Genomic DNA, 46,575 nt, shown 5'->3' on the forward strand with positions numbered 1-46,575 from the left:
TGACCAGCGATGACCCCGCTTCAACTGACATGACTACCCGTGGAGCACGCCCACTATGGAGCTGACACCCCGCGACCTCGAAGTCCTGAGCCTGGTTGGACGGTTTACCCAGCTTGCTTCTTCTCATGTGACGGAACTTGTTTTCCCTGACCGCTCGCACTCGGTGCCGGACAAAGTGCTGGGGCGGCTCGTCCGCGAACAGTTCCTTTCCCGTGTCGGTCGTCGTGCCAGCAGCCACAAGGGCGGGGCGGGTGCGTTCGTCTACCAGCTCGGTCGGTTCGGGCGGTCGATTTTGGAAATCGACAGCCGCCCGTCGTCCACGGTAAATAACCACGCCCTGATGGTTGCGGATACCTACCTGGAACTCAGGCGGGCGAAAAGCGCGGGCGTGCTTGTCCTCAAGGAGTGGGCGGTTGAAACGCTCGTCCCGCCCGTCGTCCGCGCCGATCTGTTCGCGGCGCTCGACTTCCCACAGCAGGGGCGAAGTGGCTCGTACTTCCTGGAAATCGACATGGGCACTGAAGCACCAAAGCGTATCCGCGACAAGGTGGCGGGGTACTGGCGCGCAGTCGAAACCAGTACCGCCGACTACTTCCCGTACGTGGTGTTTGTCGTCAGGCACGAGGCGCGAAAGAACGAGCTGGCTCGGGTCTTCCGAGGGCTGCCCGAAGAACAACAAGAGATGGTGCGGGTGCGCTTGCTCGCTGAGCTAGTACCCCGACTTTTGGAATTGTGAAACCGTTGTATTTAGTACGGCGTTAACAAGGGTGGAAAGTATTGAATAACAGGGGTGAATTAGTTATAATAAAGACATAAAGTAAGTAGCCAAAACCATTGCTATTTATAGCACCTCCTGTCGCTTTGGGCAAGGAGGTTATTTTTCACCAGAACAAGACGACAACTAGAACACTCAGGACCAAAGCAGCATAAGCAAGCGCCGGAAGCCTAGCCACTTCACGAGGTCGGTTTCCTATGGCGCAGGAGATCAAAGGAATGAGGATCAGAAACATAGCAAACAGAATTGAGGAGTTAGGCGGCACGTGCGACATCAAGACGCACAGCAGGAAAGATGCCCGGTACGTCGTCAAGCTGACCGGCAAGGTGGGCGAGTTCGACATTGAAGCGATCGACTACAACGCGCCGACGCGACTGTCAACGGTAGCCGATGCGGCGTACATATCCGTCAAACGCGAGGACGAGCAGCCAAGCCAATCGGTCAACCCGTGGAAGATCCACCGCACCATTAGCGCGATGGCTCACGCCGTGACGAAGAAGGGGGTGATGTGAAACTCTTAACCAAAGATATCGAACGGCGGTTGCCGCCACTTGGTACTAACGACGAAAACCCGAATCCGGTGGCACGAGTGAAGTTCTTTACTCCGGACAGTCATTGGACCTGGTACGGGATTGAGTACGATCCAGAGCAGCGAATCTTCTTTGGCTTGGTGCATGGCGTTGAAACGGAGTACGGCACCTTCAGCCTTAACGAACTAGAGCAAGTGCGCGGACCGCTTGGCTTGCCGGTAGAGCGGGACCAGTTCTTCGTACCCACCCCGGCGAAGGAGCTGGAGTGATGGCCCGCTACAGGGTCGTTGGCAATCACATCGTCGACACCTGGGGTGGCGGCACCATCCTCGGCGAGCTGGCGCGCGACGAACCCACCAGGCGTAGCCGTTCACAGCGACGCTTGCCGAAGAAGGTACGCACTCAGATCGACATGCACTTTGCCGTCGCGGCCGGTGTGGTGCTGGGCTGCTGGCTACCGCTCGCACTCTGGCCTGCGTAGCTCAGCGCGGTCATCGTCGGTGGCCTGGCGGTAGTTGTCCCGTGCGACCTACCGCCCCCGCCGGCGTACCCCTGAACCGCTCGCTTCTACAAGCGCCCGCGGTGCCGTCGCAGCAGGCGACGACCAAGACCCGTCGAGCACGCGGCAAGCCGTCCCGTTCACCAAAAGCGCTACTGCTCGACAACACAAAGCAGTAATGAGAAAATAGGCATCAGATGGAAACCGAGGAAACAACAGCAGAATGGCCACAGTACGAGCTCTTAGGTGAATACCTTGAACCGCAATTCGGAAACATCTACGAGTACAACGTAGAAGATCCGGCCTACGATGTTCAGGAGTGGACTGACGAGCTACGGGAAGCAATCACGCACTATCTGACGAGCGCGATTCCCCAAGAAGTCGCCACTGTCCTGTTTGGTTTAGACGCTGAGATGCTGGAAAACCCGCCGCAACGACGCACGGCAATAGGCGCGCTGATCCAACAGAACGAGCCGCACGAGATCGCTTACGAGGTCTACCAAGCAGCCGTGAAAGCGGTACCCAGCCTTGACCAACTCATCGGCCACCTCGATAGGTGGCAGAACCAGCACGAGCGTGACGACGCTGATCTGTGGCTTGAAACGCATCTGACAGCCGATGAAGTAAGGGATCTGGCTAGAGAGCTTGGTGCGAAAGGTAGGCCACATTCTTTCACGCTCGTCCATGACTATGAGCCGCCCGCGCTTCTAAGAGCCTGGCATCAGGTTACGGGTTTAGCCCCAAGCGACCTCACCGATGATGAATGGCAACTACTCACGCAGACCCTGCCATCGGACACCCCACGCATGAAGACGGAAAAAGGGCTAGTAAGTACACGCCGAGAGTTCAACGGCATGTTGTACCGACACTCCAACCAGACGGCATGGACTCAGGTGCCACGCCGGTACGGCAACCATGCATCCATTGAGACTCGGGTCAGCAGTTACAAGAAGAAGAGGGTCTTCGCACGCACGCTTACTGCCCTCGACGGCCAGCCTGGTGCTGAACGCCTAGTGGAGTGGCTGCGGCAGGTTGAAACACGCCCACGTGCCAGAGGTAGGGCGTAATGCATTTACATCCATGGTCTTGGTATGCGGAGGAAGTTGAGCTTTTCTCGGTTGTATGGCCGATAGGGTATTGCTTCCGAACCACGCTGCGCTGTCAGCGCTGCGGCAGAACGCGGACAACTGTGTATCAGTACACCTCCCTATGTTTCAGGATCACCATCATGGTCCTGCGTGATCCTGAATACTCGGACCGTGCGATTGAACTAGCCTCGATCTTTCTTGAGGGTCCGCCGACGGAGTCGGTGGACCCTTTTGCTTTCCGGAGCTGATGCCGGGCAGGCCGGTGGCCCGGCTGTCGCGTCGGGTGGGCGCCGGGTTCCACTGCCCGGGGCGGGTGATGCTGTCGCAGGGACGGTGGGTTGCTGGTCAGCCGGGGTCGGGCAGGAGCGCGAGCCGTTCAAGGGCGGCGGTGATCTCGCCGGTCCAGGGCCAGTGCCGGGCGAGGCGGAGAATCCTGCGCCGACTGGTGGTGACGAGCTGGCCGGCTGCGGAAAACAGGCGGAACCGCAAGCGACGCGGTTCCCAGAGCCTCGCCCGGCCGGTCAGGGCGAGCATGGGCATCCAGGCCAGCAGGTCGAGCGCGATCTGGACGATCTCCATCCAGACCCGGTTCTGGGCGGTGTCGTGCAGGGGCAGGTTGCGCAGGCCGGTGGCCCGGGCAGCCCGGATCCGGTCCTCGGCCCGTGCCCGGAGCCGGTGACGGAGTTCGAGCTCGGCGATCGGCCGGCCGGTGGTGTTGGTCGCGAAGCACGTGATCCGCATGCCGTCCGCGTCCGTGATCCTCAACTGGGCGCCGGGATGGGGCCTTTCCTTGCGGACGATGAGCCGCATGCCCTTGGGCCAGCCGTTAAGGAGCTTGCCGGTGAGCTCGGCGACCCAGGCCCCGTCCCGGGCCTCACCGTCGGCCTCGACGGCCGGGGTCCAGGCCGAGGCGGGGACCTTCAGTACGTGTTCGTGGATCGCTTCGGTGACCGTCATGCCGACCGAGTAGGACAGCCATCGGCCCCGCTTCGCGAGCCAGGACACGAAGTCGTGGGTGCCGCCGGCGGAGTCCGTGCGGATCAGCGTCTGCCGCCCGCGCCGGTAGCGCTTGGGCAGTTGGGCCAGGGCGAGTTGGGCGGTGGTGATGTGGTCGGCGGCGGTGTTGGAGCCCGCGTTTCCCGGTCTGAGGAGGGTGGCGACGGGCTCTCCGGTTCCGCCCGGTCCGTGGTCGACGAAGGCCGTCAGCGGGTGATGGCCGTAGGTCTTCTTCCAGGTCGCGGCCGCGTCCTGCTTGTCGGAGTGGGCGATCACGAGGACGCCATCGAGGTCGACGGTGACCTGACCGTCGGCGTCCGGGGCGTTTTTGCCGGCCAACGACCAGGCACGATGACGGACTTCGGAGCGTGCGGACCGGACGGCCTGCAGGGCTTTCTCGCCGGATGCGGCGAGGGTGTCGATCAGGCGGGAGACGGTCGGGTCGGAGGCGACCGGGCCGAAGACGGCCGGCTCACACCGCAGCATGGCGACGTCCGCGAGGCAGTCCCCGCCCAGTGCGACCGCCATGGCGACGTCCAGGAGGATCTTGCCGGGATCGTGGACGGCCCGCGGCTTCCGCCACGGAGCCAGAGCTGCGGATATCGCCTGGTCAAGGCCCGTCTTGCGGACCGTCTCCATCAGCAGGACCGCACCGGCCTGCGAGACCACCTGCCGACCGTCTCCCTGGACACGGACACGTGGGTACGACGAGATAGGCTCTCTCACCTGGAAAGTGCTCTTTTCCTTGCAGCCAACAGGACCCTCAGCAAGTCCTATCGTTGCAGGTCAAGGGCACTTTCCGTGTTTCTGATCAACTCTTGGACAGCCCACCTCGTGAAAGCGCGAGGCTAGTAGAGCAGATGCAGGACGACATAGACGCAAGCCTCATCTGACAGCGGGTACGTTGTCTGGTTGCTGTGTCGCGAGGAACGCGCGATCGCCGCGTAGGTCGCGCTGACCAACCCGCAGCCGGCCACGGGACGCAGGAGGCCGCAGTCATCGCCCAGCTCCGTAGCGCTTGAGTGTCCGCGACCATCCCCCGCCACGGCCTCGTGCTGGAGCCGTCCGATCTAACCGCACGCCGGCGGGGACGGTAGGTCGAGCCGATCCAGCCACAGACACAACAGCACCCCGTGCTCTGCTGGGCTACGGGGTGTTCAAGGTGGCAGCGTGCTGCTGCTTGGTCGTCGGGATCAGTGCTCGTCTGGCTTCCGTCTCACGAAGACGGTCACGGGCTGGCTGCTGTAGTTCTGGACGAACAGCACTACGTGGATCGAGCCGTCCGCCATGCGCTGGTCGTTCCGCAGCCACGCAACGAGGTCATAGCCGTCTGCGTTGTCGGTGACGTCCAGCTCGGGGATCAGCTCTTCTGCTTCGTACTCCCCGATGACGATGCGCCTGTCCTCGTGCGGCGGGATGACCTCGGAAGCCAACACTTCAGCGGTCATAGCTGCTGAACCTCGACGTTCACCGCCTGTCGGCTGCGGTTGGCAACGTGCAGGACCAGCTCGTACTCGTCATACGCCGCGCCGAGCTTGGTGATCTGGGCCGTCACGTCCTCCGGGTCGCAGTCCGGCGTTACTTCAAGCGAGAAGCCAATGAGCGGCTCGTCTGCCTTGAACTCACCGAGCGAGACATGATCCTGACTTCGTGACGCCACCTCGAACATTAAGAAAGGGGTGCTTTCCTGGGTGGTAGCGGCGCGCAGAAGTCTGGAGGCTTCGGACTCTCGGCGGGGTACGGGCACTGGTTGCGTATTCTTCATAGTTCATCTTCCTTTGACTTTAGGGGCGGAATGTTTCAAAGGAAGCGCATTTAGTGTATATTATGTGTAGGTGATATACGCTCGCTTTTAAAACTCCACTTTCTGGTTTTGAGGCGTATAATTGCTGTAGAGGTACAGACAACAATACCCGCCATTCATGGGCAGCAAAGCGCTATGCTTATTCTTATCTTACCGACTTTTTGTGAAGCATGCAACATTAATTAACTGTAGTAACAACTAAATATGCCCTACTTTAAACAATCTGAACTTGCCGAGTTATACGGCGTCTCTGCGAAAACCGTATACAACTGGATTGATTTAGCCAAACACGGCAAGAGCGACCTGAAGCTTTACGCGAAGGGTAAATACACCTTCGTCTTGGATACCCCGGAAAACCGGCTCACCTTGAAGGCGCTTGCCGATAAGGGCAAGAAGCACCGCAACGCGGCCTACTACAAGACGATCCTGCCTGAACCAGAGTTCTTCGACATATATAGCGAGCGCCAGATCCTCGATATCATCACGAACCTAAGCGTGCACGGCGAGATTCCGCTTCAGTACAACTACTTGCAGGATGGGGCGAAGAACTGGGAAGGCCGGATGGATCGCTTCGAGTCGGAGGGTGCGGCTAACTCTCTTATGAGCACCATTGAACTTATCCAAGACAACCTCGTCACTATCGACCGCTTCCTCAAGAACAAGAAGAAGGTCAACGTCATTGACCTCGGCGTTGGAAATGCTCGACCAGTCAAGGAGCTGCTAGGGCACCTCCTTGATCGTGGCGTACTCCACCGCTACATAGGCATCGACATCAGCCCGACGATGCTTGGAATCGCTGAGCGGAACGTCAAAGACTGGTACGGCGACGCTGTGAAGTTTGAGGGCTATGTCCGCGACATCACCAACGAGCAGTTTGATGACCTCGTTGTTGCGGACATGCTCGATGAGGAAGCCGACCAGACTTTGAACCTCGTGCTGTTGCTCGGTGGAACGTCGGTCAACTTCCGCTCTTCCAATGATGCTCTGAAACCCATCTTCAACAGCATGCATCGCAATGACCTACTAATCCATACGCTCAAGCCGGACACCGAAGCATCGAGGCGGTATCTGGACTTAGGGCCGGTGCCGGGCTCGATCAGCCTCGCGCCCAACTTCAAGTACATCCTTGACTTGCTGAACATCGACGAGTCGTCATACGACGTAGAGAGCGGCTTCGACAGTGAGAAGAAGATGCGCTACGTTCGCGTCCGTCTCAAGACAGCCTTGCAGATTCAGTTCGACCTGGGCGGCACAAAGAAACGCGAGCTCTACCTAGAGAAGGGTGACGCAATCCTCCTGTTCCGGGCGTGGCACCTCTCCACACCTGAGATCATCACCGAGTTGGGTAAGGCCGGTTTCATGTTCCTGCACGCAAGCCTCACCGAAGACCGTCAGTACTTCCTGTCCATCTCAGGGGTAGACAACCGAATCGACATCGAGCGCGCGTAGGCGACCGGCCTCACGACTTGCCGCCCTTGAACACCCCGTAGCCGAGCACGGCACGGGGTGCTGTTGTGTCTGCGGTTGGATCGGCTCGACCTACCGCGCCCGCCGGCGTGCCATTGGATCGCACGCTTCCAGAGATGGGAGCGCAGCTGTCGGACAGTCCCTTCGTAACGATCGAAGCTACCGGCTCACGCCTGCGGCCTGCTTCCGTCCATCTCGTCTTCCAGTACCCAGACGAATGCCACTCCGCCCTTCGGGAACGTCCAGCCCTCGTAGGCCACTTCGACACTCGGGGATGGATCGGAGGCTTCAAGGTGTCGATACCTCGGCTGCCGCGGACCGGACAGGTAGTCGAGGACGTTCATGCGACGGATGCCGCAGTCGCCGTACCAGAGTTCAGCCCGGAAGTTCTTGGTCGGTTGGCTCAAGTCAAGGTGGAGCGTGTGGCCGTGCCGTTGGACCAGGACGCGGTACGTGTACGAGATGGTCACCTCGCTCTTCGGATCAACGTCGTCGTTCAGGGTGCAGGCGTAGGTCTGGCCACCTTTTCGAGTGGTGCGCCGGATGCTTTGGTTCTTGCCGTTCACGGCAACCTGCACAAGCTCGAAGACTTCAGGTGAGGAGGCGTCCAGGTTGCCCACCGGATCGAAGTACCAAGCCATGGTGGAAGTTGGATCGGCCGACAGCTCTCGGAAGGCGTCCAGGTCTGAGACGCACGAGAAGCGGAGCACTGGGCTCGACGGGGTGAAGCGGTACTCCCACGAGATGGTGGCCACGAACATCGACCCCTTGCCCGAAACAGGCCCCTTCTTCCAGGGTGCGAGTGCGACCGAGACGTGAGCGTCCTCCCAGCGCTGCCGCGCTCCGATGATCTGTTGCTTCAAGTCGCGGTACGCGTCAGCGGCAAGCTCCTTGTCGCCGAGCCGGATGCCCAACGTGTTCTCGACGATGCGGTCGAGCGTCTTGTCCGAGGCGACATTGGTCAGCGAGTCCGGGGCGAAGGCGAAGCCGTCCACGACAGCGTCCCGGATGGCGGGTGCTTCTTCGGCGAGGATCTTCCGCAGCCGCTCGTTGGCGCGGGTCTCGGCGTCGGCCTGGTCGATGTAGGCGAAAGCGATGGCGATGAGCCCGGTCGTGAAGAGTGCCGAGCCCACGTCCATGACGGGCAGAGCGTTGAGCCAGGTCACGGCCATACTGCCGCTTGCCCAGTGAGCGATGACCATTAGGGCAATACCAACCACCGTGACGATGGTCGAGAGCAGTGCAAGCTTGGTCTTGTAGAGACGTTCTAACGGGCTCGACATATACAAGATCAATTATACAGAACTTGCAGGTCAGAGCAATGGTTCGCTCAGCAGGAAGCCCCGAGTCACGGGGTGAACTCGGGGCTTCCAAAGGGTGAGCAGGACGAGCGCTAGCGCTTCGTGCCGCCACCGCCACCGTTGGCGTGCAACATGATCATCACCTCCCTCGTTCGAGAACTGCCACGCCAGAATAGGACACAAAGTCATGGGATGCAGAGTGTTGGGACGCATACTCTCTGGATCTTGAGGCTTGGGACGTATGGGCTAGGGCTCGCCATGGCAAAACAGCCCATCTCAGACGCAGCGCAGACGTTCGGCGCGCGGGTGCGTGCCCGCCGGAACGAGCTCGGCAAGAGCCAGGAACGCCTTGCCGACGACAGCGGTATGCACTGGACATTCATTGGTCAGGTCGAACGCGGCCAGCGCAACGTCAGCTTGCACAACATCCTCAAGCTGGCCGATGCGCTCGGGATTGATGCGGGCGACCTCGTGCAGGGGCTCAAGGCTCCAGAGGACTCCACGGGTAGCCAGGAGTAGGGCATGAAAAAGCCTCGCCCCGCGAAGAGGCGAGGACGACAGGGGGCTGCCCGTCGTTCAAGCGTGCTGGTTGGTGTAGCCGGTTCGAGTCGACCTACAGCGCGTGGCCGGCGCGCAGTTGAACCTGCGGTTCATGCCCGGTAGGGCACCCTCGTCACCCGTTGGTGGGTATGCCGTCAGTACTCGTCACCCGCGTGATCCTGAAGATGGCCACAGTCCCCAAGAGCGGCGATGGGCCACCAGTGAGCGGATAGTCGTCCTTCGTTGCGGCGAAGAGAGCGAGCTTCTTCTCCGCAAGCTCCTCCAGGATGGCGGTGATGCTTCGCTGTGCATCCCGTACCGAGGAGCGAGAGAACTCGATGTCTCCTGAGACATCGCTCCAGTCCTGAAAGGCTTGGACCGCGCTGTCTATGAGGTCCTGCTCCTCGTCGGTGCAGTCGTCTGGTTCCTCATGCGGCAACCATCCAAGGCAGCCGGAGAGGATCGGCCAGAGGTCACGCCCTGTCTTCATGTGGTCGAGTAGCACGACTTGAAACGCTGGCTCGTCCACCGTGATGACGTCAATGATCCTGTCGACCTGCTCCTTCTTGGGCTTGCTGATCTCATCGGCCAGCGTCTTGAGTCCCCACACCTCGATGGTGACGCCGGGGTACAACGGGCGAAGCTCGTTGTCGATGAACTGGTCGACCTCGCCCGGCAAGGTGTCGTTGGTGAGGAATCGCCACACCCGTACGTCACGGTGCTCGTTGAGACAGCCCTCCAAGTCACCGCGGATCTTCGCTTTGGTCTTGTCGATCCGCTCACCACGCGTCGCGTGTGCAGCAAAGAACACCCGGGCCTTCGGGCAGTAGCCATCGTTCTTGGTGTCGCCCTTCGGCCCGGCCGCTCGCACAGGTTGGTAGTCGCTGGGGTACAGCTCCCGGCCGAGCCGGTCCATGCAGTCCTGGAAGGCGTTGCCCTCCAGCCGGAGGAGCTGACCTTCCACGAGCTTCCGCAGTGAGTTCTGATCCACGACAGCCATTACCGCACAGCTCGTGCGTCCTGCGCAGCTAGGTCGCACGGGTCAAGCGGCCGTGGCCGGCGGTGGGTTGCCGGGCTCGATCTACGCAGCAAGCTCGACGTCCTCACCCCCGGTGTTTTTGACGGCAGCGCTGACGGCAACGACACCGAGCACCCACCGACGACGACGGTCTTGCAAGAGCGCATCAACCTCGGTGACGCGCTTATTTACGGTGTCGTGGACCGATCTCTTAAGCAGGGTGTCCTGGGTTCGAGCCCCAGTTGGCCCTCCAGATATGATCCATGCCAGAAAGTCGTGCCAGAAATGACTTTGACGGCTAACTTGACGGCAACCGTCAAGAACATCCATCAACCGCCCAGTCCCATCAGACTGGGCGGTTTTGGGTGTTTGAAGTGTTTGTTCTACGAGTTCCAGGGCGTTCTCAATCTGGCTGTCATATGCGTGCTGGTAATACTGCTGCGTTGTAAGTGCGCTGCTGTGCCCCATTATGGTTTGAGCAACTTTCAGTTGGACACCAAGGAAGTCAAGCATGGACGTTACGGTGTGCCGTGTGTCGTGGAACCGGATGTTTCTTACACCAGCCAACTTACATAGCCGTTTGAACGTCCTGTCCGAGAAGTTCCGTGGATCAATGGGCGTCCCCTTGGTTGACGTGAAAACAAGGTCATGCTCGGACGGCGGGCTCTCTTTCCTAGCTTCCTTAAGTCGAACAAGCTCCTCTCTTAGAACTCCAAGAATCGGCAATGGACGCTCGCTCGATTCAGTCTTCAGTGAGACGAATAGTAACTCGCCTTTGACTTTTTGGAGCTGCTGTGTCAACTGAATCTCGCCCGCTACCAGATCGACGTCTTGCCATCGAAGGCCAAGAATCTCTCCTCGGCGCGGCCCATAAAAGAGGGCAAGGCACCAGGCTCCCGACAGTCGATGCTCTTTGGCGACCTCCCAAAACTGCTGTGCCTCTTCGGGTGTCCAGGGGGCTGCCTTCTTTTTTGGCTTATATGTTGGCGTCTCAGCTAACCGTGCGACGTTGCGGCCTATTAACTCCTCGCGCATTGCATAAGTGAGGGCGGCGCTGAGCGTTGTCTTTATCGTTTGAAGTCTGCGAGGCGAGTGACCCTGTTCGAGAAGTTGGCCAAGCAGCGCACGAACAGTCTGAACCCTAATGTCGGTAAGCCTTTTATTGCCAATGTTGGGTTTGAGGTAAAGTCGGGCGACACACTCGTAGTCCTCGTACGTCTTTGGCTTATCTACTTTTTTGACGACTGCTTCTAGCCAGTAGTCCAAGTAGTCTGCCAGGAGCCATGCTTTGTCGGCGACGGGCACACCCTTGTTGTGGTTGGCCTTGATCTCGGTGAGCTTCTGGCTAACCTCAGCGCGGGTGGCGCCGTAGACGCGCACCCGCTTTCGTTTTCCCACTGTCGTAAGAACGTAGGTTGCACCCTCCCAACGTCCATCCTTGCGCGGATAGATCGTGCCCTCGCCATTAGCCCTACGCCGAGCCATCAGGCGAATGACTCCTGTTTCCACTGCTGCAAGACGTACTCACGTACGGCACCGAAGGGGATCTTTCGGCTGCGACCGATTTTTATTGACTTGAGCACTGGATTATCTCCAAGTATCAGGTCGTAAAGCTTCGACCTGCTCCGGATGCCCAAATGTTCCATAGCTTGGGCCACCGTTAGTAGTTTGGTGTCGTCCTCCCCAGTGTTGACGGCACGCATGATTGACTCTTTCATAAATGTGTTTCCTCCTTCTAGTTAAACGCATCTTGATCATTCTGTTAAGCCCGAAGGCGGACCTCGGCATTGTGATTTCGTCATCATGCGGCGGCTCCTTGATTGCCTTCTTCAAGGAGCTGCGGGCCGACTGAGAGGAGACCGACATCAAAGAGCGCCTGGGCATCGAGGGCGAGCTTCCCGATCACGCCCGCGATCCGCGTGCGTCGATGCTCGGTTTCAACCAGCCAGACGACCTTTGGGAAGACGCCCCGCAACTGTTGCTCCATGCCGCTTCGCCAGTACTCGACGTACCGCAGGCACTTCTTCCGGATCGTCGGCAGCGTCTCCGTGGCCATGTCCACCTCGACGAAGCTGCTGTGTTCGATGGCGGCGCGACCTATCCGCACGTAGGCGTCCGGTCTGACCATGACGAGTTCACCCAGCTTCCCGGTGAAGTGACGCCACGCGGCGGGTTCAGCGTCGAACGCCAAGAGGTCGCCCTGACCAAGCCGGTGCTGCTCGACGAGCTGAACGTAGAGTTCAGCGACGGCGAGCATGTGGTCTTGGAAGTACGGTTTCGACTCCCACACCCGGCGACGCCTGCCGCCGAGCGGGCCGTCCGTCCCGATGACGGCTTGTCCCAACCCGCTCAGCCCGTAGATGTAGCCGGATGATCCGGCCCGCGCACCCCCGATGATCCGTGAGAACCGCGTCACCAGACCGAGTTCGGTAAGTCGCGTCATCATGAGCTGCGCGCGACGGGTTCGAGCTCGTGGCGATCCATCGACTACGAGGAGTCGCTGTAGGTGGCGCAGGCTTGCCAGGCGTACGCGCTGCAAGATGCCCAGTACGGCGAGATCACGCGGGCTGAGCTGATGACGCAACCGGGCCACCCGCGCGTTCTGTGGCGAGGATGGTTTCACCATAGGGAAACTCCTGTTGGTGAAAATCTCGCTGGCGCGTACCTCCCTCCAACAGAGGGGAAGCGTCCAGGGCAACCAACACGACGTGAAGGGCGACGCGAACCACGAGGCGAAGACATCAGGCGGACCTCCGAGGCAACTGCCCGATGGGAGCGCTGAGCGTCGAAGTGTGTGCTTGCCAGCGGTGTTCAAGGGCAGCGTCGAGCGCCTGGCCGTCGACGCCGTACCGCGCCGCGCTCTCGTTGCGTAGGTCGGCCGGATCACTGAGGCGACGCCCCTCCGGCTGACGGGTACGGATACGGAACGGCTCGCTTGGGGTGCGGTTCACCAGGACTTCGGCGTACACCTCGTGGGCACCGAGCAGCAGCAGATCATTGGCAGTGAGGCCGCCACCAAGAACAGTGGCGAGTGGCGCTGCGTCCTCGGTGCTTGGACGGAAGGCGACACGGTTACGGGCGTTGGCCGTGAAACCGGCGCGGAGCTTTGGCGGGAGCTGTGCCATGTGCTGATGCGCCATCGTGAGCCCGACACCAAGGCCGCGCGCCTGGGCGAACATGTCGCCGATGTCTACGGGCAGTCGCAAGTACCGTTGCACCTCGTCGATAACGACCATGGCCGGCTGACGGTGGGTCGAGGGCACCATGGCCCGTCGCTGCATCGCTTGCCAGAGCTGTGTCACCAGCAGTGCACCGATCAGATCAGCCGTCTCGTCGCCCGTGACGCCGGTGTTCAGGTTCACCAGCACGATGCGCGGACGTTGGAACAGCTCGTCCACGAAGAACCGCGGTGTCGCTTGACCGACCAGGCGCCGGATCGGCGTGCGGGTCAAAAATGCCCGTGTCTTGTTGAGCACGGGCGCGATGACTTGTTGGCGTTCGGCTTCGGACAGGCCGTCATACCAGGAGAAGAACGGGGCCAGGACAAGCGGGTCGTTGGTGGTGGCGAGCACCCGCCGACGGAAGGCGGCGTTGGTCAGCAACACCGGAACGTCCGCAAGGGTGCCGTCGGTACTGCGAGCCAGCGCGATGAAGCTATGCAGAAGAACGTCAGTACTTCGCGGGCCGATGCTGCGGTCGTACAGCTCGTGGAACAAGTGCAACAGGTGATCGGCGCGCTGCTCGGCCTCCTCGATGGGACCGGCCAGTGGGTTGAAGCCGATGACCTTGTTGGCACTCCCGGGTTCGATGACGACGACGTCCTTACGCCGCTCCGCGGGGACGCCGGCCAGGATCGCTTCTACGAGGTCGCCGCGTGGTTCCAGAACGAAGACACTTCGCCCTGCCGCGATGTCGGCACGGACAAGCTGATCCAACAGCGTCGACTTGCCGCTTCCTGTCGGCCCGACGACATGCAGATGGTGCAGGGAACTATCCGTCGGCAGCGTCACCAGTTGGTCGCGCTGACTTCCATGCAGGCCGGCGCCGAGGACGCGTTCGCTCGTGTGGTCCGTCGCTTCTATCGGTCGCAGGAGCGATGCCGGTGCCGGATGTTCTTTGCCGCGAGTCGTTCCCGGTACGTCGGTGCCGTCTACCGGCCACCCCAGGACGGCGGCGAGTTCGGCGGCGTTGAGGATGCCCGACCACCGAGCGCCGGTGACAAGGTCGAGCTGGTGCACGCTACGGGTAGATGGTCGACTGACTCGTACGTCTGCGTACGGACTGCTGGCAAGCTGGAGCGCTTCACTAACCGTCCGCACGATGGCACGAGCCCGACCAGCTACCGGCGAACGTGCACCGATCCGGCCCCGGACATGAAAAAGCGGCTCGGAAGCTTTGTGCTTCCAGAGCCGCTTGTCTTCTGTCGTCTCCTTGGCGACGGCCACCAGGCCGAGCGCCCGCGTCACGCTGAACGCTTCTGGTCGTCGGTGCCGGGCTTGTGCCGGACCGACGACCCATTGCACCGCGAACGATTCGCCCTTGGTGAGGGTCTTCACGACCTCAGCTAGCCCTGCCGTGATGCCGCTCGTCATCTCTGGTCGAAGCGGCTGTGTGGGTGGCTGCACGTGAAGTGTTGCCGCCAACTGCGGGATCGGTCGCGGTGGGGTGTCGACGGGTACGACCGCCAAGCCGGGCAGTTGTGCTTGCAGCTGTCCAGGTAGCTCGCTGCTGACCCTGGGGTCGACGCCGAACCAGTAGCGGACACTGCCGGGAAGTGCGCGGAGTTCAAAGGCGACGGCCGGCGTGTCCTTGAACCAGCCGACCAAGGGCCGGTACGCCAGTGGTTGCAGTGCCTTGACCACCTCGGCGGGCGTCAGGTCGTTCGGGAAGTGCAGCTCGAACCAGGCGAGGCCGCTTTGATCTGGTGGGCCTCTTCGCTTGATAGTGGTGTGTTGCTTCATGGGCATCCCTCCTTTCTCTAAGGGCTGTCCCGTAAATGATCTACGGCATGCTGGTTGACCTGCTCGTTTCCCGTCACTCGGCGAGGGTGAGGTTGTGCAGGCGGGCGATACCGAGCATGGCGTGGTGGACGCCGTCGCCTTTCAGGCGGCAGTCGCGCAGGATCTTCCAGCTCTTCATCCGGGCGAATACGTGCTCGACGCGGGCGCGGACCTTGCGGTGGGAGGCGTTGTGCTCTTCCTGCCAGGCCGGGAGTTCGGCCTGGCCGCGTTCGCGGCGGTGCGGGATGACCAGGCCGGTGCCCCGGTAGCCGCCGTCCGCGATCACGGTCGTCTTTCCGACGGCGTCCTTTGCGCCGGACAGTTCCCACGCCTTGCAATCGTTGCGGTTGCCCGGCAGTGGCCGGCCGACGGCGACGACGAGCCGGGTGTCGGCGTCGATGACGACCTGGTGGTTGGTGGAGTACCGGTAGTTCTTCGACTGCTCGGCGATGCTGTGGTCGCGGGTCGGCACCAGGGTTCCGTCCGCGATCAGCACGGTGTCCTTGCGGAACCGTTTGCGCTGCTGGAGCGCGAGCGACGGCCCGAGGTGGTCGACGATGCGGTCGGCCGCCGACTTCGATACCCCGAACAACAGGGCGAGCTGGCGCAGGGTGAGGTTCGTGCGCCAGTACGCGGCGACCAGCAGGACCCGGTCCTCCAGCGGCAGGCTCCAGGGCCGGCCCTTACGGACCGGATCCGCGCCCTCCCGCCGCAAGGCGGTGATCAGCTTGCTGAACTGACGCGGACTCAGCCCGGTGAACGGGGCTATCCAAGACGGCTCCGACGCCGTGATCACACCAGCCACACCAAGATCATCTCACCCGTGACCAGCAGTTACGGGACAACCCTTAGTTACACGAAAACTTCGACGACACGAGGAGCACCATTTTAAAAACAAGGCCGACGCTCAAAGGCGGGGTCTTGTGGTGGGGCTACTTCACGTTGTCGTCTGGGAGCAACTGGTCCGTGTGTCTGCAAGCTGTACGCGGACGGGTGATTGCTTATTCTTAACTATGCCTGAGACGGATGAGACTTTCCTGAGAAAAAGCCGAGAGTTTATTTCCGGTTGCCTGAGATAAACAAAACACCGCCCGGTGGGCGGTGAAGCTAAATCTCTTATGATCTATTGCTATTTGCGCTTAAAGAGCGTCGCCGCTATTCCGCTGATTGCCGTCAACGCTGCGAGTGCAAGCGTGAATGGATTGAGTAAGAATATTGCGACATTAAGACGACTGGCCTCTGTACAACTGATTTGAGTGCCCATGAATCCTATACAGGTTCCGCTAGCCTCGCCAAACCACGACAAGATAGCGAATGCAGCAATGAAGGTTAGAGACCAGGCGATCACCAATGCATAGGTGGAAACAATTCTGTGCTTAAGTGCCCTAAATGCGATGAGGGAACCGAGCAGTACGAAAAGTGCAGCAGTGGGCACTTCGATAAACGTGAAGACGGCGCGCCCCGAAGCGGCGGTTGCGAGAGAGGCTAAACCTAGCAGGGTTATGGCGGTTGCGGAAATTAGCGCAGCCCATTCCGTACCGCCGAGTTCTTGCCATTTGAATTCTGATGAAACTTGTTTTCGTGTCGATTTTTTTACGTTACTCATTATTCACTATGGTAGCAATGATGGAATCATAAAACAATCCAGAAATGAAGAAGCCCCCAGTCTCGTGCTGCCCGGATGGCAGCTCAGAGACTGGGGGTGTTGGCTCTTCAGTTCTTACCGGTTACCCGGCGTTGATGGCGGCACCAGCAACGGTGGCGTAGCCCTCGTACCCCAGCTTGTTGGGGTGGAAGACGTACTCCAGGCCGTTGAGCGCTTGGTCCACGTTCTGGAACCAAGACGAGCTTGCGGTGCCGCATACCTCGTGACCGTTGAACGGCGAGCCCGTCCCGTCGAGCGGGACGTAGACCAGGCGCTGGTTACCGGCGTTCATGGCACGAACGTCGTTCACCTTCTGCTGAATCTTCGCGTTCAGCTTGGTCACGATGTCGCGGGCGCCTTGTACATCTGCCCACGGGTTCGTCGTGTTGCTGCTGTCGTGCATGTAGAAGCACCGACTGTCGAAGGCGGCTGATGCTGCCTTGTTCGCGATCACGTGCGGGTAACCCAGCACGTAGACCTTCGCGTTCGGCGTCTGCTGGAGGATCTTCTTGTACGTCGCCTCCAGCTTGGCAGGCAGGACGTTGTTGATCTCATTGAGCGACGCGTTGTACGCGCTGCTGCCTATGGCGCAACTGGCTGTCACGCAGGCTTTACCGAGGTCGCCGAACTTGATGTCGTTCCCGCCGATCGTCATGGTGACGAGCTGCGTGGTGTTGTCCGGCCACGCGGGAAGGCCGAGCTGGGTGCCCTCGTTCCACTGCGGCGCGTCCGTGATGTTCTCGGTTACCGCGCCGGAGCACGCCCGGAATCCGTTGCTTCCCAGCGACGGGATCTTGGCGCTTGTACCGGAGATCAGACGCGGGTACGCGTAGTCACTCCGGTGGCACTTGTTCAGGCTCGGGGTGTCAGTGCCAGCCGCGAAAGGCTCGACACCTTCACCCGCCGAGAACGAGTCGCCGAGTGCGATGTAGGACGCCGCTGCGCGCGGTGTCTTGTCGTACACCGCCCCACGCGGGTAGTCCAGACCGAGGCTGGTCACCTTGATGGGGTAGAGCTTGACGGTGTTGAAGCACCCTCCATAGCTGCACGGTTGCGCGGCGAGGTACAGCACGCCCGATGCGGGCTGCGAGGTGTTCCACTTGAAGCGGTATCCCGTGATGTCACCGGAATTCATGTCCAGGTTGCCACGCATCGCCTGGTCGTAGATGGCCGTGCCGTCACTGCTCTTGAAGGCAGCGATGGAAATGCCTTCGGCGTATCCCTGGGAAGAACTGTTGGTCTTGAACTGGCCGCTCCTGGCAACGATGATGTTGCCATTCACGTCCACCTTGACTTCCGCATCACTGAACGTGTTTTGACCAACATCGAGCGGAAGAGTTTTCCTCCACTGCACGATGCCGAACGCGTTCAGCTTGACCAGGGAGAATCCCATGCGACCCGTCCACGCGCCAAGTGCGTCCTTCTCCTTCTCGCGGATATAGACGACCGCGCCCCCGTCGGGGGTTGCGGAAGGCATGGCGGAATAAACGTATGCGCCGTTCGTGGATACGGTGGTCGACCACGTCGTCTGCTTCCGACCGTAGTCGTAGGCAGAAATGGTCGCACTCCGCAGGCTGTTGGACTCGACGTACGTGTCGTAGAACAGCCTGCCAGTGGCACTGATCGGGTTGATTTCCTCCCGCACGATGGCGTCACTCGGCGAACCACCGAGGTTGACGCCGTCGTAGCTGTAGAAGGTTGCCCTCGCGCTTCGGATGGTGACAATCCCGTCCTTGTGCGCAATCAACCTTGTGTCACATCGCGCATTGGTGGCGAGAACGTCCAGCACCTTCTTCGGCTGCGTCGTACCCGGCTCCACTTCGGGAGTCAGGCCGATCAGCCGGCCGTTGTTGTTGATGGCATAGACGTTGCCGTCCGCACCCATGACGGGATTTGCCGCGTAGTAGGTGCACCCCAGGGGGTACTTCCACTTCAGCGTGTTGCCCGTATAGGCGAGCAGGTTGGTGCCCTGGTACGGCGAACCGTATAGGTCGCCGTTCTTGCCGATCGCGACGTTGTTGATGCAGTTGGAGACGCCGTCGATCTGAGCGGTGTGCGACAGTCGTCGTACCTCACTGCCCGTGGGGCCGTAAGTCACGAGGTCCTGCGCAGTCTCGTAGGCATTGCAGCTCAGTGTCAGCTGACCCTGCGGGCTCACCTTGGACTGGCTGTAGATGCTGTAGGTACCGACCTGCACCGGAGGCCACTGTGTCGGCGGGATGTACTCCGCTGCCACGGCTGTTCCCGAAGAAACGAACGTGATCAGCGACGCCAGCACGCCCGCGAGAGCGAGCATTACCGGCGTACGTGATTTACGCATGATGGCTTACACCACCTTCCTGATTGCTTGGTTGTGAATGAACGAGGAACGAAAAAGGGCGGCTCACGCCTGACGGCGGAACCACCCTCGAAACATTCCTTTTTGACTGAAGAGCCGAGACTATTTATGACATCATCGGCCATTTTTGCAAAGAGTAGAATTTACAACGTTCCTTTAGAGGTGCGAGAAAATAACTGAGCCCCGTTCCAGCGATCGCCAAAGGATCGCTGGAACGGGGCGTTTCACGGGCCGCTACTCGGCACGGATGACCCGAGCACTCCTCACGGTGGCGTACGTCTCCTCGTGGATGATCGCGTAGTTGTACGCCTCGAACCAGTCGGTGAACGTCCCCGCTTTCCGCAACCACGAGCCATTGGGATCGTGAAGGAACTCAACGGCGTACGTCTCGGTTTCCAGGAGCAGCTCGATCAGCTCGCTGGGCACCGATTTGGTGAAGCCGCGTCCATCGGGTGCTCCGGTAAGGACTGCGTTCCCGGTGATGTACGCCTTGCCGCGGAGACCCTTGGCGTGCTGCCACAACAGGACGGTTGCGCGGTGGTTGAACGGAAGCGAATAAAGCATCGCCTCGTCGTTCGCCAGGATCGAAGCCGGCGGGGTGTCGAGGTTGAATGCCTCGAACGTACCTTCAACCATCTCTTGAATGGTCGTATGGTTCTCCGCGTCGAACTCGATCCGCTTGATGGGCTGTTCCTCGTCGCAGGGGAACAAGATGCCGGTAATCACAGGATCACCTAGGTTCTCGACCGTGGGACTGCGTCTGAGGTGACGGTCGTTTCACCTCAGATTTGAACCTCACGTGGCCAAGTTGATGAGCCCCGCCCCGATGACTCCCAAGGAGCCACCAGGACGGGGGATTTCCGTACTGTCGGGAGCGTTGGCAGATACGGAGACTGGGGGGTTAGCTGCCGTTTCCGTTGCCGACCTTGGTTCCGGGGACACGGCCACGGGTGCCGCGCGCGTCCTTCAGAATCTGGGGCATGTTGTCGGCGGCCTTGTTGAACTCCTCCAGGGGTACGTACGCGTCGCGCTTCTTGCCGTCGGGCGTCGTGATTTCGAGGATCACGAGGTCATCGCTGATGTCCTTGAACGCGCCCAGCTCGGAAGCGAGCACGTCCAGCGCCTTCGGCGAGTCGATGTCCGGGTGCTGCCGGACGACGACTGCGGCGAACTGCTTGTCCGTCCCCTGCTTACCGCTGAGGTCTGAGACCTTCTGGCTGACAATTGCCATCTTTCTGCTCCACTCGGTGGTAGGTGCTTGGTCGGAGGCTTTTCCTCCGGCCGTACTCTTATTTAGCCAAACCGAGCTGACAACGGGGTGGTGGGTTTTGTTCGTGGTAATTTCCGGACGATGAATATATAATTAAATACAGAGAATTATCCATGGCAGCGCAAACGAATACACCAGCATCAACGAAACGGCAGGGCACAAAAAAATCCAGCCCCGCGACTACAATGTCGCAGGACTGGCAAGCACGGCAGCTCGCTAAGGCACCTCCTCTCACTGCGGAGCGCTGGGAAAAGATCAAAAAGTTACTGCTCGGGTGAACGCCAAACAGGCTTCGCCCGTTCTGCTTCGTACACTCCGGCCTTGGGGTTGCTGGCAGGCTCGATGACAATTACCACAAAGACTTCGCTGATGATGCTCTGTTGGCGCTCTAGGCCGATGTGATCCCACTCATCAGCAGCGGTCGTGACCTTCCTCTTCGTACGAACATGCTTGGCTGCCTGTGACTGAAGAAGTTTCTGTTCGTCCTCAAGCTCTTTGATCGAGGGGAAAACGATCGAACCAGACATCGCACCAGTACGGTAAGCGGTCATGAGCTCGGCTATCTTTGCCGTTACTTCATCGAGCCGCGATTGCCCCTCAAAGGGCTTCTCTTCTACGGCGTCGATCGGTTGACTGAGATACGCCAGCACCAAGGTGGTGATCTGTTTGTCGAGCTTGGGGCCGGATATAGCTACCCTGGCGCACCCACCAGCATCAACCGACTGACAGCTATAAGTGAAGTAGGTGTCCGTCTTGCGGGTGCGTACCATGCGGGAGCCACAGAGGCCACAGCGAAGAAACTTACTGAGAAGCGCCTTCGTTGGTTTCCGTCGCCGTCCAGGTTGAGCCTCAAGCTCCTTGCAGAGCGCCCGCCAGGTCGCCTCGTCTATCAGACCACCGTCCTGGCGCTGGATTGGATTTCCATCCGGTCCGATCAACAGTTCTTTACGGTAGACCGCAAGACCAGCAATACCTGGATCAACAAGGATTCGGCGTACCGAGTCACCATTTACCCGCCCTCCGCGTGCTGTCGTGATGCTCTTTGTTCGCCACTCATCAGCGATGGCTGTTGGACGCACGCCCGAGAACACATCCTCAATCGCTTTGAACGTGATCGCCGCCTTCTCCGGATTGATCGAGCCATCTTTGTTGCGGTAGAACGCCGGGTAGTTGCTGTAGATCTTTCCCTTCAACGCTTCGTCGCGGTAGAAGTCGGTGACCCGTTTCACGGTCTTGGCACTTGACTGGTTAGCGACAGCGACCAATACGCGGGCAATAACCTGGGCGTCAGGGTCCGTGAGATCAATGGTCATTGAGGGCAGCCACAATACGGGCTTGGGGCGCCCCTCCTTGTAGTAGGCATGGCAGTACGCTTTGATGACCCGTTCCAGATCTCCGTTTTGCCGAAAGATGCGGTCGAGGTCCCATGCGGCTATGCCGTCGTTCTTGCCGTCGATGAAGTCCTGAAGCCATGCCTCGAAGTCGTCACGAAAGACTTCCGGCTTAAAGGCCGACTTGTCGTTGTCGATGTAGTCGCGCGCCTTAACAGCGTCCCGTGACGTAATAAGTGGGTGGACTGTACGCAACTGTCGATCGATGCCAGGTGCCCGCTCTTCATCCGTATCGGAAATGCGAGCATAAGGGGCGACCATCAAAGGCGAATTTGGTTCTGCATTGATCCTACTCACAAGATCAATTTTATTACAAATGGGTAGTTATTAAAATGTTCAGAGGTCTCAACGCGCATTGGACGGCGGCGACGATGGCGGAGGAGTTCGGACGGTTGCGCCTGGCGGCGGAGGGCTGATCGCCGAGGGTGTGCCGGTGGAGGTCAGCGCTGTCAGGGTGGGGCGATCTCCGTTATCAGGGCGACGAGTTGGAACGGGAGTTCCTTGTCCCACTGGGAGACGCCGAGGGCTGTCCAGCGGCCGTCGGCCTGCCAGAGGTGGACGTCCGGGACGTGCGAGCTGAGGGGCCCCCAGGGCTCGGGTATGTCCTCACCCTCCAGGTACCGACTGGACACGCTCCACAGGCTGAACACGTCCGGGGCTCCCCAGCGCTCGGTCAGCCGCTTCGACAGGGCGTCCCTTTCCGCCTCGTACTGCTCCTCGGTCTCCTCCCGGCGTGTGCCGTCGTCGTCCCAGAAGTCGGCGCTCGTCCGTAACTCGGCGACGTGATAACCGGGCCCGGCCGTGCCGACGTCGGACCGGCCGGGCTCCGCCGGGAAGTCCTCGGAGCACAGCCGGTCGATGACGGCGAGGTGCTGCGCGATGCTCATGCGTCCAGTAAAGCGGGCGCCTCTGACAATTGGCGGTGCGGCAGCGGCCCGCCGGGGTGGGTGAGGTCCACAGCGTGCGGTTCGTAGGGGGAGGTTGACGGGCGCGGAGCCGTCGTCGTCCTCGGCGAGCCGGGATCTTGGTCAGGCGTCCCGGCGTCGTACGCTCCACGCGCCCGCCGCGAGTGCGACCGCCGTCCAGATCGCGGTCACCGCCAGTCCGGTCCAGGAGCCCAGCGCGCTGTCGGACGTCTCGTGGAGGATCACCTGGCCCGCCTTGTCGGGCAGGAAGTCGGCGACGCCGCCGGTGGCTCCCCCGACGACGAAGGAGACGATGAGCAGGAACGGGACGAGGACGCTGAGAGTGGCCACGCCGCTGCGCAGGACGGCGGTCAGGCCGGCCGCGAACAGAGCCATCAGAGCGAGGTAGACACCGCAACCGACGGCGCCGCGCAGACCCTCGGCCGTCGAGATCCCGCTCGCCTTGTCACCCAGGACCGCCTTGCCGACGACGAGGCTCACGAACCCCGTGACCAGGCCGATGGCGAGGGCCGGTACGCCGATCGCGACCGTCTTGGCCGTGAACCACCGGCCCCGATGGGGTACGGCGGCCAGCGAGAGTCCGAGGGCGCCGCCGTGGAACTCCGACGAGAGGGCCGTCGTCCCGAAGGCGATCGCCGCGACCTGGCCGAAGTTGACGCCGAAGAAGGCGGCGTACAGCGGGTCGAAGTCGGTGCCGTCGGAGTCGAGTCCGGCGAGTGCGGAGAAGCATGCGGTGGCGAGGACCATCGCGAGGAGGGCCCAGGCCATCGACCGCAGGGTACGGATCTTGATCCACTCGGAGTGGAGGACGGGTGCGAACGCCATGGTCAGGCCTCCTGGGGCTGGGCGGGGATGGCGGATGCGGAGGCGGTGAATTCGGCCTCCGCGGCCGTCAGATCGAGGTAGGCCTGCTCCAAGGTGCCCTCCTCGGCGGCGAGTTCGAGGACGGTCAGGCCCGCGCCGGAGGCGAGACGGCCGATGTCCTCCACGCGCGCGTCGTACACGATGGCGGTGGCGGAGGTGTCATGGCGTCCGTGCTCACGCTCGCCCAGGTCCGCCCGATGGCCGTGCCGGGCGAGGAGCTCGGCGAGCGCGTCGGGGTCGGTGGTGCGCACCCGTACGCGGGGCTGCACGCGCGCGTGGATGAACTCCCGCATGGGGGTGTCGGCGAGGAGACGGCCACGCCCGAGGACGATCAGGTGGTCGGCGAAGGAGGCCGTCTCGTTCATGAGGTGGCTGGAGACCAGGACGGTCCGGCCCTCGCGGGCGAGGCGGCGCAGCAACTCACGGATCCAGATGATCCCTTCGGGATCCAGGCCGTTGGAGGGCTCGTCCAGCAGGACGACGGGTGGGTCGCCGAGCAGGGCCGCCGCGATGCCCAGGCGTTGCCGCATCCCCAGGGAGTAGGTCTTCACCCTGCGCCGTGCGACCGTCGTCAGGCCCGTCTCCTCCAGGACCTCGTCGACGCGGGTGAGCCGGATGCGGTTGCTCACCGCGAGTGCGCGCAGATGGTCGTGGGCGGTACGTGATCCGTGCGCGGCCTGTGCGTCGAGGAGGGCGCCCACCTGGCGGAGGGGTTCGTCGAGGGCGGTGTAGGCACGGCCGCCGATGGTGGTGGTGCCGGAGGTCGGCCGGTCCAGGCCGAGGACGAGCCGCATGGTGGTGGACTTTCCGGCACCGTTGGGGCCGAGGAAGCCGGTGACGCGGCCGGGTTCCACGCGGAAGGTGAGATGGTCCACGGCGCGGGTGGTGCCGTACTCCTTGGTGAGGTCCTGTACGTCGATGCTGGTCATGGGCCCAGCCTGGCCGTCGGCGCGGTGCCGGGGCCTCCCCCGCGGGTGGAGAGACTCTCCCCCGCTCGGGGGAGGCCCGTTGTCAGTGGCGGCTGGCACGATGACCGAATGGCCCGCTTCCTGCGCCCGTTGACCCGGGGGACGACGTACACGCGCTTGCTGCACCTGTGGGTGCCGATGCTGGTCGTCAGCGTGTGGCTGTTCATCCTGCCCGCGTATCCGTGGGTGCCCGCGCTGTTCCTGATCCCGGTCGGGCTGATCCCGGCCGTGCGGCTGGGCGAGGGCGTGCAGGCGCGGTTGCTGTTGACGCCTGGCGAGGAGGAGGAATCGGGGATCTCCGTGGCCCCGTCGGCCACCTGGCGGGACCGGTTCCGCACGGTGGTGTGGCTGGAGATCCGGATGGGACTCGGGTGGCTGGCCATATTCAGTACGGCCTGGCTGCCGATCGCCGCCTACGACCTGGCCGCACTCGCGCTCGGGCGGCCGATGACGGAGAGCCTCTACCTGACCATCACCGAGCCGCACTGGGCGTACGCCTTCCTCGTACCGCTCCCGCTCGTCCTGATGTACGCCGCCGTGGTCGGCCTCGGCGAACTGATCACCGCCGTCGCCCGAAGGCTCCTGGGACCCTCGGCGGCCGAGCGGCTGGCCACCCTGGAGGAGCGCACCGAGCAACTGCTCGAACGCAACCGCATCGCCCGGGAGTTGCACGACTCCATAGGACACGCGCTGACCGTGGCGGTGGTGCAGGCGGGCGCGGCACGGGCGGCGGGCGACCCGGCGTTCACCGATCGGGCCCTGACCGCCATCGAGGACACCGGCCGGGCCGCCCTGGAGGACCTGGAGCGGGTGCTGGGTGTCCTCAGGGAGACCGGGCGGCCGGTGAACAGCCGGCCCACGCTGGTGGAGGCCGACCAGTTGCTGGAGTCCGCGCGCACCTCCGGCGCCACGGTCGACGCCGAGTTGTCCGGACCGCTGGAGTCCGTGCCCGGACCGGTGTCCCGCGAGGGTTACCGCATCCTGCAGGAGTCCCTCACCAACGTGCTCAGGCATGCCGGCGGGGTCCCGGTCCAAGTCCGTGTCGCGGTCGCGGACGGCAACCTGGACCTTGAGGTCCGCAACCCCCTGACGGCCGAGATACCCGGGCCCGGCCGGGGCAGCGGGCTGCGCGGCATCCGCGAGCGGGCGGCACTGCTGGGCGGCCGGGCGGAGACGGGCCCGGACCGGGGCGAGTGGCAGGTACGCGTCGAACTGCCGTTGGGCTGAGCCTTGTTCGGCCTGAGCTCTGATCCACACTGAGTTCGGCCTGAGCCCTGATCCACACTGAGTTCGGCCCGAGCTCTGATCCACGCCGAGTTCGGCCCGAGCTCTGATCTACGCTGGCCGGATGCCGCCGATCACCGTTCTGCTTGTCGACGACGAACCCCTCGTACGTGCCGGTCTGCGGGTCGTGTTGGAGGCGCAGCCGGACATCGAGGTCGTCGGGGAGGCGGCGGACGGGGCGGCGGTGATCCCGTTGGTGCGGCAACTGCGGCCGAGTGTCGTCGCCATGGACGTACGGATGCCGCTGCTGGACGGGATCGAGGCGACGCGGGCGGTGCTGCGGACCGTGCCCGAGCCGCCGAAGATCCTCGTGGTGACGACGTTCGAGAACGACGAGTACGTGTACGAGGCGCTGCGCGCGGGTGCCGACGGGTTCCTGCTGAAGCGGGCCCGGCCGGCCGAGATCGTGCACGCGGTGCGGCTGGTCGCCGAGGGCGAGTCACTGCTGTTCCCGGCCTCGATACGGCAGTTGGCCGCCGAGTACGGCGACGGGGGCGGCAACCGGGCGGCGCGTGCGGCCATGGAGCGGGCCGCGCTGACCGAACGCGAGGCGGAGGTGCTGCGGCTCATGGCCCGGGGGCTGTCGAACGCGGAGATCGCCGCCCGGCTGATCGTCGGCTCGGAGACGGTGAAGTCGCACGTCAGCGCCGTACTGGCGAAGCTCGGGGCGCGGGACCGTACGCAGGCGGTGATCGCGGCGTACGAGTCGGGCTTCGTGGCACCCGGCTGAGACGGGGCGGGCACGCTCTCGGCGACGCGGCCCGCCGAGGCCGCGGGTGATCGCGGTGGCGAAATCGTCGCAGGTCGGGTGAGACGGGCACTCGCCGGGGCTCGCCCTGACGAGTACCATCCGGCCAACACGCGCGCGAGCTGGGAGGACGGACGTTGGGGCTGACCGGTGGGGATCCCTCTCTGCTCCGAAGAATCAACTCGGCGGTGGTCCTGCACGCGCTGCGGGCCACGGAACATGCGACGCTCACCGAGATCACGAGGGTTACCGGGCTGTCCCGGCCCACGGTCGAGGGTGTCGTCGACGGGTTGGTCGCGGCCGGGCTGGTGGTCGAACAGGCCGCCGAGGAGGGTGCCGCCCGGCGGCAGGGGCGTCCCGCGCGGCGGTACCGGTTCCGGGCGGAGGCGGGCCATCTGCTGGGCGTGGACGTGGGCTCGCACCGGGTGAGCGCGCTCCTCGCTGACCTCGACGGACGGGTGCTGGGCTCGCTGTCCAAAGACGTCTCCGAGACGGCGACGGCGGACGAACGGCTGGAGCGGCTGCGCTCGACCGTGGCGGAGCTGCTGCGCAGGTCAGGTGTCTCCCGTGGTTCGCTGCGCGCCGTCGGCGTGGGGAGCCCCGGCATCGTCGAGGCCGACGGCACCGTACGGCTGGGCACGGCCCTGCCGGAGTGGACCGGCCTGAACCTGGGCGAGCGGCTGAACCGGTCCTTCAAGTGTCCGGTGCTGGTCGAGAACGACGCCAACGCCGCCGCGGTCGCCGAGCACTGGAAGGGCGCGGCCACCGAGTCGGACGACGTGGTGTTCGTGCTGGCGGGACTGAGCCCGGGCGCCGGTTCCCTGATCGGTGGACGGCTGCACCGGGGGTACGGCGGCGCGGCCGGGGAGATCGGCGCGCTGCATCTGCTGGGCCGGGAGGCCACTCCGGAGGCGCTGCTGTCGACCACGGACGAGCCTCTGCATCCGCTCGACGAGCAGGCGGTCGCGGAGGTCTTCAAGCACGCGCGCGAGGGCGACGAACGGGCACGTGCTGCCGTCGGCCGTTTCATACAGCGACTCGTCCATGACGTGGCGGCGCTCGTCCTCGCACTCGACCCCGAACTCGTGGTCGTCGGCGGCTGGGCGGCCGGCATCGACGACGTACTCGAACCGTTGCGGCAGGAGCTGGCCCGCTACTGTCTGCGCCCGCCCCGGGTGGCCCTCTCCCGGCTGGGTGAGGCGGCCGTCGCGATGGGCGCGCTGCGGCTGGCCCTCGACCACGTAGAGGAGCAACTGTTCGCGGTGGAGGGCACGGTCACGGCACGCCGCTGAGCCCGCGCGCCCGCGTGGGCCGACAGCGCTTCCCCTGCGGAGTCGGGGCCGTACCGGCACGCCGGTCGGCGCCGGAGCCCCGTCAAGACGCCGCGCCCCGGATGACCGGGGCGCGGCGGGTGCGGCTCAGGTGTCACCGACTACGGCCGGTGTGGTGTTGCCGCCGACGTGGTCGTTGCGGCCGGTACGGCCGGCGTGATCGGCGGCTTCAGGACGCGCGGCGTTCCGGACCGTGGTCGATCTCGACTCCGCCCGAGTCACCGAAGGTCAGGCGGCATGTGTCAGCGCGATACGTGGCCAGGGAGACGGCCGCGGTGCGGCCCTGGGCGAAGAAGCGGGTCGTGACGACCAGGACGGGCGCGCCGGGCAGCCGGTCGAGTTCCTTGGCGTCGTCCGCGCGGGCCGAGCCCAACTCCACCGAGCGGTCCTGGCCCTCCAGCTCCAGACGCTGCAGTTCCCGCAGCACGGCACGCGCGCGTGCCGCACCGGAGGGCGCGTCTATGGCGGAGAGGGCGGGCACCGAGGCGGACGGGATGTAGAGCAGTTCGGCGGCGACGGGCTGGCCGTGGGACATACGGGACCGGCGTACGACGTGCACCTGCTCGCCGTGCAGGCTCTCCAGCATGTCGGCGACCGCGGTGGGCGGGGCCGCCTCCGTGCAGTCCACGGCCTGCCAGGCGTCACCGATGGTGCCCGGCCAGGCGTGCTGCTCGCCGCCGACCGCGACCCCCACGCGCGGCGGGGCCACCGTGGTGCCGACGCCGCGCCGGCGCTGCAGCCTGCCCTCCAGTTCGAGCTGCTCCAGCGCCTGGCGGAGGGTCGCCCGGGCGACGCCGAAACGCGCCGCCAGGTCGCGTTCGTTGGGCAGGATCTCCCCCACCGAGAACTCCGAGTCCAATGCCTCGGTGAGCACGGTCTTCAGGTGCCAGTACTTAGGTTCCGGCACCGATTCCAGCTGCTGGGTCCCCACCCTGTCCTCCGCTGCTTCGCCGTGGCCCGGCGGCGTTTTTAGCGCCCTTGTTTATTAAAGGTTGTTGCACTTTCTTGCGACCATAGGCCTGCCCCCACTCTTGGTCAAGACCAATCCACCAACCCTCGGGCAACCGAGAGCCCGGGCGCGGCACGGCGTTCACCGGGGCATCACCGGAGGGTCCGGCGGCCTCCTGGGACCGCCGGGGCACGGCCTCCTACTCGTCCACCGGCAGGGCGAGCAGCTTCTCGGGGTTGCGCATGATGTAGACGCACTGGACGCGGCCGTCGGCGATGTCGATCTGGAACACGCTGTCGGGCTTGCCGGCGGACAGGATGACCACCGCGATGGCGCCGTTGATCTCCATGAAGCGGAACGAGACGTCCGGGAGGCCCTTGTCGGCGATGCCGTGCAGGAACCGTCCCACCTTGTCGGCGGTTTCGAGGACGCGCACCGGGGCCTTGCCCACACCGCCGCCGTCGCCCACCAGCCGGGCGTCGGGGGCCAGCAGCGACATGAGCCCTTCGAGATCGCCGCCGGCCGCGGCGGCGAGGAACCGCTCGGTCAGCTCGCGGCGTTCGGCCGGGTCGACCTCGTAGCGGGGCCGCCGCTCGTCGACGTGTTTACGGGCCCGCCCGGCGAGTTGACGAACCGCCGGCTCCGCGCGGTCCAGCATGGCGGCGATCTCGGCGTACGGGTATCCGAAGGCCTCCCGGAGCACGAACACGGCGCGTTCCAGGGGCGAGAGGGACTCCAGGACGACGAGGACGGCGAGCGAGACGGTGTCGGCGAGCACGGCGCGTTCGGCGGCGTCCGGGACGGTGTTCTCGTAGTCGGTGATGTACGGCTCCGGCAGCCACGGGCCGGGGTAGGCCTCGTTGCGCGACTGCACCTGACGCAGCCGGTCGATGGCGAGCCTGGTGGTGACCCGGACCAGATACCCGCGCGGTTCCCGCACGTCGGACCGGTCGGCGCCGGACCAGCGCAGCCAGGCCTCCTGCACCACGTCCTCGGCGTCGGCGACCCGCCCGAGCATGCGGTAGGCCACTCCCATGAGGAGGGGGCGGTGCTGTTCGAAGACGTCGGTCGCGATGTCAGTGGTCACGGTCCCATCCCATCCGACGAGTTCGACGGTGTCCAGCCGACGCGGACGGCACGGACGGCGCGCCGGCGCCGGCTTGTTACTCCCGAGGACTACCCGCCAGTAGCGGTTGCTGACAAGCTGTCTACGAATGCCGTACGTCAGCGCGCCCACCCTCACAGACGAGGAGCTGCACCATGTCCACCACGGTCTCCTTCAAGGTTCCCTCCCCGGTCGGCCCGCGGACCGTGACGGTCTCCTACGCGCGCGAGGGCACCGGCGAACCGCTGCTCCTGCTCCACGGCATCGGCCACCACCGGCAGGCCTGGGACCCGGTCACCCATCTCCTGGCGGCCGAGCGCGAGGTCGTCACCGTGGACCTGCCCGGTTTCGGCGAGTCCCCCGGGTTGCCCGCCGGGCTCCCGTACGACCTGCCGACGACGTCCGCCGTGTTCGGCGCGTTCTGTGAGGCGCTGGGACTGGACCGTCCCCATGTGGCGGGCAACTCCCTCGGTGGGCTGCTCGCCCTTGAGTTGGGTCGCGAGAAGCTCGTGCGGTCCGTCACCGCTCTGTCCCCGGCCGGGTTCTGGAACGAGGCCGAGCGGCGCTACGCCTTCGGCGTCCTGCTCACCATGCGGCACATCTCGCGGCGGCTGCCGCTGCCGCTGGTCGAGCAGCTGTCCCGGTCGGCGGCCGGGCGCACGGTGCTGACGAGCACCATCTACGCCCGGCCGGGTCGCCGTTCGCCCGAGGCGGTGGTCGCCGAGACGCTCGCGCTCGCTCGGGCCACCGGGTTCGACGAGACCCTCCGGGCGGGGGGCGGCATCCAGTTCACCGATGACCTTCCCGGGGTGCCGGTCACCGTGGCCTGGGGGACGCGGGACTGGCTGCTCGTTCGACGCCAGGGGGTTCGGGCCAAGCGGATCATTCCTGGGGCGCGGTTGGTTCGGCTGCCGGGGTGTGGGCACTGTCCGATGAATGACGACCCTGCGTTGGTCGCCCGCGTCATCCTGGATGGGAGTCGCTGAGCTGCGGCGGGGTTCTCGCCCCCGCGGTGTCTACGCTGCGTTCGTCCGTGCGGGTTGTGGTGGGGTGGTCAGCAGGTGCCGACGGTCAGTTGTTCACTTGTGGTTTCCGTGTGCGCTGCGGCGCACCAGTAGTTGTGGCTGTGCACATTGGCTTGATCCGTCACCGGAGGCGCATTCATGTCACACCGTCCGCAGAGTTTCCCGCCCGGCCGTCGCAGCGTGCTGCGCGGCTCGCTCGCCGCGTCGGCGGCGCTGGCTCTGCCCGCCGTGTCCGGCGTCGCTCCGGCGCTCGCCCTGTCGGGGCGCCCGAAGGCCGGCTGGGGGGTGCAGACCGGGGACGTGACGGCGCACTCCGGGCTGGTATGGGTCCGTTCGGACCGTCCGGCGCGCATGATCGTCGAGACGTCCGCCACCGAGTCCTTCCGCGATCCGCGCAGATTCCACGGCCCGCTGCTCGGCTCCGGAACCGACTTCACCGGTACGACGCGGCTGCGCGGTCTGCCGGCGGGTGAGCAGATCCACTACCGGGTGCTGCTCGCCGACCCGGACGACCCGCGCCGCACCGGCGAGCCGGTCACGGGCACGTTCCGTACGACCTCGGTGAAGCGGCGTGACGGGGTGCGCTTCGTGTGGTCGGGCGACCTGGCCGGGCAGGGCTGGGGCATCAACCCCGATCGTGGCGGCTACCGCATCTTCGACGCGATGGGCGCGCTGGACCCGGACTTCTTCCTGTTCAGCGGCGACACCATCTACGCGGATGGGCCGATCGCGGCGACCGCGACGCTCCCCGACGGCTCGACCTGGCGGAACGTCACCACCGAGGAGAAGTCGAAGGTCGCCGAGACGCTCGCCGAGTTCCGCGGCAACTTCCGCTACAACCTGCTCGACGAGAACCTCAAACGGTTCAACGCGCGCGTGCCGTCGATCGTGCAGTGGGACGACCACGAGGTCACGAACAACTGGTACCCGGGCGAGATCCTCACCGACACCCGGTACACCGAGAAGAGCGTCGACGCGCTGGCGGCGCGGGCGCGGCGGGCGTTCAGCGAGTACTTCCCGATCTCCACGCTGCGGCCGGGCTCCCGGGAGGGCCGCGTCCACCGGGTGCTGCGCCACGGCCCGCTGCTGGACGTGTTCGTCCTCGACATGCGGACGTACCGCAACGCCAACTCGCCCGACACACAGACCACCGACCCGCAGGGCATCCTCGGCGCCGAGCAGCTGGAGTGGCTGAAGCGGGAGCTGTCCCGGTCGCGCGCGGTGTGGAAGGTCATCGCCTCCGACATGCCGCTCGGCCTGGTCGTGCCGGACACCGGGGACGGCAAGCCGAACATCGAGGCCGTGGCCCAGGGCGATCCGGGTGCGCCGCTGGGGCGGGAGCTCCAGATCGCCGAGCTGCTGCGATTCGTCAAGCACCGGAAGATCACGGGCACGGTGTGGCTGACCGCCGACGTCCACTACACCTCGGCCCAGCACTACCAGCCGTCCCGAGCCGCCTTCACCGACTTCGAGCCCTTCTGGGAGTTCGTCTCCGGCCCGCTCAACGCCGGTGCCTTCCCGGTGAACACCCTCGACAACACCTTCGGCCCCGAGCGGGTCTTCGTGAAGGCACCGACCACCGCCAACGTGTCGCCGGCGGGCGGCTACCAGTTCTTCGGCGAGGTCGACATCGACGGCGACAGCGGAGAGCTGACGGTACGACTGCGCGAGCAGGACGGCACCGTGCTGTACACGAAGGTGCTCCAGCCGGGGCTGGTCGGACAGTGACCGGCATGGCGTAGGCGAGCGATCGGCACGACGCAGGCAGGCAATCGGCACGGCACAGGCGGGCAATCGGCATGGCCGTGCCGGGAGCCGCGGCCGAGGCCGTGCCGGAGGCTTTGCCGGGAGGCCCCGCCGGGCACATTTCCGCAGGTCAGTGCCGATTGTCAGTGGTCGCTTCTACGGTTTTCCCATGACGCGATCTTTGCAGGCCGTGGCCTACACCCGACCCTCCGTGCTGGAGTCCGTGGCGGGCGGACACCGGCTGGGGCTGGAGACCTCGCGGGGTGCGACCCCGACGGGGGTCGAGGACCATCCCCGGTTCTTCACGGGCTTTTTGGCCTCGCCTCAGGTGGCCGCGGCCGGGCTGCTGGCGGTCGCCGACGTGGCGGCGGCGCGGTACTACCAACAGCAGCTGCGGGCCTCGCTGGATCCGGTGGTGACGGGGAACGGCGACCGGCTGCGGTTCGAGTCGTTCTCGGGCTGCGGCGGGGTCTACGCCCGCCTGGACGTCCTGGAGCCGGGGCTCGACGGCGGCGGGGTGGGGCACGGCACGACCAACGTGGACGTCAACAACCCGCTGCGAGAGGCCCTGTCCCGGGTCGGCTCCGACGATCCGCTCCATCTGCGCGTCGGCCCGGACGAGTTGGCGGTGACCACGCTGGACGGTCCGGTCGTGGAGAAGAAGGTGCCGCTGCCGGACCGCTGGCTGCGCGGTTTCGCCGAGGCGCAGGTGATCGCCGCCGGTTTCGACCTGCGGGCCGAGCTGCCCGCCGCCGAGGCCGTGCGGTTCCTGCGGTCGCTGCCGCGCGGGGGCTCGCGGGGGGCTTCGCGGGGCGCCCAGTGGGTCGTGCCCGCCGGACGCGGTCTGCGGCCGACGACGCGGCCGGTGCCGGGCGCGGTGTGTCTGCCGGGTCCGGAGCGGCTGGTCGCGCTGCAGCGGGTGCTGCGCCATGCGACGGCACTGCGCGTGTACGGCCCGCCGGCCGGCGGTACGGCGGCCCTGGCCAGCGCCTGGGAGGTGGTCCTGCCCGGTATGCGGCTCACGCTGACGCTGTCGCCGGAGGCCGCGCGGGGCTTCTCCGGTGAGGGCGGCGTGCTGGACGCCCTGGCCACCGACGAGGTCGCCGAGGACGCGGAGCTGATCGCCGTGCTGCTCGCCTGGGAGCCGCGCATCGACATCGGCGACCTCGCCGCCGCCTCAGGGCTGCCGACCGAGCGGGTACGGGCGGCCCTGACCCGGCTCGGCACGTCGGGCCGCGTCGGCTACGACACGGCGGAGGCGGCGTACTTCCACCGCGAACTCCCCTACGACGCCGACCGCGTCGAACGCCACAACCCCCGCCTCCGCTCGGCCCGCGCCCTGGTCGCCGCCGGCGCGGTGACCCTCGACGGCGGCCTCGGGACGGTGACCGCCGAGGACGGCCATGTGCACCGCGTTCGCGACCAGGCGGGCACACTGAGCTGCTCCTGTCTGTGGTGGGCCAAGTACCGAGGTGGCCGCGGCCCGTGCAAACACGCCCTTGCGGTGCGGATGGTGCGCCGGGGAGCGAAGGCGGAGTCGGACGGGACACCGATCAGCGGACGGCCGGACGCCATACGAGACGACGCGGAACTGGGCGGAGACGGATCGACGGGGGTGCGAGAGCGGTGACTTCTGAGGCGCTGATCACGGCGGTGCGGGCGGGGAACCCGAGTGACGTCCTCGCTCTGGTGGACGGTATGACGGATGCCGAACGGCGTGCGTGCATGCCCGAGTTGAAGGAGCTGCGCAAGAAGCTGCGGCCCGAGCCATGGAGTTCCCCCGCCCAGCGGGCGTATCCGGCCCTGCAAGCGGCCGGAGCCGCCTGCCAGACCGGAGCCGCCGCCGTGGCGACCTGGCTGACCGGCTCCGACATGCGCTGGCGGCACGCATCGCCGGCGGTGCTGCTCGTCGTGCTCGGCGACCGCGACCCCGACTGGCTCGCCGACCTGGTCCACCGCCTGGCGGAGCGTCCGCTCACCGCGGAGGTGCCGTACAAGCTGATGGCCGGCCTCGTCGGGCTCGCCGGGTGCGCGGTACCCACGTCCGAGGCCTATGTGTGGGGGTGGATGCAGCACATCAGCCGGTATCGCCGGAACAGGGGCACGGTCGTCGGGAATCTCCGCAAGGACCCTCACCTCAGGGAACTGGTCGCCGCGTTGTTCGAGACCGAGGAGATCGGCGCCCGCAGCGACTGGCGGTACGACGAAGGGCCGAACAACTGGACGAACGCCCTCACCCAGCTCACCCAGGAGGGCCTACTCGACCGCAAGGTCATGATCGACGCCTGTGTGGCCCGACTGCTGCGCGGCGGTTCCACGGCGGACAACAAGGTCTTCCTGGGCCTGTTGACCGCGCTCGACCTCACCCCGGACGAGCGGCGCGAGCGGGTCGCGGACTGGACGGCCCTGTGCGCGGACGCGCCCTCCACGGTGGCGTCGCACGCCCAGTCCGTGCTGACGGAGTTCGCGCTGAACGGGGAGTTGGGGGCACGTCGACTCGCCGAGGTGTCCGGTGCGGTGCTCTTCCGCCCCGAGCGGAAGCTCGTCCGGACGCAGCTCATCCTGCTGGGCAAGGCCCTCAAACAGGACCCGTCCGGCGCGGCCGAGCTGTTGCCCGTGGTCGCCCAGGCCTTCGGGCACGAGGACACGGATGTGCAGGAGCGCGCGCTCAAGCTGGTGGAGCGGCACATCGGCGAGCTGCCCGACGGGAGCGCCGTCCGGGACGAACTCGCCGACGCGGCAGCAGGGTTGAGCCCCGCACTGCGGGCGCGCGCACTGGAACTCCTCGGCGCCGCCGCCTTGGAGCACACCAACGAGGTGTACGAGGAACTGCTCCCGCCGGTTCCGCTGCCGACCCGGCTCGCCCCCACGCCGGAGACGGTCGCCGAACTGGCCGAGGAGGCCGGCGCCGTACTGGCCGGGGACAGCGCGGTCGGCGCGTTCGAGCGGGCGCTCGACGGGCTCGTAAGGCACGCGCACCGGGACCGGGAGGCGCTGGTGGAGGCGCTCGGGCCGACGGTCTCGCGCTGCTGGTGGGCGGATCTGGAGGCCGACTCCCTCGACCGGTACTTCCGTGAGTCGCCGTACGGCCTGGACATCGTCCTCGTGACCCTCCTGGAGCGGGTGTCCACCTCCGCGCTCCATCCGGCGCGCAACGGGGCCGCCGAGTCGGCCGGTTGTGTGCACAGCGGCGTGGCGTGGGCGTTCGACGCCCGCCTGTGGGAGATCGCGTACCGGATCAGGACCGAGCCGCTGCCGTTCCTGCTGGCCACGCCCACGTGGAGCACGGGGGCGCTGGAGGCGGCGGAGCTGGTCGCGCGGCTGGATGAGTACCGGCGGCTGGGCGTCCGGGCGGGTGAGAAGGACTTCGCACAGGCGCTGCTGCGCGTACGGCGCGACGACAGGGCCGCGCTCTCGGCCGCCGCGGTGGCCGCGCGGGAGCTGGGCACGGCGGAGGGCGACCGGCTGGCCGAGTGGCTGTTGACCGACATACCGCCCCTGCCCGTCCAGTGGAGTCACACGGACGAGCCGAGGATGCTGGTCGAGTTCGGTGAACTCCCGGAGCTGCAGGGCGAGTTGTTCCCGCCGGAGTTCCGTCGGCTGGGCCGCCCGCTGACGCCGTACGAGAGCCGCTGGTACTGCCGGCACTGGGACGACTCGGAGTGGCGGCACTGGCTGGCGGTGGTGCCGGGGCGGCCGGAGCTGCTGGCGGGGCGCATTCTGCGCGACTTGTCGCAGGCGGCCATCGAGGACACGCGGGCGGGGTTCTCGTTCCTTCCGACGCTCGCGGAGGCGGAGGGCGAGGCGGGTGAGGCCGTGCGGCTCTGTGTGACGTACGGCCTCGGGGCGCAGCGTCCTGAGGACCGGCTCGCCGCGGTGGACGCGCTGCTGGTGCTGGCGGCCCGCGGGCAGTTGGACGCGGAGGCGCTGGGCACCGATCTGGGGCGGCTGGCCGCGTTCGGGAGCCTGAAGCCGCTGCGGGTCGCCGAGGCGATACGTACGGCGGCGACGACCGGGGCGTACGGGACGGCCTGGGCGGTGCTGCGGGCGATGCTGCCGCGGCTGCTCGCCGAACTCGCGGGTGAGGACAAGGCGGGGAAGGCCAGGACGCCGATTCGTGGACTCGGGGAGCTGGTGGCCGTCGCCGCCGAATGCGTGGAACGGTCCGGGGCACACGGGGAACTGCCCCACCTCGATCTGGCGGCGGACCGGCGGGGCTCCTCGCGACTGGTGACCGAGGCCCGGCGGTTGCGCACGGCGCTGGCGGCGGGCGGCCCGGTGGGGCAGGCAGTGGGGGCCGGTTGACCTCAGTAGGGCACCGACCGCACCGATTCCGGCAGCGTCGATCACAGAAAAGCCACAAAAGGCATAGAACGATGCTTTTACCGGTCAGTCACAGAGCGTTCGTGATCACGCAACACCGTTCCTTCACAGTGGCCCTATGACTGAAGACATGTCTGATGTGACGGGGGCGCCGAACGGTCGCCCGGTGCGGAACTGGCGGCGGCGCGTGGCCGGGCTCGCGACGGCCGGCGTCCACACCTGGTGGACACGCCGCCACGGTCACGCACCGCCGAAGAGTGATACCGGCACCCGGTCGCCACTCCCGGAGGAGCGGCAGGCCGGGCCGTCCGGGGCGGACGCCGAGGAGATCGCCGGGGCGACCGCGCTGTGGCGGATGCGGACGACGGTGAAGGACGAGCCGGGCTCGCTGGCCGCGCTGTGCACGGCGCTGGCAGGCCACAGGGTCGACATCCTGAGCCTGCAGACCCACCCGCTGGCCGAGGGCACGGTGGACGAGTTCCTGCTGCGTGCCCCGGAGGAGTTGTCGGCCGCCGAGCTCAGCCGGACGGCGTCGCTGGCGGGCGGTACCGCGACCTGGATCGAGCGCGGTGACGCCCACGACCTGGTGGACGTGCCGACCCGGGTGCTCGGCCTGGCCACGCGTACCGCGCTGGACGCGGCGGAACTGCCGCTCGCGCTGCGGCAGTTGCTGGGCCGCTGCACCATCCGCTCGCTGCCCACCCCCACACTCCCGGCTTCGCCCGCGCAGGGCGGACACACGTCCACTGCCGGTCACGGTCGGGGGCAGGAGGGCGCCCCGGTCGAAGGGGCACTGGAGGACACGGTGATGCGGTTGCGCGCACCGGAGGGTGGGGTGATCACGGTGGAGCGGCCGTACCTGCCGTTCACGCCGACCGAGTTCGCGCGAGCGCGGGCCCTGGTGGAGCTGGACGCGCGGCTGGGCCCTCGGGTCCCGCACGGCAAGGACGTACTGACGCTGCCCGAGGGCAACGACATCACCGTGCGCCGCGCCGACGGCGGTGATCTGTCGGCGGCGAAGGCGATGCACGAGCGGTGCTCGCCGCGCACGCTGGGCATGCGGTACCACGGGCCCGTGGGCGACGCCGACCGTTACCTCAAGCACCTCCTCAGCCCCCGCTTCGGCCGCACCCTCGCCGCGCAGACGGCCTCCGGGCGCCTCGTCGGCCTCGGGCATCTGCTGTGGGACGGCGACGAGACGGAGATCGCGCTGCTCGTCGAGGACGAGTGGCAGCGGCGGGGCATCGGCAGCGAGTTGCTCCGCAGGCTGGTCGGGATGGCGATGGAGGCGGGCTGCGCGAATGTGTACGCCGTGACGCAGTCGTCCAACACGGGGATGGTGGCGGCGATGCGAGGGCTGGGGTTGCCGCTGGATTACCAGATCGAGGAGGGGACACTGGTGATCACCGCGCAGTTGGAGACCACGTCGGCGCAGCTCCGTGACGAGAGTCGGGTCGAAGCGTCGTAGGGGTGGCGGATCAGTGGGCGGCTGCGGGCTCGTCGTGGCCGGTCGCTCCTCCAAGTTCTCGACTTCGCTCGAACCCGGGGGAACCCCCATCGCGGCGGAGCCGCAGATCACCACAGCCTCCTGCGCCCCTTTCGGGGCGCGGCCCCAGCGCCGCGTCCAGGTCCGCCCACAGGTCCTCCACGTCCTCCAGGCCCACCGACAGCCGTAGCAGGCGGTCGCTCACGCCGGCCCCTCGGCGGTCCGTCTCGTCCACGATGCGGTGGCTGATGGAGGCGGGGTGCTGGATGAGGGTGTCGACGCTGCCGAGGCTGACGGCGGGGGTGATGAGACGGACGGCGGCGATGACGTCGTGCGGGTCACCGGCGGTCTCGAAGGCGATCATGGCGCCGCCGATGCGCGGGTAGTGGACGCGGGTGACGCGCGGGTCGGCGGTGAGGCGGCGGGCGAGTTCGGCGGCGGTAGCGGAGGCCGCGCGGACGCGTACGGGGAGGGTGGCGAGGCCGCGCAGCAGGAGGTAGCCGGCGAGCGGGTGGAGGACGCCGCCGGTGGCGAAGCGGATCTGGCGCAGCCGGCCGGCGAACTCCTCGTCGCAGGCCACGACCCCGGCCATGACGTCGCCATGGCCGCCGAGGTACTTGGTGGCGCTGTGCAGGACGAGCCGGGCGCCCTGCTCGACGGGGCGCTGCAGGACCGGCGTGGCGAAGGTGTTGTCCGCGAGGAGGGGGACCGAGCCACAGGCGTGGGCGAGGGCGCGCAGATCGAGTTCGGCGAGGGTGGGGTTGGCCGGGGACTCGACGAGGACCAGCCCGGTGTCGGGACGCAGCGCGTCGGCGACACCGGCCGGGTCGACCCAGGTGACCTCGGAGCCGAGCAGCCCGGCGGTGAGCAGATGGTCGCTGCAGCCGTACAGGGGTCGTACGGCGACGACATGGCGCAGGCCCGTCGAGGCGCGGGCGAGGAGGACGGCGCTGAGCGCGGCCATGCCGCTGGCGAAGGCGACGGCGCTCTCGGTGCCTTCGAGACGGGCGAGGGCGGTCTCGAAGCGGGCGACGGTCGGGTTGCCGAGCCGTCCGTAGATCGGCGGGCCCTCCGGCTCGGCGCCGTCGATGGCGAAGGCGTCGATGCGGGCGGCCTCGGCCCGGCTGTCGTACGACGGGTAGGTGGTCGACAGGTCGATCGGCGGGGCGTGCAGGCCCTGACGCGCGAGGTCGTCGCGGCCGGCGTGCACGGCCTCGGTGGCCAGTGCTCTCGGCGTGGTGCGTGCGTGGTCGTACGCGTGCGTGCTCGCTGAGTTCATGGGCGCCAGAGTGAACATCGGCCGGGGCTCGACGGTCGGACTCCGTGTTACGTTCGGGCAATGGCCGAGTCTGTCGTACTTGATCCGGTGGATCTCCACCTTCTGCGCCTGTTGCAGAACGATGCACGGGCGACCTACCGCGATCTCGCGGCCCAGGTCGGGGTGGCGCCGTCGACCTGTCTGGACCGGGTGACGCGGCTGCGCCGCTCCGGGGTGATCCTCGGTCATCGGCTGCGGCTCGATCCGGCCAAGCTCGGGCGTGGCCTGGAGGCGTTGCTGTCCGTGCAGGTCAGACCGCATCGGCGAGAGCTGGTGGGGCCGTTCGTGGAGCGGATCCGGGCGCTTCCGGAGTCCCGGACCGTCTTCCATCTCACCGGGCCGGACGACTATCTCGTGCATGTCGCGGTCGCGGACATGACGGATCTGCAGCGGCTGGTGCTCGACGAGTTCACGTCGCGGCGCGAAGTGGCACGAGTGGAGACCCGGTTGATCTTCCAGCAGTGGGACTGCGGCCCCCTGCTGCCGCCGGACGCCGACCGGGACACCACCTGACCACCGGATGCCACCGGGACCTGACCTCACCACCGGATGCCGACCGAAAGCCGACCCGCCCGCCGGCCGCCGACCGGAAGACAGCCCGCCCCCCGACGCCCGCCGGGACACGGCCCGCCCACCGGATGCCGACCGGAACACGGCCCGCCCACCGGATGCCGACCGGAACACGGCCCGCCCACCGGATGCCGACCGGAACACGGCCCGCCCACCGGATGCCGACCGGAAGACAGCCCGACCACCCAACGCCGACCGGAACACGGCCTGATCAGCGGCGCAGAGCCTGGGATGCTCGACCAGGCGTGCGCCCTGAGCGGAATCCGGTCGGCGTAAGGTTCAAGGCCCCGTTAAGCAGCTGACGGTGCCCCCGTCGTCATACCAAGATTGTCGGCATGTCTGACACGAAGAGCCCGCTGCCCCGTGAAGTCGCCGACGCCTATGTGGACGACCTCATCGCCCTCGACCCGCTGACCGGTACGTATCTCGGTGTGAGGGAGAGTTCGAGCAAGCTGCCGGACACCTCGCCCGCCGGGCTGGAGGCCAGGGCCGAGCTGATCCGGACGACGCTCGCCCGGCTGGACGAGGCGGAGCGGCAGCCAGGCGCGGACAGTGACATCGAGCGCCGTTGCGCGCGCCTGCTGCGCGAGCGCCTCACGGCGGAGCTGGCCGTGCACGAGGCCGACGAGGAACTGCGCGCGGTCGGCAACATGGTCACGCCCCCGCACGGGGTGCGCGAGATCTTCACCATCACCCCGGCGGAGACGGAGGAGGACTGGGCGGCGATCGCGGAGCGGCTGCGCGCGGTGCCGACGGCGTACGCCGGTTACCGCGCGTCGCTCGCGCTCGGTCTGGAGCGCAAGCTGTACGCGGCCCCGCGCCCGACCTCGACCTTCATCGGCCAGCTCACCGAGTGGGCGGACACGGACGGTTCGGGGCGCGGCTGGTTCGAGGACTTCGCGGCGGCGGGCCCCGAGTCGCTGCGCGCCGAACTGGACGAGGCCGCTCGGGGCGCGACCCGGGCCGTGGTGGAGCTGCGCGACTGGATGCGTGATGTGTACGCCCCGGCGATCGAGGGCGCGCCGAACACGGTCGGCCGGGAGCGCTACGCCCGCCTGGCCCGCTACTTCACCGGCGCGGACCTGGACCTCGACGAGGCGTACGCGTACGGCTGGGCCGAGTTCCACCGGCTGCTCGGTGAGATGAGGCAGGAGGCGGAGAAGATCCTGCCCGGCGCCGAGACGCCGTGGGTGGCGCTGGCGCACCTGGACGAGCACGGCCGGCACATCGAGGGCGTCGACGAGGTCCGGGAGTGGCTGCAGGGTCTGATGGACCGGGCGATCGAGGAGCTGGACGGCACGCACTTCGACCTCGCCGAGCCGGTGAAGAAGGTCGAGTCGTGCATCGCCCCGCCCGGTGGCGCGGCGGCCCCGTACTACTCGGCCCCGAGCGAGGACTTCTCCCGCCCGGGCCGCACCTGGCTGCCGACCATGGGGCAGACCCGCTTCCCGGTGTACGACCTGGTCTCCACCTGGTACCACGAGGGCGTCCCCGGCCATCACCTCCAGCTCGCCCAGTGGGTGTACGTCAAGGACAGCCTCTCCCGCTACCAGGCCACGATCGGCGGTGTCAGCGCCAACGCCGAGGGCTGGGCCCTGTACGCGGAGCGGCTGATGGACGAGCTGGGCTACCTCACCGACGCGGAGCAGCGGCTCGGTTATCTCGACGCGCAGATGATGCGCGCGGCCCGTGTCATCGTCGACATCGGCATGCACCTGGAACTGGAGATCCCGGCGGACTCCCCCTTCCACCCCGGTGAGCGCTGGACCCCCGAGCTGGCCGAGGAGTTCTTCGGGGCGCACAGCAGCCGTCCGGCGGACTTCGTCGAGAGCGAGCTGACCCGCTATCTGACCATCCCCGGCCAGGCCATCGGCTACAAGCTGGGCGAACGCGCCTGGCTCCTCGGCCGCGAGAAGGCCAGGCAGCGCCGCGGCGACGCCTTCGACGCCAAGGCCTGGCACATGGCCGCGCTGTCGCAGGGTTCGCTGGGACTGGACGACCTGGTGGACGAGCTGTCACAGCTGTGAGACGGCACGGCCGGGCCCACGCCACACCTGCGGCTGGGCCCGGCCGCCGCCCCACTTCAGCTCGCGAGGGGTCTCACCCGGACGAGGCCGAGCCCCGTCTCCGGTCCCGTCGAGACATACGCGGCGCGGACGCCGTAGCGGCCGGGCTCCAGATCGACCCGCACATGGTCCGTCAGCCGTGAGACATCCCCGGGCCGGGCGGCGTCGAAGAGAACGACCGGACCCGGCACCCGCCACTCCACCTCCGGCTCCCACGCCGCGGCATCGAGCGCCCTCGGCACTTCCGCGAGGACTCCGGCGGCGGATTCGACACCGGCGTCGGCCGTGTGTCGGCGTACGAAGGTGCCGTGCTCGGGGAGGTACGCGGTGGGGGTGGGGCCGTCACCGAGGACCAGGGCGCGGGTGTCCCCGACCGGCAGGAGCCCGGCGGGACCGTCGACGTGACAGGCCCGGTCGTAGTCGGAGGACGTCTCGTCGCCGTCGGCGCCGGCCCAGAACGGCAGTACCGCTTCCGGTATCGCTATGAGCGGTCCGCCGCTCGACTCCACCCACCGCACCACATCTGGAACCACCGGATCCGCGTAACGAGCCATGCCCAGAAATTACACGGCGGGCTTCCGGACCAACTCGTCGGGTCAGCAGACTTCTTGACGTGACGTCAGCAAGGGAGTGCGCCCGCCGGACCGCACGCATCACGAGAGCCCGGCACGAGGCGTCAGCAGCCGCAGTCCTCCGCGTCCACCGGCGCGGTCAGCGGATCGGCGGCGCGCTTCTCGCGGCCCTCCCAGGTCTCGTACTCGAAACCTTCGCGCGCCCAGTACTCGAAGCCGCCGAGCATCTCCTTGACCTGGAAGCCGAGTTCGGCGAGGGCGAGGGCGGCGCGGGTCGCGCCGTTGCAGCCCGGACCCCAGCAGTAGGTGACGACCGGCACGGACTTGTCGAGCAGTCGCTCCGCCTGTTCGGGGATGAGGGCGGTGGGCAGGTGGATCGCGCCCGGGATGTGCCCCTGGTCCCAGGACTCGGTCGAACGGGAGTCCAGGACGACGAAACCGGGGTCGCCGTCGGCGGCGAGGCCGGCGGCCACGTCGGACACATCGGTGTGGAAGACGAGGCTGGCCCGGAAGTACGCGGCGGCCTCGGCCGGGGCGGCGGGGGCGACGCGCAGTACGGGGTTCACGGTGGTGGCGGTCATGATCTGGATCCCTCCCTGACTGATCTCGACGACCAGAAATCTACGGTCGATGATCCCCTCCCAGAAGGGGCGTTCCATGGCGTGAACCTTGATTCGCCGGGGATTCCCCTGCTATTTCTCGATCATGACCGTGAATTCCCCGCAGGCCTCCTACACCCCGGACGCCACCGACTGGCGCATCCTCGACGTCCTCCAGCGCGAGGGCCGGGCCAGCTACGCCGAGTTGGCGCGGGCCGTGTCGATGTCGGCGAGCGCCGTGACCGAGCGGGTGCGGCGCCTGGAGGAGGCGGGTGTCATCCAGGGATACACGGCGGTCGTCGACCCCGAGCGGCTCGGTCTGCCGATCCTGGCGTTCGTGCGGCTCAGATACCCCAACGGCAACTACAAGCCGTTCCACGACCTGGTGGCCGTCACACCCGAGATCCTTGAGGCGCACCACGTCACCGGCGACGACTGCTTCGTGATCAAGGTCGCCGCCCGCTCGATGCGCCACCTGGAGGAGGTGTCCGGCAAGATCGGCACCCTGGGCTCGGTCACGACGAGCGTCGTCTACTCCTCACCGCTCCCCCGCCGCCCCCTCGGTCACTGATCCCGCGCCGCTCGGCCGTGGACGACTCGCCCGCTCACCGGCCCCGCTGCCGTACGGTCGACCCCGACCTCCCCTTCACCACCTCCAGCTGCGCGTGGATGCGCCGCCGCAGATCCGCGACATGGCTGACGATGCCGACGCTGCGGTCGCGTTCGCGGAGGGAGTCGAGGACGTCGAGGACCTCGTCGAGGGTCTGGTCGTCGAGGCTGCCGAAGCCCTCGTCGATGAAGAGGGTGTCGAGCCGTACGCCGCCCGCCTCGTCGGTGACGACGTCGGCGAGGCCGAGGGCGAGCGCGAGGGAGGCGAAGAAGGTCTCGCCACCGGAGAGCGTGGCCGTGTCCCGCTCGCGACCGGTCCACGCGTCGACGACATGCAGCCCGAGGCCGCTCCGGGCGCCCCTGCCGACCCGGTCGTCGGAGTGGACGAGGGTGTACCGGCCGGAGGACATGCGCTGGAGTCGTACGGTCGCGGCGGCGGCGACCTGTTCCAGGCGGGCGGCGAGGACGTAGGCCTCCAGGCGCATTCTGCGTTCGTTGTCGGCGGCGGTGCCGGCCGTGAGCCCTGCCATGCGGGCGACGCGGTCGTACTCCTCGCGCAGCGGTGCCAGCCGTCGCACGGAGGCCGTGGCCCGCGCGGACAGCCGGTCGAGTTCGGTACGGCGCCGCTCGGCCGCGTCCCACGCGGACACGGCGTCCTGGAGTTGTCGGGAGGCGGCCTCGGCGTCCCGCTCCGCGGTCGCGAGGTCGGCGGGCGGCTGCTGGGCGGCGGTGGCCGTGTCGGCCTCGGCGAGCACGGCCCGTACCGCGGCCTCCTCCGACTGCCAGGCGTCGAGGCGCCGTTGGAGATCCCGGTGGGCGTCGTCGTCGAGAAGCGCGGCGGCCGCAGCCTGCGGGGTGTCGAACCCGGCACGGAAGGCCGCGTCGGCGAGTCGGGCGTCGGCGTCCTTGAGGCGCTGCGCGGTGTCGTCGGCGGCCCGTGCGGCGTCGGCGGCCTCCGTGAGCAGCCCGGCCAGCCGCTCCAACTGCTCGGCACGGGCGGCCACGCTCTCGGCGTCGCCCCGGGCCTGCGCCAACTCCCCTTCCAGAGCGCCCCGTTCCCGCTCCAGCGCATCCCGCCGGGTGTTGCGGGACGCGGCGCGCACGACCGCCTCCTGCTGGGCCGCCATCCGCCGCTCGCGCTCCCGCTCGGCGCTCCGCAGCTCCTCCTGGGCGAGATGCAGACCGGAGGCGCCCCGCCGGGCCTCCGCGTACGCGCGCTCCAGCTCGGCCATCTCATCGGCGAGTCGATCGGTCGGTGTGTCACCGGCCTCGGCGCTCGCGGCGGCCAGCGCCTGCCGTACGACGCCGAGTCGCCGCTCGGCCTCCGTGCGCTCCTCGTCGGCCCGCTGGTACGCGGCGAGGGCCCGCTCCTCCGTCTCGCGGTCGACGTGACCGGCCACCTTCTGGGCCGGTGCGGGGTGTTCCGTGCCACCGCAGACGGCGCACGGCTCGCCGTCGACGAGCCCGGCGGCGAGTTCCGCGGCGATGCCCTTCAGGCGCTGTTCCTTGAGGTCCAGCCAGTGGTCGCGTGCTTCCACCGCGCGCTCGGCCAGCCGGAGCACACGCGCCTGGGCCTCCTCCGTGCCCCGACCGAGCTGATCGCGCCGGCGTGCGGCCCCGAGCCGTTTCTCGGCGGGCCCGCGTTGCACGGCCAGCTGTTCGGCGCGGGTGGCGGCCTCCTGGGCGGCCTCGATACGGGACTGCAGCGCGGCCCGGGTCGTCTCCCACTCGGCCAGCCAGCCCTCGGCGTCCTGGAGGACGTCTTCGTCGGACCGCTCCTCGTGGTCCAACTCGGCGCGTTCGGCGACCAGTTCGGTCAGCCGCCGCTCCGCGCGCCGGGCCGACTCCAGGCCGCCCAGTTCCTCGGCTGCCTTGCGTGCGGCGGTGGCGAGTCCGGCGGCACCGGCGTCGGCGTGGCTGTGCGGCAGTGCGGCACGCGCGCGTGCCTCGTCCGCGCTCGCCTCCCGGTGCTCGGTCTCGGCCTCGTCCCGCAGCTGCAGCGCCGGAGCCACGGCCTCCGCCTTACGGGCCCGCTCCATACGGGCCCGCTCCTCCTCGTGCGCCTCGGCCCGCTCCTCCAGCCGGGCGGCCCGCTCCCGCGCCTGGGCGAACCGCCGCTGGAGCCGCGCCGTTTCGCGTACGTCGTCGAGTACGCGCTCGGCGGCTGCCTGTGCCGACGCGGCGGTGGCACGGGCGCAGTGGGCGATGGTCAGCTGCTCGCGGGCGGTGCTGCGGGCGACGGCGGCCCAGCCGAGGACGGCTTCGGCCAGCCCCGGGTCGCCCGGTGTCAGCTCGGGCAGTTCCATGGCCGACGTGTCCCCCGCCGCCTGCTGCATACGGTGGACGTCGGCGAGCAGTTCCGCGTCGCCCTCGCGCACCTGGGCCTCGGCCGCCCGGCGCCGCTCGGCGAGACGCTTCTCGACC

Annotated in this window: 42 protein-coding genes and 1 pseudogene; 19 read left to right on the forward strand and 24 right to left on the reverse strand. The window is 66.6% G+C overall.

Features of this window, described 5'->3' with window-relative positions:
• Window positions 1-55: 55 nt before the first annotated feature.
• The 5 genes from STRIP9103_RS30285 (at window position 56) to STRIP9103_RS47265 (ending at window position 2,871) form a co-directional block, all read left to right on the forward strand.
• On the forward strand, window positions 56-736 hold the full coding sequence (locus STRIP9103_RS30285) for a replication-relaxation family protein (RefSeq protein ID WP_009326819.1): 681 nt from the start codon (window positions 56-58) through the stop codon (window positions 734-736).
• A 236-nt stretch (window positions 737-972) separates the two neighbouring features.
• Entirely contained in the window at window positions 973-1,287 is a 315-nt protein-coding gene (locus tag STRIP9103_RS30290) for a hypothetical protein (RefSeq protein ID WP_009326822.1), read from the forward strand.
• Window positions 1,284-1,574 (forward strand): DUF2958 domain-containing protein, encoded by a 291-nt coding sequence (locus STRIP9103_RS30295; RefSeq protein WP_048821268.1) that lies wholly within the window; start codon window positions 1,284-1,286, stop codon window positions 1,572-1,574. The genes STRIP9103_RS30290 and STRIP9103_RS30295 overlap by 4 nt, the downstream gene beginning before the upstream one ends.
• Window positions 1,574-1,786, forward strand: coding sequence for a hypothetical protein (locus STRIP9103_RS30300; protein WP_048821269.1), 213 nt, complete (start codon window positions 1,574-1,576; stop codon window positions 1,784-1,786). The genes STRIP9103_RS30295 and STRIP9103_RS30300 overlap by 1 nt, the downstream gene beginning before the upstream one ends.
• A gap of 215 nt (window positions 1,787-2,001) precedes the next feature.
• The gene (locus tag STRIP9103_RS47265; protein ID WP_078614099.1) at window positions 2,002-2,871 is read left to right on the forward strand and encodes a transposase; all 870 of its coding nucleotides are present in this window, start codon (window positions 2,002-2,004) and stop codon (window positions 2,869-2,871) included.
• A gap of 366 nt (window positions 2,872-3,237) precedes the next feature.
• Here the strand turns inward: STRIP9103_RS47265 and STRIP9103_RS30310 are convergent, their stop codons facing one another.
• From STRIP9103_RS30310 to STRIP9103_RS30320, 3 genes are all read right to left on the reverse strand, one after another.
• Window positions 3,238-4,614, reverse strand: coding sequence for an IS1380 family transposase (locus STRIP9103_RS30310; protein ID WP_009302281.1), 1,377 nt, complete (start codon window positions 4,612-4,614; stop codon window positions 3,238-3,240).
• Between the two features lie 467 nt (window positions 4,615-5,081).
• Window positions 5,082-5,336, reverse strand: a complete 255-nt coding sequence (locus STRIP9103_RS30315) for a hypothetical protein (protein WP_009326831.1) — start codon at window positions 5,334-5,336, stop codon at window positions 5,082-5,084.
• Window positions 5,333-5,557, reverse strand: coding sequence for a hypothetical protein (locus STRIP9103_RS30320; RefSeq protein ID WP_048821271.1), 225 nt, complete (start codon window positions 5,555-5,557; stop codon window positions 5,333-5,335). Before STRIP9103_RS30320 ends, STRIP9103_RS30315 begins: the two co-directional genes overlap by 4 nt.
• Before the next feature lie 339 nt (window positions 5,558-5,896).
• On the opposite strand from STRIP9103_RS30320, the gene STRIP9103_RS30325 reads away from it, so the two are divergent.
• A complete protein-coding gene (locus STRIP9103_RS30325) occupies window positions 5,897-7,141 on the forward strand; it encodes a class I SAM-dependent methyltransferase (RefSeq protein WP_009326826.1) in 1,245 nt (414 codons plus the stop codon).
• Window positions 7,142-7,326: 185 nt separating this feature from the next.
• Here the strand turns inward: STRIP9103_RS30325 and STRIP9103_RS30330 are convergent, their stop codons facing one another.
• The gene (locus tag STRIP9103_RS30330; RefSeq protein ID WP_009326812.1) at window positions 7,327-8,442 is read right to left on the reverse strand and encodes a hypothetical protein; all 1,116 of its coding nucleotides are present in this window, start codon (window positions 8,440-8,442) and stop codon (window positions 7,327-7,329) included.
• Window positions 8,443-8,718: 276 nt separating this feature from the next.
• On the opposite strand from STRIP9103_RS30330, the gene STRIP9103_RS30335 reads away from it, so the two are divergent.
• Window positions 8,719-8,979, forward strand: a complete 261-nt coding sequence (locus STRIP9103_RS30335; RefSeq protein WP_048821281.1) for a helix-turn-helix domain-containing protein — start codon at window positions 8,719-8,721, stop codon at window positions 8,977-8,979.
• A gap of 154 nt (window positions 8,980-9,133) precedes the next feature.
• Here STRIP9103_RS30335 and STRIP9103_RS30340 read toward each other — a convergent pair whose 3' ends face one another.
• The 11 genes from STRIP9103_RS30340 to STRIP9103_RS47280 form a co-directional block, all read right to left on the reverse strand.
• A complete protein-coding gene (locus STRIP9103_RS30340) occupies window positions 9,134-9,991 on the reverse strand; it encodes a hypothetical protein (protein ID WP_234022342.1) in 858 nt (285 codons plus the stop codon).
• A gap of 90 nt (window positions 9,992-10,081) precedes the next feature.
• Window positions 10,082-11,398 carry a tyrosine-type recombinase/integrase gene (locus STRIP9103_RS47270; RefSeq protein ID WP_158696922.1) on the reverse strand — a complete coding sequence of 439 codons (1,317 nt, stop codon included), beginning with the start codon at window positions 11,396-11,398 and terminating at the stop codon, window positions 10,082-10,084.
• A 104-nt stretch (window positions 11,399-11,502) separates the two neighbouring features.
• The gene (locus STRIP9103_RS47275) at window positions 11,503-11,736 is read right to left on the reverse strand and encodes a helix-turn-helix domain-containing protein (protein ID WP_078614101.1); all 234 of its coding nucleotides are present in this window, start codon (window positions 11,734-11,736) and stop codon (window positions 11,503-11,505) included.
• A gap of 83 nt (window positions 11,737-11,819) precedes the next feature.
• Entirely contained in the window at window positions 11,820-12,644 is an 825-nt protein-coding gene (locus STRIP9103_RS30345) for a replication-relaxation family protein (protein ID WP_009326808.1), read from the reverse strand.
• 115 nt (window positions 12,645-12,759) lie between these two features.
• Entirely contained in the window at window positions 12,760-14,979 is a 2,220-nt protein-coding gene (locus STRIP9103_RS30350; protein WP_009326804.1) for a type IV secretory system conjugative DNA transfer family protein, read from the reverse strand.
• 73 nt (window positions 14,980-15,052) lie between these two features.
• Window positions 15,053-15,823, reverse strand: a complete 771-nt coding sequence (locus tag STRIP9103_RS30355) for an IS5/IS1182 family transposase (protein WP_009322201.1) — start codon at window positions 15,821-15,823, stop codon at window positions 15,053-15,055.
• 324 nt (window positions 15,824-16,147) lie between these two features.
• Complete coding sequence (locus tag STRIP9103_RS50210; RefSeq protein WP_158696923.1) at window positions 16,148-16,624, reverse strand: hypothetical protein; 477 nt, start codon at window positions 16,622-16,624, stop codon at window positions 16,148-16,150.
• A 121-nt stretch (window positions 16,625-16,745) separates the two neighbouring features.
• Window positions 16,746-18,983, reverse strand: a complete 2,238-nt coding sequence (locus tag STRIP9103_RS30360) for an SGNH/GDSL hydrolase family protein (protein WP_078614102.1) — start codon at window positions 18,981-18,983, stop codon at window positions 16,746-16,748.
• Between the two features lie 252 nt (window positions 18,984-19,235).
• Window positions 19,236-19,727 carry a DUF3846 domain-containing protein gene (locus tag STRIP9103_RS30365; protein WP_048821275.1) on the reverse strand — a complete coding sequence of 164 codons (492 nt, stop codon included), beginning with the start codon at window positions 19,725-19,727 and terminating at the stop codon, window positions 19,236-19,238.
• A gap of 175 nt (window positions 19,728-19,902) precedes the next feature.
• Window positions 19,903-20,232, reverse strand: coding sequence for a hypothetical protein (locus STRIP9103_RS30370; protein WP_048821276.1), 330 nt, complete (start codon window positions 20,230-20,232; stop codon window positions 19,903-19,905).
• A gap of 302 nt (window positions 20,233-20,534) precedes the next feature.
• Window positions 20,535-21,959 (reverse strand): recombinase family protein, encoded by a 1,425-nt coding sequence (locus STRIP9103_RS47280; protein WP_158696924.1) that lies wholly within the window; start codon window positions 21,957-21,959, stop codon window positions 20,535-20,537.
• 44 nt (window positions 21,960-22,003) lie between these two features.
• Here STRIP9103_RS47280 and STRIP9103_RS52105 point away from each other — a divergent pair.
• A pseudogene (locus STRIP9103_RS52105) lies at window positions 22,004-22,078 on the forward strand (mismatch-specific DNA-glycosylase); the annotation flags it as partial.
• Between the two features lie 33 nt (window positions 22,079-22,111).
• Here STRIP9103_RS52105 and STRIP9103_RS30375 read toward each other — a convergent pair.
• The 3 genes from STRIP9103_RS30375 to STRIP9103_RS30385 form a co-directional block, all read right to left on the reverse strand.
• Window positions 22,112-22,549, reverse strand: coding sequence for a hypothetical protein (locus STRIP9103_RS30375; RefSeq protein ID WP_009326810.1), 438 nt, complete (start codon window positions 22,547-22,549; stop codon window positions 22,112-22,114).
• 141 nt (window positions 22,550-22,690) lie between these two features.
• On the reverse strand, window positions 22,691-23,413 hold the full coding sequence (locus tag STRIP9103_RS30380; protein WP_009326817.1) for an ABC-2 transporter permease: 723 nt from the start codon (window positions 23,411-23,413) through the stop codon (window positions 22,691-22,693).
• Between the two features lie 2 nt (window positions 23,414-23,415).
• On the reverse strand, window positions 23,416-24,381 hold the full coding sequence (locus STRIP9103_RS30385) for an ABC transporter ATP-binding protein (protein ID WP_009326813.1): 966 nt from the start codon (window positions 24,379-24,381) through the stop codon (window positions 23,416-23,418).
• Window positions 24,382-24,489: 108 nt separating this feature from the next.
• Here STRIP9103_RS30385 and STRIP9103_RS30390 point away from each other — a divergent pair, with 108 nt between their 5' ends.
• The 3 genes from STRIP9103_RS30390 to STRIP9103_RS30400 all read left to right on the forward strand — a co-directional run bounded on the left by STRIP9103_RS30390 (window position 24,490) and on the right by STRIP9103_RS30400 (window position 27,744).
• A complete protein-coding gene (locus tag STRIP9103_RS30390; protein ID WP_009326823.1) occupies window positions 24,490-25,647 on the forward strand; it encodes a sensor histidine kinase in 1,158 nt (385 codons plus the stop codon).
• 121 nt (window positions 25,648-25,768) lie between these two features.
• The gene (locus STRIP9103_RS30395) at window positions 25,769-26,434 is read left to right on the forward strand and encodes a response regulator transcription factor (protein ID WP_009326824.1); all 666 of its coding nucleotides are present in this window, start codon (window positions 25,769-25,771) and stop codon (window positions 26,432-26,434) included.
• 155 nt (window positions 26,435-26,589) lie between these two features.
• Window positions 26,590-27,744, forward strand: coding sequence for an ROK family transcriptional regulator (locus STRIP9103_RS30400; protein WP_009326830.1), 1,155 nt, complete (start codon window positions 26,590-26,592; stop codon window positions 27,742-27,744).
• Between the two features lie 208 nt (window positions 27,745-27,952).
• Here STRIP9103_RS30400 and STRIP9103_RS30405 read toward each other — a convergent pair whose 3' ends face one another.
• Window positions 27,953-28,714, reverse strand: a complete 762-nt coding sequence (locus tag STRIP9103_RS30405) for a GntR family transcriptional regulator (RefSeq protein ID WP_009326811.1) — start codon at window positions 28,712-28,714, stop codon at window positions 27,953-27,955.
• A gap of 217 nt (window positions 28,715-28,931) precedes the next feature.
• Entirely contained in the window at window positions 28,932-29,819 is an 888-nt protein-coding gene (locus tag STRIP9103_RS30410; protein ID WP_048821278.1) for an RNA polymerase sigma-70 factor, read from the reverse strand.
• A gap of 173 nt (window positions 29,820-29,992) precedes the next feature.
• On the opposite strand from STRIP9103_RS30410, the gene STRIP9103_RS30415 reads away from it, so the two are divergent.
• From STRIP9103_RS30415 to STRIP9103_RS30435, 5 genes are all read left to right on the forward strand, one after another.
• Window positions 29,993-30,823, forward strand: a complete 831-nt coding sequence (locus STRIP9103_RS30415) for an alpha/beta fold hydrolase (protein WP_009326803.1) — start codon at window positions 29,993-29,995, stop codon at window positions 30,821-30,823.
• A gap of 177 nt (window positions 30,824-31,000) precedes the next feature.
• Entirely contained in the window at window positions 31,001-32,590 is a 1,590-nt protein-coding gene (locus tag STRIP9103_RS30420; protein WP_009326816.1) for an alkaline phosphatase D family protein, read from the forward strand.
• A 187-nt stretch (window positions 32,591-32,777) separates the two neighbouring features.
• Complete coding sequence (locus tag STRIP9103_RS30425; protein ID WP_078614103.1) at window positions 32,778-34,238, forward strand: SWIM zinc finger family protein; 1,461 nt, start codon at window positions 32,778-32,780, stop codon at window positions 34,236-34,238.
• On the forward strand, window positions 34,235-36,913 hold the full coding sequence (locus STRIP9103_RS30430; protein ID WP_009326801.1) for a DUF6493 family protein: 2,679 nt from the start codon (window positions 34,235-34,237) through the stop codon (window positions 36,911-36,913). The genes STRIP9103_RS30425 and STRIP9103_RS30430 overlap by 4 nt, the downstream gene beginning before the upstream one ends.
• Window positions 36,914-37,061: 148 nt before the next feature.
• A complete protein-coding gene (locus tag STRIP9103_RS30435; protein WP_009326825.1) occupies window positions 37,062-38,399 on the forward strand; it encodes a GNAT family N-acetyltransferase in 1,338 nt (445 codons plus the stop codon).
• A gap of 10 nt (window positions 38,400-38,409) precedes the next feature.
• Here STRIP9103_RS30435 and STRIP9103_RS30440 read toward each other — a convergent pair whose 3' ends face one another.
• Window positions 38,410-39,696 (reverse strand): trans-sulfuration enzyme family protein, encoded by a 1,287-nt coding sequence (locus STRIP9103_RS30440; protein WP_078614104.1) that lies wholly within the window; start codon window positions 39,694-39,696, stop codon window positions 38,410-38,412.
• Between the two features lie 60 nt (window positions 39,697-39,756).
• Between STRIP9103_RS30440 and STRIP9103_RS30445 the strand changes: the two genes are divergently transcribed.
• Window positions 39,757-40,248, forward strand: coding sequence for an Lrp/AsnC family transcriptional regulator (locus tag STRIP9103_RS30445; protein ID WP_009326809.1), 492 nt, complete (start codon window positions 39,757-39,759; stop codon window positions 40,246-40,248).
• 392 nt (window positions 40,249-40,640) lie between these two features.
• A complete protein-coding gene (locus STRIP9103_RS30450) occupies window positions 40,641-42,332 on the forward strand; it encodes a DUF885 domain-containing protein (protein ID WP_009326806.1) in 1,692 nt (563 codons plus the stop codon).
• A 56-nt stretch (window positions 42,333-42,388) separates the two neighbouring features.
• Here STRIP9103_RS30450 and STRIP9103_RS30455 read toward each other — a convergent pair whose 3' ends face one another.
• Together STRIP9103_RS30455 and STRIP9103_RS30460 are read right to left on the reverse strand one after the other, a co-directional pair.
• Window positions 42,389-42,925: an immunity 21 family protein gene (locus STRIP9103_RS30455; protein WP_048821280.1), complete on the reverse strand. Its 537-nt coding sequence runs from the start codon at window positions 42,923-42,925 to the stop codon at window positions 42,389-42,391.
• Window positions 42,926-43,047: 122 nt separating this feature from the next.
• Window positions 43,048-43,524, reverse strand: coding sequence for a rhodanese-like domain-containing protein (locus STRIP9103_RS30460; protein WP_048821282.1), 477 nt, complete (start codon window positions 43,522-43,524; stop codon window positions 43,048-43,050).
• A gap of 124 nt (window positions 43,525-43,648) precedes the next feature.
• Between STRIP9103_RS30460 and STRIP9103_RS30465 the strand changes: the two genes are divergently transcribed.
• Window positions 43,649-44,113 carry an Lrp/AsnC family transcriptional regulator gene (locus STRIP9103_RS30465; protein WP_009326818.1) on the forward strand — a complete coding sequence of 155 codons (465 nt, stop codon included), beginning with the start codon at window positions 43,649-43,651 and terminating at the stop codon, window positions 44,111-44,113.
• A 34-nt stretch (window positions 44,114-44,147) separates the two neighbouring features.
• Here the strand turns inward: STRIP9103_RS30465 and STRIP9103_RS30470 are convergent.
• A partial coding sequence (locus STRIP9103_RS30470; protein ID WP_009326820.1) for an SbcC/MukB-like Walker B domain-containing protein occupies window positions 44,148-46,575 on the reverse strand: 2,428 nt, incomplete at its 5' end.

Source organism: Streptomyces ipomoeae 91-03 (assembly GCF_000317595.1).
GTDB lineage: Bacteria > Actinomycetota > Actinomycetes > Streptomycetales > Streptomycetaceae > Streptomyces > Streptomyces ipomoeae.

What these genes read in the sequence shown, in the direction of transcription:
- STRIP9103_RS30455 (WP_048821280.1), bottom strand. Translation starts at nt 42,925, where the DNA reads ATGGCTCGTTACGCGGATCCGGTGGTTCCAGATGTGGTGCGGTGGGTG.
- STRIP9103_RS30330 (WP_009326812.1), bottom strand. Translation starts at nt 8,442, where the DNA reads ATGTCGAGCCCGTTAGAACGTCTCTACAAGACCAAGCTTGCACTGCTC.
- STRIP9103_RS50210 (WP_158696923.1), bottom strand. Translation starts at nt 16,624, where the DNA reads ATGAGTAACGTAAAAAAATCGACACGAAAACAAGTTTCATCAGAATTC.
- STRIP9103_RS30440 (WP_078614104.1), bottom strand. Translation starts at nt 39,696, where the DNA reads ATGAACTCAGCGAGCACGCACGCGTACGACCACGCACGCACCACGCCG.
- STRIP9103_RS47275 (WP_078614101.1), bottom strand. Translation starts at nt 11,736, where the DNA reads ATGAAAGAGTCAATCATGCGTGCCGTCAACACTGGGGAGGACGACACC.
- STRIP9103_RS30370 (WP_048821276.1), bottom strand. Translation starts at nt 20,232, where the DNA reads ATGGCAATTGTCAGCCAGAAGGTCTCAGACCTCAGCGGTAAGCAGGGG.
- STRIP9103_RS30315 (WP_009326831.1), bottom strand. Translation starts at nt 5,336, where the DNA reads ATGACCGCTGAAGTGTTGGCTTCCGAGGTCATCCCGCCGCACGAGGAC.
- STRIP9103_RS30395 (WP_009326824.1), top strand. Translation starts at nt 25,769, where the DNA reads ATGCCGCCGATCACCGTTCTGCTTGTCGACGACGAACCCCTCGTACGT.
- STRIP9103_RS30460 (WP_048821282.1), bottom strand. Translation starts at nt 43,524, where the DNA reads ATGACCGCCACCACCGTGAACCCCGTACTGCGCGTCGCCCCCGCCGCC.
- STRIP9103_RS30390 (WP_009326823.1), top strand. Translation starts at nt 24,490, where the DNA reads ATGGCCCGCTTCCTGCGCCCGTTGACCCGGGGGACGACGTACACGCGC.
- STRIP9103_RS30300 (WP_048821269.1), top strand. Translation starts at nt 1,574, where the DNA reads ATGGCCCGCTACAGGGTCGTTGGCAATCACATCGTCGACACCTGGGGT.
- STRIP9103_RS30445 (WP_009326809.1), top strand. Translation starts at nt 39,757, where the DNA reads ATGGCCGAGTCTGTCGTACTTGATCCGGTGGATCTCCACCTTCTGCGC.
- STRIP9103_RS30290 (WP_009326822.1), top strand. Translation starts at nt 973, where the DNA reads ATGGCGCAGGAGATCAAAGGAATGAGGATCAGAAACATAGCAAACAGA.
- STRIP9103_RS30420 (WP_009326816.1), top strand. Translation starts at nt 31,001, where the DNA reads ATGTCACACCGTCCGCAGAGTTTCCCGCCCGGCCGTCGCAGCGTGCTG.
- STRIP9103_RS30345 (WP_009326808.1), bottom strand. Translation starts at nt 12,644, where the DNA reads ATGGTGAAACCATCCTCGCCACAGAACGCGCGGGTGGCCCGGTTGCGT.
- STRIP9103_RS30325 (WP_009326826.1), top strand. Translation starts at nt 5,897, where the DNA reads ATGCCCTACTTTAAACAATCTGAACTTGCCGAGTTATACGGCGTCTCT.
- STRIP9103_RS30360 (WP_078614102.1), bottom strand. Translation starts at nt 18,983, where the DNA reads ATGCGTAAATCACGTACGCCGGTAATGCTCGCTCTCGCGGGCGTGCTG.
- STRIP9103_RS30450 (WP_009326806.1), top strand. Translation starts at nt 40,641, where the DNA reads ATGTCTGACACGAAGAGCCCGCTGCCCCGTGAAGTCGCCGACGCCTAT.
- STRIP9103_RS30335 (WP_048821281.1), top strand. Translation starts at nt 8,719, where the DNA reads ATGGCAAAACAGCCCATCTCAGACGCAGCGCAGACGTTCGGCGCGCGG.
- STRIP9103_RS30385 (WP_009326813.1), bottom strand. Translation starts at nt 24,381, where the DNA reads ATGACCAGCATCGACGTACAGGACCTCACCAAGGAGTACGGCACCACC.
- STRIP9103_RS30380 (WP_009326817.1), bottom strand. Translation starts at nt 23,413, where the DNA reads ATGGCGTTCGCACCCGTCCTCCACTCCGAGTGGATCAAGATCCGTACC.
- STRIP9103_RS30320 (WP_048821271.1), bottom strand. Translation starts at nt 5,557, where the DNA reads ATGTTCGAGGTGGCGTCACGAAGTCAGGATCATGTCTCGCTCGGTGAG.
- STRIP9103_RS30415 (WP_009326803.1), top strand. Translation starts at nt 29,993, where the DNA reads ATGTCCACCACGGTCTCCTTCAAGGTTCCCTCCCCGGTCGGCCCGCGG.
- STRIP9103_RS30285 (WP_009326819.1), top strand. Translation starts at nt 56, where the DNA reads ATGGAGCTGACACCCCGCGACCTCGAAGTCCTGAGCCTGGTTGGACGG.
- STRIP9103_RS30350 (WP_009326804.1), bottom strand. Translation starts at nt 14,979, where the DNA reads ATGAAGCAACACACCACTATCAAGCGAAGAGGCCCACCAGATCAAAGC.
- STRIP9103_RS30465 (WP_009326818.1), top strand. Translation starts at nt 43,649, where the DNA reads ATGACCGTGAATTCCCCGCAGGCCTCCTACACCCCGGACGCCACCGAC.
- STRIP9103_RS30435 (WP_009326825.1), top strand. Translation starts at nt 37,062, where the DNA reads ATGTCTGATGTGACGGGGGCGCCGAACGGTCGCCCGGTGCGGAACTGG.
- STRIP9103_RS30375 (WP_009326810.1), bottom strand. Translation starts at nt 22,549, where the DNA reads ATGAGCATCGCGCAGCACCTCGCCGTCATCGACCGGCTGTGCTCCGAG.
- STRIP9103_RS47265 (WP_078614099.1), top strand. Translation starts at nt 2,002, where the DNA reads ATGGAAACCGAGGAAACAACAGCAGAATGGCCACAGTACGAGCTCTTA.
- STRIP9103_RS30425 (WP_078614103.1), top strand. Translation starts at nt 32,778, where the DNA reads ATGACGCGATCTTTGCAGGCCGTGGCCTACACCCGACCCTCCGTGCTG.